Source organism: Actinoplanes sp. NPDC049598 (assembly GCF_040675435.1).
GTDB lineage: Bacteria > Actinomycetota > Actinomycetes > Mycobacteriales > Micromonosporaceae > Actinoplanes.
The window spans coordinates 1-57,671 of record NZ_JBFAOX010000043.1; the positions used below are offsets into that span (position 1 = coordinate 1).

The 57,671-nt window shown below is 70.8% G+C and carries 44 protein-coding genes (1 of these 44 running past the window's edge); 18 read left to right on the forward strand and 26 right to left on the reverse strand.

Annotated features, from left to right (window positions below):
• The first annotated feature begins 289 nt into the window (after nt 1-289).
• Nucleotides 290-979 carry a CBS domain-containing protein gene (locus AB0J66_RS47255; protein WP_364675364.1) on the forward strand — a complete coding sequence of 230 codons (690 nt, stop codon included), beginning with the start codon at nt 290-292 and terminating at the stop codon, nt 977-979.
• 346 nt (nt 980-1,325) lie between these two features.
• On the opposite strand, the gene AB0J66_RS47260 is transcribed toward AB0J66_RS47255, so the two are convergent.
• Complete coding sequence (locus AB0J66_RS47260; protein ID WP_364675367.1) at nt 1,326-1,913, reverse strand: TetR family transcriptional regulator; 588 nt, start codon at nt 1,911-1,913, stop codon at nt 1,326-1,328.
• A gap of 81 nt (nt 1,914-1,994) precedes the next feature.
• Here AB0J66_RS47260 and AB0J66_RS47265 point away from each other — a divergent pair, with 81 nt between their 5' ends.
• On the forward strand, nt 1,995-2,738 hold the full coding sequence (locus tag AB0J66_RS47265) for an SDR family oxidoreductase (RefSeq protein ID WP_364675370.1): 744 nt from the start codon (nt 1,995-1,997) through the stop codon (nt 2,736-2,738).
• A gap of 54 nt (nt 2,739-2,792) precedes the next feature.
• Entirely contained in the window at nt 2,793-4,328 is a 1,536-nt protein-coding gene (locus AB0J66_RS47270; RefSeq protein ID WP_364675478.1) for a ubiquinol-cytochrome c reductase cytochrome b subunit, read from the forward strand.
• Here AB0J66_RS47270 and AB0J66_RS47275 read toward each other — a convergent pair.
• The 5 genes from AB0J66_RS47275 to AB0J66_RS47295 form a co-directional block, all read right to left on the reverse strand.
• On the reverse strand, nt 4,312-6,276 hold the full coding sequence (locus tag AB0J66_RS47275) for an alpha-1,4-glucan--maltose-1-phosphate maltosyltransferase (RefSeq protein ID WP_364675372.1): 1,965 nt from the start codon (nt 6,274-6,276) through the stop codon (nt 4,312-4,314). The genes AB0J66_RS47270 and AB0J66_RS47275 overlap by 17 nt on opposite strands.
• Nucleotides 6,277-6,295: 19 nt before the next feature.
• Nucleotides 6,296-7,474, reverse strand: coding sequence for a cysteine desulfurase-like protein (locus tag AB0J66_RS47280; protein ID WP_364675374.1), 1,179 nt, complete (start codon nt 7,472-7,474; stop codon nt 6,296-6,298).
• Nucleotides 7,471-7,944, reverse strand: coding sequence for an SUKH-3 domain-containing protein (locus AB0J66_RS47285; RefSeq protein ID WP_364675376.1), 474 nt, complete (start codon nt 7,942-7,944; stop codon nt 7,471-7,473). Before AB0J66_RS47285 ends, AB0J66_RS47280 begins: the two co-directional genes overlap by 4 nt.
• A 5-nt stretch (nt 7,945-7,949) precedes the next feature.
• Nucleotides 7,950-13,988, reverse strand: coding sequence for an RHS repeat-associated core domain-containing protein (locus AB0J66_RS47290; protein ID WP_364675379.1), 6,039 nt, complete (start codon nt 13,986-13,988; stop codon nt 7,950-7,952).
• A gap of 100 nt (nt 13,989-14,088) precedes the next feature.
• Nucleotides 14,089-14,547 carry a MarR family transcriptional regulator gene (locus tag AB0J66_RS47295; RefSeq protein ID WP_364675382.1) on the reverse strand — a complete coding sequence of 153 codons (459 nt, stop codon included), beginning with the start codon at nt 14,545-14,547 and terminating at the stop codon, nt 14,089-14,091.
• A gap of 204 nt (nt 14,548-14,751) precedes the next feature.
• Here AB0J66_RS47295 and AB0J66_RS47300 point away from each other — a divergent pair, with 204 nt between their 5' ends.
• A complete protein-coding gene (locus tag AB0J66_RS47300; RefSeq protein ID WP_364675385.1) occupies nt 14,752-15,810 on the forward strand; it encodes a polyprenyl synthetase family protein in 1,059 nt (352 codons plus the stop codon).
• A 14-nt stretch (nt 15,811-15,824) separates the two neighbouring features.
• Here AB0J66_RS47300 and AB0J66_RS47305 read toward each other — a convergent pair whose 3' ends face one another.
• From AB0J66_RS47305 to AB0J66_RS47320, 4 genes are all read right to left on the reverse strand, one after another.
• Nucleotides 15,825-16,847, reverse strand: coding sequence for a glycoside hydrolase family 11 protein (locus AB0J66_RS47305; protein ID WP_364675388.1), 1,023 nt, complete (start codon nt 16,845-16,847; stop codon nt 15,825-15,827).
• Nucleotides 16,848-17,346: 499 nt separating this feature from the next.
• A complete protein-coding gene (locus AB0J66_RS47310) occupies nt 17,347-18,717 on the reverse strand; it encodes a glycoside hydrolase family 6 protein (RefSeq protein WP_364675390.1) in 1,371 nt (456 codons plus the stop codon).
• 100 nt (nt 18,718-18,817) lie between these two features.
• Entirely contained in the window at nt 18,818-19,033 is a 216-nt protein-coding gene (locus tag AB0J66_RS47315; RefSeq protein ID WP_364675392.1) for a hypothetical protein, read from the reverse strand.
• A gap of 17 nt (nt 19,034-19,050) precedes the next feature.
• Entirely contained in the window at nt 19,051-19,962 is a 912-nt protein-coding gene (locus AB0J66_RS47320) for an SPFH domain-containing protein (protein ID WP_364675395.1), read from the reverse strand.
• Between the two features lie 74 nt (nt 19,963-20,036).
• On the opposite strand from AB0J66_RS47320, the gene AB0J66_RS47325 reads away from it, so the two are divergent.
• Both AB0J66_RS47325 and fahA read left to right on the forward strand, forming a co-directional pair.
• Nucleotides 20,037-20,879, forward strand: coding sequence for a hypothetical protein (locus AB0J66_RS47325; RefSeq protein ID WP_364675397.1), 843 nt, complete (start codon nt 20,037-20,039; stop codon nt 20,877-20,879).
• Nucleotides 20,876-22,021, forward strand: coding sequence for a fumarylacetoacetase (gene fahA / locus AB0J66_RS47330; RefSeq protein WP_364675400.1), 1,146 nt, complete (start codon nt 20,876-20,878; stop codon nt 22,019-22,021). Before AB0J66_RS47325 ends, fahA begins: the two co-directional genes overlap by 4 nt.
• Before the next feature lie 9 nt (nt 22,022-22,030).
• On the opposite strand, the gene AB0J66_RS47335 is transcribed toward fahA, so the two are convergent.
• Together AB0J66_RS47335 and AB0J66_RS47340 are read right to left on the reverse strand one after the other, a co-directional pair.
• On the reverse strand, nt 22,031-23,065 hold the full coding sequence (locus tag AB0J66_RS47335) for an urea carboxylase-associated family protein (RefSeq protein WP_364675403.1): 1,035 nt from the start codon (nt 23,063-23,065) through the stop codon (nt 22,031-22,033).
• Nucleotides 23,062-24,375, reverse strand: coding sequence for a solute carrier family 23 protein (locus tag AB0J66_RS47340; RefSeq protein ID WP_364675405.1), 1,314 nt, complete (start codon nt 24,373-24,375; stop codon nt 23,062-23,064). The genes AB0J66_RS47335 and AB0J66_RS47340 overlap by 4 nt, the downstream gene beginning before the upstream one ends.
• A 195-nt stretch (nt 24,376-24,570) precedes the next feature.
• Here AB0J66_RS47340 and AB0J66_RS47345 point away from each other — a divergent pair, with 195 nt between their 5' ends.
• Entirely contained in the window at nt 24,571-25,965 is a 1,395-nt protein-coding gene (locus tag AB0J66_RS47345; RefSeq protein ID WP_364675407.1) for a cellulase family glycosylhydrolase, read from the forward strand.
• Between the two features lie 104 nt (nt 25,966-26,069).
• Here AB0J66_RS47345 and AB0J66_RS47350 read toward each other — a convergent pair whose 3' ends face one another.
• Both AB0J66_RS47350 and AB0J66_RS47355 read right to left on the reverse strand, forming a co-directional pair.
• Nucleotides 26,070-26,621 (reverse strand): hypothetical protein, encoded by a 552-nt coding sequence (locus AB0J66_RS47350; protein ID WP_364675410.1) that lies wholly within the window; start codon nt 26,619-26,621, stop codon nt 26,070-26,072.
• A 111-nt stretch (nt 26,622-26,732) separates the two neighbouring features.
• On the reverse strand, nt 26,733-27,338 hold the full coding sequence (locus AB0J66_RS47355) for a response regulator transcription factor (RefSeq protein WP_364675413.1): 606 nt from the start codon (nt 27,336-27,338) through the stop codon (nt 26,733-26,735).
• Between the two features lie 327 nt (nt 27,339-27,665).
• Here AB0J66_RS47355 and AB0J66_RS47360 point away from each other — a divergent pair, with 327 nt between their 5' ends.
• From AB0J66_RS47360 to AB0J66_RS47370, 3 genes are all read left to right on the forward strand, one after another.
• Entirely contained in the window at nt 27,666-28,172 is a 507-nt protein-coding gene (locus AB0J66_RS47360; RefSeq protein ID WP_364675414.1) for a hypothetical protein, read from the forward strand.
• Nucleotides 28,173-29,516: 1,344 nt separating this feature from the next.
• On the forward strand, nt 29,517-30,230 hold the full coding sequence (locus AB0J66_RS47365; RefSeq protein ID WP_364675417.1) for an HAD family phosphatase: 714 nt from the start codon (nt 29,517-29,519) through the stop codon (nt 30,228-30,230).
• Between the two features lie 35 nt (nt 30,231-30,265).
• On the forward strand, nt 30,266-31,081 hold the full coding sequence (locus AB0J66_RS47370; RefSeq protein ID WP_364675419.1) for a ThuA domain-containing protein: 816 nt from the start codon (nt 30,266-30,268) through the stop codon (nt 31,079-31,081).
• On the opposite strand, the gene AB0J66_RS47375 is transcribed toward AB0J66_RS47370, so the two are convergent.
• The 5 genes from AB0J66_RS47375 to AB0J66_RS47395 form a co-directional block, all read right to left on the reverse strand.
• A complete protein-coding gene (locus tag AB0J66_RS47375) occupies nt 31,065-32,003 on the reverse strand; it encodes a polyhydroxybutyrate depolymerase (protein WP_364675420.1) in 939 nt (312 codons plus the stop codon). The two genes, AB0J66_RS47370 and AB0J66_RS47375, sit on opposite strands and share 17 nt — an antisense overlap.
• Nucleotides 32,000-32,941 (reverse strand): carbohydrate kinase, encoded by a 942-nt coding sequence (locus AB0J66_RS47380; protein ID WP_364675423.1) that lies wholly within the window; start codon nt 32,939-32,941, stop codon nt 32,000-32,002. The genes AB0J66_RS47375 and AB0J66_RS47380 overlap by 4 nt, the downstream gene beginning before the upstream one ends.
• 40 nt (nt 32,942-32,981) lie before the next feature.
• Nucleotides 32,982-34,235, reverse strand: coding sequence for an AGE family epimerase/isomerase (locus AB0J66_RS47385; protein WP_364675425.1), 1,254 nt, complete (start codon nt 34,233-34,235; stop codon nt 32,982-32,984).
• A gap of 380 nt (nt 34,236-34,615) precedes the next feature.
• Nucleotides 34,616-36,433 (reverse strand): diguanylate cyclase, encoded by a 1,818-nt coding sequence (locus tag AB0J66_RS47390; protein WP_364675428.1) that lies wholly within the window; start codon nt 36,431-36,433, stop codon nt 34,616-34,618.
• 80 nt (nt 36,434-36,513) lie between these two features.
• Nucleotides 36,514-37,518 carry a glycosyl hydrolase gene (locus tag AB0J66_RS47395; protein ID WP_364675431.1) on the reverse strand — a complete coding sequence of 335 codons (1,005 nt, stop codon included), beginning with the start codon at nt 37,516-37,518 and terminating at the stop codon, nt 36,514-36,516.
• A gap of 1,263 nt (nt 37,519-38,781) precedes the next feature.
• Here AB0J66_RS47395 and AB0J66_RS47400 point away from each other — a divergent pair.
• From AB0J66_RS47400 to AB0J66_RS47420, 5 genes are read left to right on the forward strand one after another with little or no spacing between them, the layout of a single operon-like run.
• Nucleotides 38,782-40,095: an ABC transporter substrate-binding protein gene (locus AB0J66_RS47400; RefSeq protein WP_364675432.1), complete on the forward strand. Its 1,314-nt coding sequence runs from the start codon at nt 38,782-38,784 to the stop codon at nt 40,093-40,095.
• Nucleotides 40,092-40,994: a sugar ABC transporter permease gene (locus AB0J66_RS47405; protein ID WP_364675435.1), complete on the forward strand. Its 903-nt coding sequence runs from the start codon at nt 40,092-40,094 to the stop codon at nt 40,992-40,994. The genes AB0J66_RS47400 and AB0J66_RS47405 overlap by 4 nt, the downstream gene beginning before the upstream one ends.
• The gene (locus AB0J66_RS47410) at nt 40,991-41,803 is read left to right on the forward strand and encodes a carbohydrate ABC transporter permease (protein WP_364675437.1); all 813 of its coding nucleotides are present in this window, start codon (nt 40,991-40,993) and stop codon (nt 41,801-41,803) included. Before AB0J66_RS47405 ends, AB0J66_RS47410 begins: the two co-directional genes overlap by 4 nt.
• Nucleotides 41,804-41,820: 17 nt before the next feature.
• Nucleotides 41,821-44,124: a glycoside hydrolase family 2 TIM barrel-domain containing protein gene (locus AB0J66_RS47415; protein ID WP_364675439.1), complete on the forward strand. Its 2,304-nt coding sequence runs from the start codon at nt 41,821-41,823 to the stop codon at nt 44,122-44,124.
• Nucleotides 44,121-46,199 (forward strand): cellulase family glycosylhydrolase, encoded by a 2,079-nt coding sequence (locus AB0J66_RS47420; RefSeq protein ID WP_364675441.1) that lies wholly within the window; start codon nt 44,121-44,123, stop codon nt 46,197-46,199. The genes AB0J66_RS47415 and AB0J66_RS47420 overlap by 4 nt, the downstream gene beginning before the upstream one ends.
• Here the strand turns inward: AB0J66_RS47420 and AB0J66_RS47425 are convergent.
• Nucleotides 46,181-48,439 (reverse strand): GMC family oxidoreductase, encoded by a 2,259-nt coding sequence (locus AB0J66_RS47425; protein ID WP_364675443.1) that lies wholly within the window; start codon nt 48,437-48,439, stop codon nt 46,181-46,183. The genes AB0J66_RS47420 and AB0J66_RS47425 overlap by 19 nt on opposite strands.
• Before the next feature lie 87 nt (nt 48,440-48,526).
• Here AB0J66_RS47425 and AB0J66_RS47430 point away from each other — a divergent pair, with 87 nt between their 5' ends.
• The gene (locus AB0J66_RS47430) at nt 48,527-49,537 is read left to right on the forward strand and encodes an NAD-dependent epimerase/dehydratase family protein (protein ID WP_364675446.1); all 1,011 of its coding nucleotides are present in this window, start codon (nt 48,527-48,529) and stop codon (nt 49,535-49,537) included.
• Here AB0J66_RS47430 and AB0J66_RS47435 read toward each other — a convergent pair.
• From AB0J66_RS47435 to AB0J66_RS47460, 6 genes are all read right to left on the reverse strand, one after another.
• Nucleotides 49,446-50,561, reverse strand: a complete 1,116-nt coding sequence (locus AB0J66_RS47435) for an alpha/beta fold hydrolase (protein ID WP_364675448.1) — start codon at nt 50,559-50,561, stop codon at nt 49,446-49,448. The genes AB0J66_RS47430 and AB0J66_RS47435 overlap by 92 nt on opposite strands.
• Nucleotides 50,551-51,945, reverse strand: coding sequence for an FAD-binding oxidoreductase (locus tag AB0J66_RS47440; RefSeq protein ID WP_364675451.1), 1,395 nt, complete (start codon nt 51,943-51,945; stop codon nt 50,551-50,553). Before AB0J66_RS47440 ends, AB0J66_RS47435 begins: the two co-directional genes overlap by 11 nt.
• Nucleotides 51,946-51,959: 14 nt before the next feature.
• Entirely contained in the window at nt 51,960-52,394 is a 435-nt protein-coding gene (locus AB0J66_RS47445) for an SRPBCC domain-containing protein (RefSeq protein ID WP_364675454.1), read from the reverse strand.
• Between the two features lie 76 nt (nt 52,395-52,470).
• Nucleotides 52,471-53,529, reverse strand: a complete 1,059-nt coding sequence (locus AB0J66_RS47450) for a hypothetical protein (protein WP_364675457.1) — start codon at nt 53,527-53,529, stop codon at nt 52,471-52,473.
• 139 nt (nt 53,530-53,668) lie between these two features.
• Nucleotides 53,669-54,319: a class F sortase gene (locus AB0J66_RS47455; protein ID WP_364675459.1), complete on the reverse strand. Its 651-nt coding sequence runs from the start codon at nt 54,317-54,319 to the stop codon at nt 53,669-53,671.
• A gap of 1 nt (nt 54,320) precedes the next feature.
• A complete protein-coding gene (locus AB0J66_RS47460) occupies nt 54,321-55,577 on the reverse strand; it encodes a hypothetical protein (RefSeq protein WP_364675462.1) in 1,257 nt (418 codons plus the stop codon).
• A 128-nt stretch (nt 55,578-55,705) separates the two neighbouring features.
• Here AB0J66_RS47460 and AB0J66_RS47465 point away from each other — a divergent pair, with 128 nt between their 5' ends.
• A complete protein-coding gene (locus AB0J66_RS47465; RefSeq protein WP_364675465.1) occupies nt 55,706-57,049 on the forward strand; it encodes a serine/threonine-protein kinase in 1,344 nt (447 codons plus the stop codon).
• Nucleotides 57,050-57,067: 18 nt separating this feature from the next.
• Nucleotides 57,068-57,671, forward strand: partial view of a hypothetical protein gene (locus AB0J66_RS47470; RefSeq protein WP_364675468.1) — the start only. 851 nt of this gene lie beyond the right edge of the window; the window shows 604 of its 1,455 coding nt (coding positions 1-604); its start codon is at nt 57,068-57,070; its stop codon lies beyond the right edge, outside the window.

Here is a 57,671-nt window from a genome sequence, read left to right on the forward strand (position 1 = left end):
TGCGCCGCGCCCGCGCCATGCGCCGCGCCCGCGCCCGCGCCGAGCCGCGCCCGTGTCCCGCGCCCGCGCCGAGCCGCGCCCGTGTCCCGCGCCCGCGCCGAGCCGCGCCCGTGTCCCGCGCCCGCGCCCGCGCCCCGCCCCGGCCCGCCCCGCCCCGGCCCGCCCCGCCGATCTTGCGCCCCATGCCTCATGGCGCGCGCGTCGCGCGCGGGCGGACGGGCCGATCGGCCCTGACACGGGGCGGCCGAGCGCCGTACCGTCGAGTTGAAGCCGATCGAAGGAGGTCGCGGTGAAGACCTGGACTGTCGACGATGTCATGACCAGGGCGGTTCTGTCCGTCGACGTGGCCGCCTCCTATCGAGACGTGGTCGATCTGCTGATCGGGCACCGGCTGAGCGCGGTGCCGGTGATCGACTCCCTCGGGCAGGTCGTCGGCGTGGTGTCCGAGGCCGACCTGCTTCGCAAGATCGAGTTCGCCGGCGCCGGGGAGCCGCGGCTGTTCGAGAGCCACCATCGCCGCGGCGAGCGGCGCAAGGCCGAGGCCAGCACCGTCGCCGAGCTGATGAGCGCGCCCGCGGTCGTGGCGTTCGGCGACACCTCGATCGCCGCGGCGGCCCGGCTGATGGAGCGTGAGCGCGTCAAGCGGTTGCCGGTCATCGACGGCCTCGGCCGGCTGATCGGCATCGTCTCCCGCGGCGACCTGCTCAAGGCCCACCTGCGCCCGGACGACGAGATCCTGGCCGACGTCGAGTCGGGCGTGCTGCGCCCGTACGTGGACGACGAGGGCGCCACGGTGTCGGCCACCGTCACCGACGGCGTGGTCACGCTCTCGGGCCGGGTCCAGCGCTACTCGTCGGCCGAGATCGCCGAGCGCCTGACCCGCCAGGTGGCCGGCGTGGTCGAGGTCCGCTCCACCATCACGCACGACTACGACGACAGCCCCACCCTCAACGTCCGCAAGGGCACCGTCGCCGGCTGACAAACTCGCCCGGCCCCGGCCCCGGCCTTCAGTCTCGGCCCCGGCCTTCAGTCTCGGCCCCGGCCTTCAGTCTCGGCCCCGGCCTTCAGTCTCGGCCCCGGCCTTCAGCCTCGGCCCCGGCCTTCAGCCTCGGCCCCCGCCTTCAGCCTCGGCCCCGGCCCCGGCCTCGGCCCCCGCCTTCAGCCTCAGCCTCGGCCCTCAGCCTCGGCCCTCAGCCTCGGCCCTCAGCCCCGGCCGTCAGCCCCCTGGCCACCAACCCCGACCCCGGCCAGCTCGCACGTTCATGCGACCCGCGGCGGAGCGGATGTGGGGCTGCCGAGGGCGACGTCGGGTGGCGGTGCGGGCGTCAGGCGGCGAAAGCGTGGACGTAGGCGAGGGCCGCGTTCATCGACGCGCGCATCGGCTCGGCGGTGCGGAGCGTCTGGCTCAGCTGGCTACCGCCCTGCAAGGCTGTGAGCAGGACCATCGACAGCTCGTCGAGGTCGGCCGTGGGCTGCAGGTCGCCTCGGTCGCGCATGGCTCGCAAACCTTCGTACAGCAGGGAGCGCCAGCGCAGGAAGGCGTTGCACAGGTCCTCGCGGGTCTCGTCGTCGGCGGGGTTCAGCTCGCCGGCGAGGGAGGGCAGCGTGCAGTCGCCGCGGCCGCCGTTGAGCTCCTGGTGCTCGATTGCGGCGTCGGCCCAGGCCCGCAGGGCGTCGAAGCTGTCCAGGGCGCCCATCATGGGCCGGCCGGGGATGAGGGCCTGGCGGGTGATGACGGCCCGGATGAGGGCCTGCTTGCTGTCGAAGTAGTGGTAGAGCTGCGACCCGCCGATGCCGGCCGCCTTGCGCACGTCCTCGGTGCTGGTGCCGGCCACACCGCGCCGGGCGATGAGCTCGGCCGCCGCTTTGAGGATGCGCTCCCGGGTGGCCTGCCCCTTGCGAGTCAACGTCACGATCCCAGCCTAGCGGAATGGGTTGCGCAACCCAAAAATCGGCGCTACAAATTGGGTCGACCAACCCAGAATGGAGTCGACATGACGGATCTCGCAGGCAGGACAGCGCTGGTCACCGGGGCCACCGCGGGCATCGGCCGGGCCGTAGCCGAGCGGCTGGCCGAGCACGGCGCCGAGGTCGTGGTGCACGGCCGCGACGCGCAGCGCGGGGCGGCCCTGGTGGCCGAGATCGCCGAGCGTGGCGGCCGGGCCCGCTTCGTCGCCGCCGATCTGACCGACGCCAAGGACGTCGAGCGCCTGGCCGCCGAGGCGGGCCCGGTGGACATTCTGGTCAACAACGCCGGGCTGTACGAGTTCACGCCCACCCCCGGCACGAGCGTGGACAGCTTCGACCGGCACCTGGCGATCAACACCCGCGCCCCGTTCCAGCTCGTCGCGGCCCTGGCCCCGGGCATGGCCAAGCGCGGCCACGGCACGATCGTCAACGTCAGCTCGACCGCCGCCACCTCGGTCGCACCCGTCGGGGCCGCCTACGGCGCGTCCAAGGCGGCCCTGGAGACCCTGACCCGCTACTGGGCCACCGAGTTCGGCCCCGCCGGCCTGCGCGTCAACGGTGTCTCGTCGGGCCCGGTGCGCACCCCCGGCACCGCCCCGCTGCTAGCCGCCGTCGGCGACGCGATGGACCAGGTGAACGCCCGCGGCCGCATCGGCGACCCTGAGGAGATCGCCGACGTCGTCCTCTTCCTGGTCGGCGACCACAGCAGTTACGTCAACGGCGCGATGGTCAGCGTCCACGGCGGCGAACGGAGCCTGCTGCCCGGGTGACAACCCGGCCCGGAAGGCGTGTCACGAATCGGCGCGCTGTCCCGTCCGTACAGCATGGTCATCAGTCTCAAGAAGGCGGCGGCCGGCGTCGACGAGCGGGTCCGGGTCGCGACGCCGCTGCGCGGTCTGCTCAACAAGGTCTTCCCGGACCACTGGTCGTTCCTGCTCGGCGAGATCGCGCTCTTCTCGTTCGTGGTGCTGCTGCTCACCGGGGTCTTCCTCACCCTGTTCTTCGACCCGTCGATGCAGGAGGTCACCTACCAGGGCTCGTACCCGGCGCTGCGTGGCGTCGAGGTGTCACGGGCGTACGAGTCGGCCTTGAACCTGTCCTTCGAGGTCCGCGGCGGGCTCTTCCTGCGCCAGATGCACCACTGGGCGGCGCTGCTGTTCATGGCGGCGATCGTGGTGCACATGGCCCGGACGTTCTTCACCGGCGCCTTCCGCAAGCCGCGGGAGGCCAACTGGGTGCTCGGCGTCGCGTTGTTCACCTTCGGCTTCCTGGCCGGCTTCACCGGGTACTCGCTTCCCGACGACGGTCTGTCCGGCACCGGCCTGCGGATCGCGGCCGGGATCATCCTGTCGATCCCGGTGATCGGCACCTGGACGTCGGCCTCGCTGTTCGGCGGCGAGTTCCCCGGCGATTTGATCATCGGCCGGTTCTTCATTCTGCACGTGCTGCTGATCCCGGCCGTGCTGCTGGCGCTGATCGCCGTGCACGTCGGTCTGGTCTTCGTGCAGAAGCACACCCAGTGGCCGGGCCCGGGCCGGACCGAGAAGAACGTCGTCGGCGAGCGCATGTTCCCGCGCTACGCGCTCAAGCAGGGTGGCATGTTCCTGTCCGTCTTCGCCGTGGTGGCCCTGCTGGCCGGCCTGTTCCAGATCAACCCGATCTGGCTGTTCGGCCCGTATCGGGCGGCCGACGTGTCGGCGGCCAGCCAGCCCGACTGGTACGTGATGTTCCTGGACGGTCTGGTGCGGCTCATGCCGGCCTGGCAGCTCTACCTCGGCGACTACAGCATCCCGCCGATCTTCTGGCCGTCCGTGGTGGTCTTCGGCCTGCTGCTGACCGTGACCGGCGCCTACCCGTTCCTCGAGGCCCGGCTGACCAAAGACAAGGCCCGGCACAACCTGCTGCAGCGCCCTCGGGACGTGCCGCAGCGCACCGGTGTCGGCGTGATGGCCCTGACGTTCTTCCTGATCGCCACGGTCTCCGGCGCCAACGACATCATCGCCGACAAGTTCCACGTCAGCCTGAACGCGATGACCTGGGCCGGCCGCCTCGGCCTGGTGCTCGGCCCGCCACTGGCGTACTACGTCACCGTCCGGCTCTGTCTGGGCCTGCAGCAGCACGACCGCGAGGTCCTCACCCACGGCGTCGAGACCGGGATCATCCGCCGCCGGCCCGACGGCGCCTTCGAGGAGGTCCACCAACCCCTGGGTTCCGGGCCGGTGCCGTACGGAGGCTGGGTGGTGCCCAAGAAGATGAACCGCCTGGGCGCGCTGATCCCGGCCGTCAAGGGCTTCTTCGTCCCGGTCGAACAAGAACAAGAACGAGAACGGGAGCGGGAGCGGATCACCTCGGGCCGGTGATGCCCTCCGGGCGGATGTGGAGGATGTGGATCGGCTCGGTGGCCGGGCCGAGGCGGACGAAGTTGTGTTCGGACCAGTTCCAGTGCTCGCCGGTGATCAGCTCGTGGGCGACGAAGGAGTCCGGCCAGTTCAGGCCGAGCTCGGGCATGCGCAGGTGGATCCACGTGTCGCGGGTGACGTCGGGCTCCAGGTTGGCCACCACGACGATGACGTCGTCGCGGTCGTAGACGCGGCGGCGCTTGGAGAAGACCAGGATGTGGTCGTCGTCGGCGTCGTGGAAGCGCAGGTTGCGCAGCCGGTGCAGGGCCGGGTGGGCGCGGCGGATCTCGTTGATCAGCTTGAGGTACGGGGCGCCGTTGGGTGCGGTCCAGTCGCGGTTCTTGTACTCGTACTTCTCGTTGTCGATCTGCTCCTCGGCCCCGGGCCGCGGCTCGCGCTCCATCAGCTCGTAGCCGGCGTAGATGCCGTACGTGGGGGAGAGGGTCGCGGCCAGCGCGGCCCGCAGCATCCAGGCCTCCGGGCCGCCGCGCTGCATGAACGGGGTCAGGATGTCGTGCGTGGTCGGCCAGAAGCTGGGCCGCATGTAGGCCGCGGCCGGGCCGGCCAGCTCGGTGCAGTACTCCTCGAGCTCGGGCTTGGTGTGCCGCCAGGCGTAGTACGTGTACGACTGCTGGAAGCCGATCTTGGCCAGGGTGTGCATCATGGCCGGGCGGGTGAACGCCTCGGCCAGCCAGATCACGTCCGGATCGGTGTCGGCGATCAGCCGTTCCCACAGCCAGAGCGGTTTCGTGTGCGGGTTGTCGACCCGGAAGATGGTGACGCCGTGGTCGAGCCAGACCCGGATGACGCGCAGGATCTCCTCGTACAACCCCTCGGGGTCGTTGTCGAAGTTGAGCGGATAGATGTCCTGGTACTTCTTGGGCGGGTTCTCGGCGTAGGCGATGGAGCCGTCGGCCCGGGTGGTGAACCACTCGGGGTGGGCGGTCACCCACGGGTGGTCGGGCGCGCAGTTCAGGGCCAGGTCGAGGGCGACCTCCAGGCCGAGGGACCGGGCCCGGGCCACGAACGCGTCGAAGTCGTCGAACGTGCCCAGGTCGGGGTGGATGGCGTCGTGCCCGCCCTCGGCCGAGCCGATCGCGTAGGGCGAGCCCGGGTCGTCCGGCTCGGCGTGCAGCGAGTTGTTGCGGCCCTTGCGGTTGACCCGGCCGATGGGGTGGATCGGGGTCAGATAGACCACGTCGAAGCCCATGTCGGCCACGCCGTCGAGGCGCTCGGCGGCCGTGGTGAAGGTGCCGCTGATCCAGCGGCCGGCCTCCTCGTCGAAGTGGGCGCCCTCGGAGCGCGGGAACAACTCGTACCAGGCGCCGTAGAGCGCCCGGTCCCGCTCGACCAGCCAGGGATAGTCGGGTGACGCGGAGACGAACTCGCGCAGCGGCCGGGCTCGCAGTTCGCTCTGCACCGCCTCCGAGACCCCGGCGCTGAGCCGCGCCTCGGGGGTCCGCGTGGTGTCGCGCAAGGCGGTGACGGCCTCGGCGAATTCCTTGGACCGCGGTGCGGCGGCGATCGCCCGCTCGAGGACCCGGGCGCCCTCCTCGAGCATCAGCTCGACGTCCACGCCGGCCTCGATCTTGATGACGGCGTCGTGGTGCCAGGTGCCGTACGGATCGGACCAGCCCTCGACCCGGAAGGACCACCGGCCCGCCCGGTCGGCGCTGACCGTGGCCGCCCACGCGTCCAGCCCGGCGTTGACCCGGGTCATCGGCCGCGCGTGCTCCTGGCCCTGCGGGTCGGTGAGGACCACGGTGGCGTTGACCGCGTCGTGGCCCTCCCGGAACACCGTGGCCGTGACCTCGAACTCCTCGCCGGTCACGGATTTGGCCGGCCGTGTGCCGTGCTCGACGACCGGCCCGACGCCGACCACCGGAATGCGCCCGATAGGACTCGTCATACCGATCGACGCTAACCGATCAGGACGTGCTCCGCTGGTTGATCGCGGCCAGCAGACGGTGAACTTCCTCCTCGGTGTTGTAGTGGTAAAGACTCACCCGGACGGCGCCGCCGGTGTGGCCGAAGTACTCGACCGCGTAGTAGTGCCCGTAGGAGACGCAGATGCCCTGGGCGCCGAGGGTCTGCGCAGTCTCGGCGGGTGTCTGGCCCGCGACCCGGAACGAGACCGTGGGGCAGCGGTCGGCCGGCGCCGGCAAAATCTCGATCTTGCTGTTGAGGGCCAGGCCGGTCAGCAGCTGGTCGAGCAGCTTGTTCTCGTAGGAAGCGGCCGCGGCCATGCTGGTCAGCAGCCGGGCGCGGCGGTCACCCTCGGACGGCGAAAGGCCCGCCAGGTGGTCGACGGCCGCGGTGATGCCGGCCAGCAGCTCGAACGACAGCGTCCCGTACTCGAAGCGGTCGGGCACCCCGGCCGGCGACGGGATCAGCTTGACCGGGTGCAGCGGCTCCCACACCGCCGGGTCGGCCACCACCGCCGCGTAGTGCGGCCCCGACCACTTGTAGGCGCTGGTCACGTAGAAGTCGGCCCCGAGGGCCACCATGTCGGTCGGCCGATGCGCGGTCGCGTGCACCCCGTCCACGTACACCAGGGCGCCGGCCGCGTGGGCGAGGTCGGCGATCTCGCGTACAGCCGGAACTGTCCCCACCGCATTGCTGGCCGCAGTGACCGCGACCAGCCGCGTGCGTGGCCCGATGAGCTCGCGGTACTGGGCCACGTCGAGCGCCCCGGTCACCGGGTCGATCTCGGCCCACTTCACCGTGGCGCCGGTCTGCACCCACGGCCGTACGTTGGCGTCGTGGTCGAGCCGCGACACCACCACCTCGTCCTCCGGCCCCCACCCCTGGGCCAGCGTGCGCGCCACGAGATAGGTCAGCGCGGTCGCGCTGGGCCCGAACACCACGCCCGCCGGGTCCCCGCCGACCAGATCGGCCACCGCCGCCCGGGCCGCGGCCACGATCTCCCCCGAGCGCCGGGCCGGCTCGTGCGCGGTGCCCCGGTTCGACACCGCCGCCCGCATCGCCCCGGCGATCGCGTCGATCACCGGCCCCGCCGGCTGGGTCCCACCCGCCCCGTCGAACTGAACGAACCCCTCGGCCAGGGCGGGATAGCCGGACCGGACACGCGCGACGTCAAAGATCATGCACCGATCATCCACTCACCGATGAGTTCCGGCCGCACCCCGTCCCGCATCGCCCTCAACAACGCCGTCAATGAAGGCGCATAACGGAAGACCGAGGCGTCCTTGCCGGCGAAGAACGCCGCGCCGGGGGAGATGTAGAGGGTCAGGTGGAAGCCGTCGGTGCCGACCGGGCACAGGCTCGTGCCCGCGATCTCGGCGCACCGGCGGGCGATGCGGGCGTCCCGCGTGGTGGCGACGGCGCCCGGGTCGAAGCGGGTCCAGCAGTACGACCGTTGGCCGTCGAGCAGGATGCTCGGCTCGTGGCGGAAAGAGAGGAATGCGTATTGCGACAGGAACTCCGCGGCGGCCCCGGAGACCTCGAAGCCGGCCGCTGTCAGCTGCTCTGAAACAGGCAGAACGTCGATGCGGCGCCCGGGGGCCCAGCCGGCTGAAGAGAGCAGACCGACCAGGTCCTCGGGCACCGCGTCCACTCACATCACCTCGACAGGTCTGTCGCGCCGGCTCGTACCAGGACACTCTGGCACGACAGGCACGCCGGTTCGGGTACCCCGGTCGAGCTGCGTACGGTCACGAACTCGATGTCGGCCAGGGTCAGCGGCCGGCCCACCGATTCCTCGAAGGCCGCGCCGTGGCTGGCGATCAGGTTGTTGCAGGCCCGGACCTCCGCGCAGTTGGCGGCGTCACCGGCGAAGGTCTGACCGCCGTGCTCCAGCTCGTCCTGGATCTCCTGTTCGAGATAGCCGGGCCGGGACGACGGGCCCGAGTAACCCGTCTCGGTCAGGTTCGTGCCCCGGAACCGGGCGGCCGCCGTCATGGTCGCGTCGTCCGGCGCGTTGCGAGCCGCCGCGCGGGCCGTGTCGGTCAGGTCGCAGTTGTGCACCAGGACCGAGGTGGCCCCGGCCAGCACGTAGTACGTGTGCAGGCCGTCGACCGTCAGGTCGTACGTCTTCTCCTCGTGCTCGTACGACCGGACCGCCGAGACCTGGACGTAGGTGCCGGCCGCGGTGCGCAGGACCTCGCCCTTGCGCAGATCGCCCGCGTCCACCCACTTCTGCCGGGTCTCCGACCAGAACGGGTGGTGCGCCGTCGTCGTGATCTTCGCGCCGCCCACCGAAACGTCGACGAATTGCTTGTCGTCGTCGGTGCGGATGGTGTGTGTGACCTGCTTGGCGGCCTTTTCAAAGGCCTTGACGGTGTCGCCCGGCTGCACCTTCTCGATGGGCTTGGTCGTCCCGTCGGCCAGCAGCACCGGCGTGCCCGCCACGAAGCTGTGCGGCAGCGGGCAGGCCCCGCCGTCGGCCGCCGGCTTCTTGGTCTTCGCCTTGGCCTTGGCCGCCAGGGCTTTCGCCTTGGCTTGCGCCTCGGCCGCCGCCTTCTTGGCCAATCGTTCCGCGGCGGCCTTGGCCGCCGCCGCCTTCTCGGCCGCCGCCTTGGCCGCCGCGGCCGCCGCTTCCTTGGCTATCCGGGCCGCGTCCTCGGCGCCCTTGAGGATGGCCTTGGCCCACTTCAGCTCCTGGAAGAAGGTGATGACGGCCTTGCCGGCCTTGAAGATGGCCTCGGCGATCTTCTTGGCCTTGAAGATCTTGCCCCAGGGCAGCGCCCCGACGACCATCGAGACGCAGGCCACGAGGTCACCCTTGAGGCAGTTGAGGATGTCGTTGATCCCCAGGAACTCCATGAGGATCTGGCCACCGGCCTCCAGGATCACGTCGAGCGTGCTCTTGGACTGCAGCTGGTTGGCCTTGGCGATGTCCTCGGGGGACGGGCCGGTGGTGGCGGCCGGGGCCGGCGCCGCCGCGCCGGTGGTCTCCGGGGCCGGCATCATGCCGGTCGGGTCGGTGTAGGCCAGCGGGTTGTTCTGGGCGTACGTGTAGGCCGACGTGGCGCCCGGCCCGGTCGGCATCGGGTCACGGCTGTCGAAGCGGCCGGTGCCCGGGTCGTAGTTGCGGGCGGTCAGGAAGTAGTTGCCGCTGCCCGACTTGTTGTCCTGGTAGGCGCCGGTGTACTGCAGCGGGTTCTCGACGCCCTGCTCCGCCTGCGGCTGCCCGGCCAGGGAGGGCCCGACCCGCGGGTTGCCGTACGGGTCGTAGTCGTAGCCCTTCTCGACCGCCCCGGACGGCGTCAGCATGGCGGCGGTGCCGCCGAGCCAATCGTGGGTGTACGCGTGCACCCCGCTCGCCGGGTCGATCAGGGCGAGGGGCTCGTCGTCCGGCCCGTACGTGAACGATCTCGAGCCGTCCCCGTCGGAGTCGATGGCGATCTGCGGCAGGGTTCCGGCCACGTCCCACGACCACCGCTGGGTCGAGGTCTGCGAGCCGAACGCCGTCGTCGACGAGATCCGCAGCCCGGTGGCGTCGTAGTTGAACGTGGTCGACTGCCCCGAGGCCAGTGTCGCCTTGGCCAGGGTGTTGTCGAGGTTGTACTCGAACTTGTCCCCGCCCGCCTTGATCTGGTTGCCGCGGTCGTCGTACTTGTACTCGGTCTCCCGCTCGTGCGAGGGACCTTCGACCTCCTCCTCGACGAGCTGGTCGGCCTTGTCGTACTCGTACTCGGTCTCGTCGTTGCCGGCGGTGCCGGTGCGGACCTGCTGGGTGCGGTTGCCGTTGAGGTCGTACTCGTAGTCGATCCGCCCGACCGGCTTGACCGTCTTGTCGGTGCAGGAGGCCACCCCGTAGCAGGCCGACGTGACCTGATTGACCTCGTCGTAGCTGTAGGCGACCGACTCGGCGACACCGCCGCGGGTGGTGATCACCCGGCTCGGGTTGCCGACCTTGTCCAGCGTCAGGTCATACTTCGAGACCGGGTCCTGTACGCCCGGAACCGCGGCTCCGGTGCGCTCGGTGCCCACCGACGTCAGCCGGCCCGCGTCGTCGTAGACCCGCTTCTCGGTCAGCCCGGTCGCCGCCGGCATCGTGGTGCTGGTGCGCCGGCCCGCCACGTCGTAACCGAAGCTCCACGTGGCCCCGCCCACGGTCTGCGAGGTGACCCGGCTGGCCGCGTCGTAGCCGTAGGCCACGGTGGTGCCGTTCGGGTACTGCCGGTTGGTGATGTTGCCGCGCGCGTCGTAGTCGTAGGCGTACGTCTCGTCGGCCCGGCCCGCCTGTTTGCGGGTGACCGACCTGATCTGGTCCTCGTCGTCGTAGGTCACGGCCCGCACGCCGGTCGCGTCGCCGTACGAGGTGACCCGGTCCTTGGCGTCGTAGCCCCAGGTGTAGACCGGCCCGCCGGTGCCCGCGGTGCGCTTGGCCAGCCGGTTGACGATGTCGTACTCGTCGACGATGGTCCGCTTGGCGATCTCGGCCGGGCTCAGGTCGTCCAGATCGTCGTCGTCGCCGACGGTCAGCGTCTGGATCCGGTTGTTGTCCGGGTCGTACTTGGCGTACGTGGTGCGCTCGAGCGGGTCGCTCGTGCGGATCAGCCGCCCCGCCTCGTCGTAGTACATCGAGGTCTTGTTCTCACGCGGGTCGGTGACCGACGCCAGGGCGCCGTCCTCGCCGTACGTGTAGAGGGTCGACTCCTCCTCCGGGTCGTCCGAGTCGTACTCCGCGTTGGCCGCGGTGACGGTCCGGGTCCGGTCGTCGTCGGTGTACGTGTAGCGGGTGGTGTGCCCGTTGGCGTCGGTGGTCGACACCGTCCGGTTCAGCGCGTCGAACTTCGACGTGGTCGCGTTGTCGAGCGCGTCGACCGTCTTGACCGGGTTGGCCGCGAGGTCGTACTCGTAGTGGGTGGTGAAGCGCTCCTTGTCCGCGCCGGCGACGTTGCCGCGGGGCTCGGTGACGGAGGAGAGCAGGCCGTCGTCGGTGTACGTGTAGGTGGTGACGCCGCCGGTGGCCGAGATCTGCTTGATCTTGTGGCCGGCCTCGTCGTACTCCGACTTGGTCTCCACGCCGCCCGAGTCGGTGATGCCGGTCTGCCGGCCCGCCTTGTCGTAGGCCATGGCCGTGGTCCGGCCCAGCGCGTCCTTGGTCCCGGTGACCAGGCCGCTGTTGGCCCGGGTGGAGGTGGACGACTTGCCGAACTCGTCGACCGTCTCCACGCTGCGGTCCAGGTCGTCGACCTTGTAGTCCTTCACCACGACCTGCCCGCCCGGGTAGGGCCTGCGCATCTGGATCAGGTTGTCGTTGTGGTCGTACTTGTAGCTGGTGGTGAAGTCGGCCTTGGTGGCGCCGGGCACGTTCCCGCGCGGCGAGGTGACCGACTCGACCAGACCCTTGACGTTGTACGTCCAGCTGGTGACCAGGTCGGCCTCGTGCTTCATGTCGACCGCGGAGGTCAGCCGCCGCCCGGCCGGGGTGTACGTGTAGAGCAGCGTCCGCCGCGCCTCGTAGGTCGCCTTGGGCAGGCCGTTGTCGAAGTACGCGTACGAGACCGCGACCCCGCCGGCCGTGGTCGTCTTCTCCAGCCGCCCGGCCGTGTCGTACCGCTTGGTGTCCGGGTTCTTCTTGCCCGGCGACTGCACCGCGACGACCCGGTCAAGAGCGTCATAAGACGTACGGGTCGTGAAGTTCTCCGGTTTCGCCCCGGCCACCGTGCCCCGCGGGTCGGTGACGGTGACCTTGCGGCCCACCTTGTCGTAGCCGTACGCGATCCGCCGCCCCTCGGCCGACACGGACGCCTTGACCAGACCGGCGTTCTGCTCCCCGGCCGCGATGTTCTCGTACCGGAAGACCTTGCCCCGCTGGTCGGTGACGGTCAGCCGCAGACCCCGGTCGTCGTACGTGTAGGTGATCGAGTGGTTCTCCGGGTCGGTGGTCTTCACCAGCTCGTCGAACGCGTTGTACTCGTCCTTCCACGTCTGCCCGTCGGCGTCGACGTGGGTCGTCGGGTTGTTCCGGGCGTCGTACTGCGTCTTCTCGCTGAACTTGCGGCCCGGGGCGAACTGCTCGATCCGGTTGCCGGCCGCGTCGTACTGCGACTCGTGCTGGTTCTGGTTGCCGTTGACCACCAGGTTGCGGTTCAGCGTGCCGTCGTACCGGTGGTTGTTGGTGTCGCCGTTGCCGCGCTGCGAGTAGAGCAGCACGTTGCCCTTGTAGCCGTCCCAGACCACCACGTTGTCGGCGTCGACGGTCTTGGCCTCCTGCTTGGCCGCGTTCCACTCGAACGTCGTGGCCGCGCCGAGCGCGTCCAGCTGACGGGTGACCCGGCCGGTCGGGCCGTACTCGTTGGTCAGCGCGACCACCTTGCGCGGGTCGACGACCTGGGTGAGCAGCCGGGCCGCGCTGTACCTGTACTGCCAGGTCTCGCCGGCCGCGTCGATCACCTTGGTCAGCAGGCCGTCGGTGTAGAAGTACTGCGTCTTGCGGCCGTCCGGCAGCGTGATGGACTGGATCAGCCCGCCGGCCAGCTTGACCGCGACCGTCCGGGCGGAGGCGTCGGTGATCGTGATGCCCGTGGCGCTGTGCGCGAACCGCAGCCCCACCTGGCGCGGGTTGAGCACCGAGACCAGCCGGCCCTGCCCGTCGAAGGTGAAGACGATGTTGCGGCGGGTGGTCAGCGTCCAGCCGTCGCCGGCCTTGCGCAGCGTCGACCGCACACCCGGCGGCCGTACGAAGCCCGCGCCGTCGGCCTTGAACAGCGTGTCCGACCCGTCCTCGGCGCGGACCAGGGCGCCCCCGTCGACCGGGGTGACCTTCATGTCGTACACCCAGGCCCAGCCCGGCCCGAAGGCCGAGGCCCCGGTGTTGAGCGAGGCGTAGGCCCGCCCGGACGAGAACGGCACCCCGAACGACGTCATCGCGAGGTCGCTCTCGTTGCGGGTGAAGCCGCCGGTGCCGGTGTTCACGCCGATCGCGCGCACGGCCTGGCTGGCGTCGGTCATGCCGAGCGCGGTCGAGCAGCCACAACCGGCCGCCTGCCGGTCCGGGATGGCCGGCGGGTCGATCGTGGTGCGCGGCTGGGCGTTCTCCGAGTTGGCCGACGGCACCTCGCCGTCCGGGTAGAGCGCGGTGATGACGACGAAGTAGCTCTTCGTGGCGTCCAGCTGCCAGCCCTCGGCCGCGCCGAGCGACTTGCAGTACGTGCGCAGCTCACCGCAGCCGTCGTTGCCGAGCTTGTCCCGCCCGAGGACGACCGACTCCTGCCTGGTCTGCGAGCCGGTCTCGTACAGGTCGACCCGCCACGAGTCGAAGCCCTGGTCCTTCAGGTTGAAGTAGGTGACGAGCGAGGTGTCGCCGACCACGAATCCGGGCCGCAGCACCACATCCACGAAGGCTTCACCCGGTGCCGCGGCGGCGACCCGGGCCACGGCTGCTTTGCCTACTGTCTCGGCTTGGCCGCCGGCTCGCACCAGCGGCGGTACGACCGGAGGCCGCTCAGCCTCCGTGACGGCGACGTTGTCCGCCGCCCCGGCCGGCACGCCGCGTTGTTGCGGCGCGGCCCCGGCGGTGACCTTCGGAACGTCGCCGGGATCGGCCGACGCCGGGTTGTCGACCGGTGGCGCCAGCGTTCCGACCAGAAGCAGTGCGCTGAAGCCCGCGATATAGCGGGCCCGCGCGAATCCACGCGCGAACGACATGATTGATGACCTCCCCCGTGAGATGACCAAGGGGGAGCCAAGCATGCAGATCTATCGATTTAAACGCGGTGTCGTTGATCTGTCAGCCGGGGCCGAATGGTCAGACATCGCCCTCGGCGTAGTCGTGCATCGCCGCGGCCACCTCGCGCAGGAACGACACCGCGGCGGCGGCCTCCTCGGGGCTCAGCCGGGCCACGGCCTCCTCGATGCGCCGCAGAAGTGGGGCGAGGGCGTCCCGCACTTCCTCGTACGCGTGCCCGGTGGCGACCACGGTCTGCCGGCGCCGGTCGGACGGGTGCGGGATCCGCTGGGCGTGCCCGGCCGCGTCGAGCCGGTCGACCAGCGTGGTGGCCGAGGCCGACCGGATGCCCAGACGCTGACCGAGCTCCGTCGGGCCCAGCCCGTCGGTGCTGCTCAACAAGTGGTCGAGGGCGACCGCGTCGGTGATGCCCACCCCCAGCCGGCGGGCCAGGCTGTGCGTCGCCTCGCCGTTGGCCTGCAGCACGGCGCGGACTGCGCGGGCCAGCTCGCTGCCCTGCGCTCGTTCCGGCGTGTCCACCGCGACATCATACGACGATCGAGTAGCGAGTTTATCTAACTACTTGTATAACAAGATTCATGACAGTAGAGAGAAATGCCCGCCGTGGGGCCGGGAGATGATCATCGTGGGCCCCCACGTCGTAAACGTCCAGCTCAGCGCCCTGATCGTGACTGCCGCCACCCGGCTGCTCGGCCTGGCCCGGCTGCTTGAGGGGGATCCCGCGTGACCGAGCTGGCCGCGCGCGTGCAGCAGGCCGTCGACGAGTTCTTGGCTGCCCAGGCGGCAGTACTGGCCGACGTCAGCGACGACTGCGCTCCGCTCGTGCAATATCTGACCGGTTTCCTGAGCGGCGGGAAGCGGCTTCGGGCCGCGTTCTGTTACTGGGCCTGGCGGGCCGCCGGCGGGCCGGACGGGCCGGGCATCGTGCGCGCGGCCACGGCGCTCGAGTTCTTCCAGGCGGCGGCGCTGATCCACGACGACGTGATGGATGCCTCCGAGACCCGGCGCGGCGCCCCGGCGATGCACCGGCGGTTCTCGGCCCTGCACCGCGGCCACGGCTGGCGCGGCGACGCCGGCCGCTTCGGCGAGTCGGCCGCCGTGCTCGCCGGCGACCTGTGCCTGACCTGGAGCGACGAGCTCTACACGGCCAGCGGCCTGGCTCCGGCCGCTCTCGCCCGGGGGCGCTCGGTCTTCAACGGCATGCGTACGCAGCTCATGGGCGGGCAGTATCTCGACCTGCTGGAGCAGGCGATGGCCGGGTCCCGCCGCCAGGGCGCCCTCGAACGCGCCCGCCGGGTCGTGCACTACAAGAGCGCCAAGTACACGGTGGAGCATCCGCTGCTCCTCGGCGCCCAGCTCGCCGGGGCCGGCGACGACCTGCTGGCCGGCCTCTCCGCCTTCGGTCTGCCCCTGGGCGAGGCGTTCCAGCTGCGCGACGACATCCTGGGCGTGTTCGGCGACCCCGCCCGCACCGGCAAGCCGGCCGGCGATGACCTTCGCGAGGGCAAGCGAACCGTGCTGGTCGCGCTCACCCTCGAACGCTCCGCCCCGGCCCAGAAGGCCCGCGTCGACGCGCTGCTCGGCGCCCCCACGCTCGACGCCGCCGGCATCGGAACGCTCCGCGAGATCATGACGGACACCGGAGCCCTGGAAGCCGTCGAAAACATGATCTCCGACCTGCTGGATCACTCGGTGGCCGCCCTGGACGCCACCCCCCTCGACGAGGCGACCCGCCCGGTGCTGGCCGGCCTTGCGCGGGCCGCCACCGAGCGGGTCTCCTGAGCCGGCTCTGCCGATCAGCTCGTTCGGCAGGTCACCGTAGGCCAGGTCCAGTTGCCGTTGGCCATGATGGTCACGCCGAAGTTGTTGCCGTTGCCGTTCGGTCTCGCGGTGACGGTACCGGTGGTACCGCTGACCGAGGCGTTCCAGCTGTTCTGGATGCTCTGGCCGCCGTTGAGGGTGAGCCCGACGGTCCAGTTGCTGGTGTTCTGCACCGAGACGTTGAGGTTGAAGCGGTCGCCGTACTGCTGGCCCGCCGAGAGCACCGCGGTGCAGTTGCTGCCGTCGTTCGGCGGGGGAGTGGTCGGGTTGGTGCCGCCGCCGCTGCCCTCACGGACGGTGATGTCCGAGCTGCCCTGGCTCTGGTAGCCCTCGGTAGCCATGATCTGGTAGCTGTGGTTGGTGCCGAGGTTCAGGCCGGCCCGCGCCCACGCGTCGAAGTGGTTGGCGATCGTGATGGTGCCGGAGCTGCGCTTCGACTGCCGGACACTCCAGAACTGGTAGAACGTCTGGTTGCCGTCGATCGACGGCGCGTTGACCCGCTGGCTGCGCAGGATGTCGTACGTGCCGCCGTCGGTGGTGACCGTGCCCATCCGGGTGGCGCCGCTGCTCGGGTTGTAGCTGCCGAAGTTCTCGACGATGTAGTACTCGATGAGCGGGTTGCGGGTCCATCCGTACAGGGCCAGATAGGTGTTGTTGTTGCCGGGGTTGTAGGAGCCGGAGTACGTCACTGTGCGGCGGGTGCCGGTGGCCCAGCCCTTACCGCCGACCCAGTTGTTGGTGCTGCGGTCCCAGCTGCTGGAGTAACGGCCGTCGGCGCGCAGCGTCATGCTGGCGTTGCCGCTGTCCTTCCAGAACGAGAAGTAATAACCGTTGTGCGTGCCGGTCGTGTTCGAGCTGACGGTCCGGTCGGACTCGGCGTGCGCGGTGCCGGCCACCGTCACGCCGGCCACGGAAAGGGCCACGGCGAAGGCGGCCCCGGCGAGCGCGCGGACGACCCCGCGGCGTGGGGGATGGGGACGGGCTGGATCTGCGGTCATGAATGCGTCCTCCTCGGAAGGGGGCTGCCGGGGAGCAGCCCCGCAGACGTGACGAACCGGGACCGCGGGGATCAACGGTCATCGAAGTCCGTCATTGCGTGATCGTGGCCTTCGAGGGGCGTCCGTGTCAACAACTTACGGAAACATTCCGGAATTACCGAGGGTGCCCCGCTGTTCATCTGCGCAGTTCAAGACCAACTTGAAGGCGGCCGTACGCGGGAGAGCGCACCCATGATCACGGCATCTCAACTTAGATTACGAAACTTACGAAGCGGCCCGGCGAGGGTTTCCCCGCCGGGCCGCTGCCGTTGTCCGCTCGTCGTCAGGTTGCTCAGTCAGACCGCGCAGGGCCGCCTGTCGGCCGCTTGGTGGGCGTGGTCAGGGCGCACGGTCGGGCCGCTTGGTGGGCGTGGTCGGGCCGCATGGCCGGGCTGCTTGGTGGGCGTGGTCGGGCCGCTTGCCGGGCGGTGTCGCCGGGCCGCTTTGCCGGGTCTCCTTGTCAGGCCGCGCAGGTCAGCGACGGCGTGGCGGCTGAGCCGGAGGCGATGAAGCCGAACTCGGCGGTCGCGCCCGGAGCGAGGGAGCCGTTCCAGGCGGCGTTGCGCACGGTGACCGACGAGCCGTTGACCGACAGGACGCCGCCCCAGACCTGGTTGACCGTCTGCCCGGCGGCCAGTGTCCACGAGACGGACCAGCCGCCGATCGCGCCGGCGCCCGCCTTGACCGTGACTAGGCCCTGGAAGCCACCCTGCCACGAGCTCGACGTCACGTAGCTCGCGCCGCACGCTCCGGCCGGCTGCGTGGTCGGCGGAGTGGTCGGAGGCGTCGTGGTGGGCGGGGTCGTGGCGGGAGTGGTGGGCGGCGGGGTGGTCGGGCCGGTGGTCGGCGGCAGGGGTGCGCCGGTGGCCAGGCTGGCGGCCAGGTCGGGCTGGAACGAGCCGGCCGCGTACCGGCAGCCGTCGGCCTCGCCGGGCGGCTTCACCCAGAGGAAGGCGTCGATGTTGGCGTCGCCGGTGTCGAGGGTCGGGTAGCGGCCGATCCGCCGGTCCGTGTTGTCGTCGCCGCACCAGTCGCCGGCCGCGCCGCCGTTGCGGCTGGTGTCGATGACCTGCCGCTTGCCGTTGACGCCGCGGCCGGCCAGCGCGCTCAGCACCGAGCGGCCGAACGAGGTCTCGTTCGCGGTGGACTGGAAGTTGGAGACGTTGCTGTAGAAGCCGTCGGCGTCGGCGACACCCGCGTTGACCAGCCGGCCGGCCTGCTCGGCGGCGCTGTTCCAGGCCGAGTGGCCGCCGTCCAGGTAGACCTTGGCCCCGGCTGCCTTGAGGGTGCGGGTCGCCGTGGCCAGCGCCTGGTTGCGGGCGCTGAGGTCGCTGCCGCTCAAACAGGTCTGCAGGGCGATCGAGTCGGGCTCGAGCAGGATCAGCGTGGTCCGGCCGGCCAGGCCGCGGGCGATCCCGTTGATCCAGGTCTGGTACTGGTTCAGGTCGGGCGCGCCGCCCGCGCTGGCCCCGCCGCAGTCACGGTTGGGGATGCCGTAGACGGTCAACTGCGGCACCTGCCCCGCCGCGGCGGCCGCGCCGACGTAGCCCGACACCTCGGACTCGATGGTCGACAGGTTGAAGTTCGACAGCCAGCGGGTGGCCGGCTGGCTGGCGATGCGCGAGCTGATCAGGGCCGCACGGGAGTCGTTGGGATTGGCCGCGACCCAGCGGGCCACGGCGGTGCTGGGGTCACGGTAGAGGGTGCCGCTGAGGGTGCCGGCCGAGGCGGTGCCGCCGGTGAACCCGACAGCGACCGCGGCGGCAGCACACGCGATCGAGGCGGAGACGATGGTCAGTCGTCGCGGGCGGCGAGAGGGGGAGTAAGGCACGGTGCTTCCTTCCGAAGGGGAATTCCGGATGACTGGGAGCGCTCCCACACCGTAACTCCGCCGCCCGTTCCCGGCAATCGACAGGATTGGATCGAGGCCGTCACTCCTCTTCGGCTTCGGGGGCACGGGGAGGGCGGCCGGGGCCGCGCATGCGGCTCACCTGGCCGGGGAGGCGGCCCGCGTCGGCCAGAGCCTGGCGGAGGAGGAACTCGATCTGGGCGTTGGTGCTGCGCAGCTCGTCCCCCGCCCAGCGCGCCAGTGCGTCGTGCACGGCGGGGTCCAGGCGGAGGAGGAGCTTCTTCCGTTCGGTTGCCATGGGGCCAGGCGCTTCCGTTAGGAGTAGAGGGTGCCCGCGTTGACCACCGGCTGGGCGTCGCGGTCGCCGCACAGCACCACGAGCAGGTTGCTGACCATCGCCGCCTTGCGCTCCTCGTCGAGGTCGACCACGTCGTTCTCGGCCAGGCGGAGCAGGGCCATCTCGACCATGCCGACCGCCCCCTCGACGATGCGGGTGCGGGCGGCGACGATCGCGTTGGCCTGCTGCCGGCGCAGCATGGCGCTGGCGATCTCGGGGGAGTAGGCCAGGCGGGTCAGCCGGGACTCGATGATCTTCACGCCGGCCGCGGCCACGCGGACGCCGATCTCCTCCGACAGCTTGGCGGTGATCTCGTCGGCGTTGTCGCGCAGCGACATCCGGGTGGTGTCGTGGGAGTCGTAGGAGTAGCCGTTGGCGATGTGCCGCACGGCGGTCTCGGTCTGGATGGCCACGAACTCGATGAAGTCGTCGACCTCGAAGACGGCGCGGGCCGTGTCCTCGACCTGCCAGACGACGACGGCGGCGATCTCGATCGGGTTGCCGTCCAGGTCGTTGACCTTCAGGACGTCGGTCTCGTGGTTGCGGATGCGCACGGAGACGCGGCGCCGGGCGGTGAGCGGGTTGACCCAGCGCAGCCCGTCGGTGCGGACCGTGCCGGTGTAGCGGCCGAGCAGCTGCAGCACGCGGGCCTCGCCCGGCGCGACCGGCGTCAGCCCGGCCAGGACGAACAGCGCCGCCAGTCCGAACAGGACGGCCGCGCCGATCAGGACCCCGGCCACCGCGTTGTCGTCCTGCTGCACGCCGATGACGAAGGCGACGAAGCAAAGAACGATCACCGCGATCGACAGGCCGAGGACCGGCCAGCCCGAGGCGCCCCGGGCGATCCGCTCCCGGGTCTGCGGCTCGGGCAGCTCGAGGTGTTCCGTCATGTGGTGCTCCTCCCGTGTTGATGGCACCAGACTAGCAATCTGATATCACATTTTTCAACCCGTACGATCGGGGAATGTGGACTCGGCGTCGAGGCTCGCGCCTCCCGGCGGTGGTGGCCGGCCTGTGCGACGACGCCGCCGTCTTCCCGCCCGGGCTGGCGCCGCTGCCGGCGGCGGTCCGCGCCTACCGGGAGCGGCAGGCCGAGTGGTACGCGGAGCTGGCCGGGCCGCTGGTGCTCAGCGCCGCCGCGCTGCCCGAGCTGGCGCGGCTGCTCGACGCCGGCGCCGAGCCGCTGCCGTTGTCGGTGACCCTGCCGGACGGGCCGGCCGGTCTGCCGGGAGTCCTGACGGACGCGGCGGCCCTGCCGGTCGACCTACGGTCGGTGGAAGTGGCGGTGCCCACCGGCGTCACGGCGGCCGAGGTGGTCGACCGGATCGGCGATCCGGCGGTCGAGGTCTACGTCGAGGTGCCGCGCGACGAGCGCCGGCTCCCGGTGATCGAGGCCGTCGCGGGGCGGTACCGCGCCAAGTTCCGTACCGGCGGGGTCCGGGCCGAGCTCTATCCCGGCGAGGCCGAGCTGGCGAGCTCCGTGGCGGCCGTGGTCGCGGCCGGGGTGCCGTTCAAGGCGACGGCCGGGCTGCACCACGCGGTGCGCAACACGGACCCGGAGACCGGGTTCGAGCAGCACGGCTTTCTCAACCTGCTGCTGGCCACCGACGCCCTCGTCCGCGGCGGCGGCGAGCCCGAGGCCCGGGCCCTGCTGGCCGAGCGGGACGGCGGCGTCGTGGCCGGGCTGGTCCGGGAGCTCGACGCGGAGCGCGTGCGGGCGGCGTTCACCTCGTTCGGCACCTGCAGCCTCACCGACCCGCTCGACGATCTCGTGCGGCTGGGCCTCGTGGAAGGAGCGGCTTCGTGAGCTTCGGCTTGGACAACCTGCCGTACGGGATCTTCTCGCCGGCCGGTGGGAAGCCCCGGGCCGGTGTGCGGCTGGGCGACACCGTCATCGACCTGGCGGCGCTGCTGGGCGACCCGGTGTTCGACGCGCCGTCGCTCAACCCGTTCCTCGCGCAGGGCCCCCGGCGCTGGGCCGAGGTCCGCGAGCGGGTCCGCGACGCGCTCGAAGGACCGGTGGCCGGCGAGGCCCAGCACCCGCTCCGTGCGGTGCGGCTGCATCTGCCGTTCGAGGTGGCCGACTACGTCGACTTCTACGCCTCCGAGCACCACGCGTCGAACCTGGGGCGGCTGTTCCGGCCCGACTCCGAACCGCTGATGCCGAACTGGAAGCACCTGCCGGTCGGCTACCACGGCCGGGCCGGCACCGTCGTCGTCTCCGGCACCGACATCGTCCGGCCCAGCGGGCAGCGCAAGGATCCCGGCGAGGCCGCGCCGAGCTTCGGGCCGAGCCGGCGCCTGGACATCGAGGCCGAGCTCGGGTTCGTCGTCGGGGTCGGCTCGCCTCTGGGCGGCCGGATCGCGGTGGACGAGTTCGCCGAGCACGTGTTCGGCGCGGTGCTGGTCAACGACTGGTCGGCCCGCGACCTGCAGGCCTGGGAGTACGTGCCGCTGGGGCCGCACCTGGGCAAGAGCTTCGCCACCTCGGTCTCGCCGTGGGTGGTGCCGCTGGCCGCGCTCCAAGCGGCCCGGATCCCGCTGCCCGGGCAGGACCCGCCGCCCCTGCCGTACCTGCGCGGGAACGAGGACTGGGGCCTGGACATCGACCTGCTGGTGGAGTGGAACGGCGAGCCCGTCTCGCGCCCGCCCTATCGCGAGATGTACTGGTCCCCGGCGCAGATGCTCGCTCACCTGACAGTCAACGGCGCCGCGGCCCGGACCGGTGATCTCTTCGCCTCCGGCACCATCTCCGGCCCCGAGAAGAACCAGCGCGGCGCGTTCATCGAGCTCACCTGGGGCGGCCGCGAGCCGATCACGGTCAAGGGCGAGGAGCGCACGTTCCTGCGCGACGGCGACGAGGTCAGCATCTCCGCCACCGCCCCAGGCCCGAACGGCACCCGAATCAGCTTCGGCCAGGTGACAGGCACCATCCGCCCGGCAGTCTGAAGCAGGCCGTCAGCCGTTGCCGTCGAAGGCGCCCAGCCGGTCGATGGCGAAGGACAGGACGATGTCGCGCAGGGCGGCCGCGTCGTCGTCCCCGTACAGCTGCGTGTTCTTGACCTGGGCGAAGCGGGGCGCGAGGACGTCGATCGGCACGTCGGCGGTGCGCAGCGGCAGGTGCGGGAACGCGGCCACGTAGGTGGGGTCGCGCCGCAGCGGCCGCGCGCCGGGCACCTCGCGGGAAGCCGGCAGGCCGAGGACGACGGACCGGTCCACGGCCTGCCGGGCGGCCACGGCGTCGGCCGGCGAGCCCGGCTCGAGGGTGACGCGGACCGGGCGCAGGCCGAAGTTGCTGCAGTTGGTGAGGTCGTCGCCGCAGACGTTGGGGACGGCCAGCACGTCGCGGAGCGCGTAGAGCTCGATGTGGTCGCCGGGGCGGGCGCGGTTGCGGTGGATGACCGTCCCTTCCGTGTTCATGAACAGGTTGAGCGACTCGTGCAGGTCCCACGGCGCGAGTCCGTACTCCCGCTGGGCCTCGTTCTGGATCTCCTGACAGTTGGTCCGGTCGTGCAGGCCGAAGAAGGCGCTGTAGATCAGGCGGCTGCAGAACGGGAACTGGGTGTCCGTGGTGGCGTTGCCACCGATGATGGCCATGATCGGGCGTTCCCAGGGGGCGTTGGACCACAGCACGTCGCCCGGTCCCGGGTGCGGGCCGTGTATGCCTCGGGTGCGGCCGACGTGCAGGCGCTCGCGGGGGTCGGCCAGGGAGAAGACGTTGAGGTCGACGCACTGGTGGCCTTCGATCTGCTCGATCCGGATCACCTGTCCTGCGGCCACCTCAAGCGCTCGGCCGGTGCCGGGTTGGAGGATGTGCGCGCTCACGGGCGTACGGCCGGATGGTGTTGATCTTGAAGGAAGCGCCGGGCCGGGGCGGAAAACGGGCGCGGAATCCAGGGCGTCGCGCACGAGGGCGGGGATGTCGCTCGACGAGCGGTCGGCGACGGCCTGCAGGAAGTCGCGCTGCTGGTGGTTGAGACGGAGAGTGATCACAGGCGGGGCCGCAGACCGTAGTTGACGGCGGCGTTGAGCACGATGAGCAGCACCGCGCCGAACATCATCGGGGTGGTGACCAGCGCCCGGACCCAGTCGGGCATGGTGGCCACCATCGCCTCGGGCAGCCACTGACCGCCGAGGGCGAGGATGAACGCGGTGCCGGCGACCGTGATGTTGAGGTCGTCCCACTCCACCCCGCTCATCATCTGGATGCCGCTCATCGCGATGATCCCGAACAGCACGGTGGACGCGGCGGCCAGCACGGCCCCGGGCAGCCCCGCGACGAAGGCGCTGAAGACCGGCAGGAACGCCAGGGCGATGGCGATGATCCCGGCCGTCATGGTGACGAAGCGGCTGCCGACCCGGGTGACCCGGACGATGCCGGCGTTCTCCGGGTACGAGGCGGTGCCGATCCCGCCGAACAGCGCGCCCACAACCGAGCCCACGTACTCGGTGAACAGGCCCCGGTTGATTCGGTTGCGGGTCAGCTCGGTGCCGCCCCAGCGCGACACCAGGGTGTACATGCCGACGGCCTCGGCGCTCGACTCGAGAAACGCGAGCAGCATCAGCAGCACGGCCGGCCACTGCACGGCGAAGCCGAACGGCAGCAGCGACGGTGGCCCGACGAACGAGACCCCGGACAGGTCGGGCGTGCTCCACAGGCCGGTCACCGCGGCCAGTACGGATCCGACGACCATGCCGATGATGACGGCCGCCCGCCGGACCAGCGTGTCGCCGCCCAGCAGCAGGCAGGCCACGACGACGACCAGCGTGACCAGGCCGATCCAGAACAGGTCCCAGCCGTAGCCGGGCTGTCCCTCGGCGCCGAACCAGCCGGGCAGGCCGAGCGTGGCCAGCTGGGCCCCGATGATGACGCACATGGTGCCGAAGACCAGCGGGTCGGTGGCGAAGCGGACGACGTGGATCAGCACCCCGAACCGCCCCACCGGCACGGTCAGGACCATGAAGATCAAGCCCGCCACGACCATGGAGCCGTACGCGGCGTCGAGCCCGTAGGTGGCCCCCACGGCGAGCAGGGCGGCGAAGAACGCGGCGGTCGGGCCCTGCACGATCGGCAGGCGGACGATCCGGCTCGACTGCAGGACCGTCACTACCCCGGCCAGCAGGAACGACGCCTGGATCATGTGGGTGACGTCGCCGGTGGCGAGGCCGAGGGTGATGCCGATGAGCACCGGGAAGACCCAGATGGCGGACAGGGTCAGCAGGTGCTGCACGGCGAAGAGCAGAAGTTTGGGGGGCGCGACGCGCTCATCGAATCCGACGTCGAGAATCCGTTCGGCATTCACAATGATCGATACTACGGCTTTGGCACACGGTAGCCATTCCGATCACGCACCGTAGCAATTATCGTCATCTATGCCGCTCGGCGGCCGCTCGCGCATTGCTGCGCGCACCCCCTCCCCCCTTTGAAGGCATGGTCCCGCATGTCCACAACGCGCTTTCGCGCCACGCTCCTGGCTGCCTCCGTACTGTTGGCGGTGATGCTGCCGACCGCACCCGCCCACGCCGCCGCGCCCACCCTGGCCTCGCGGATGGCCCAGGTGCAGACCGCGAAGACGATCAACTACTACCCGTCGAACGCCGGCTGGACCTTCATGTGGACCAACTTCGACGTCGTGCGCATCCACGCCGACCTCAACCGGGCGGCCGCGCTCGGCGCCGACACCGTCCGGGCCATCGTCTTCCCGCAGACCTTCGGCTACCCGGCGCCCTCCGCCACGTACACCCAGGAGCTCAGCACCTTCGTCGACCTGGCCGACGCGAACGGGCTCGACGTCAAGCTGACCCTGTTCGACTGGTGGTCGGGTTACTCCGATGTCACCAACAGCATCGGCTGGGCCCAGTCGATAGTGACGCCGTACGCGAACGACCCCCGGGTGATCGCGGTCGAGCTCAAGAACGAGATCCCGCCGAACGACGCCACGGCGATGAACTGGGCCCGCGCGCTGATTCCCGCCCTTCGCTCGGTCGCGCCCACGATGCCGCTGACCCTGACCGTCGACGGCACCAGCGGCGCCACCGGCATGGGCACGCTCAAGACCCAGCTCGCCGGCACGCCGCTCGACTTCTACGACTTCCACTTCTACGGCGCCTCGGAGCGCGCCCTGGCCGAGATCTGGCGGGCTCAGGCCGCCGTCGCCCCGGCCCCGGTGGTCGTCGGCGAGACCGGCGTCAGCACCGTCTCCGGCACCGAGGGCGAGCAGGGCGCGTACCTGGCCCGCGTCTTCCGGGCGGCCCAGGAGGCCGGCATCAACTCGGTCGCGCCGTGGACGCTCAACGACTTCGCCGCCGGCGCCATTCCGCCCAACTCGAGCGTGTCGACCCAGCCCGCGCAGTACAAGTTCGGCCTCTACCGCACCGACGGCACGGCCAAGATCGGCGCATCGGTGGTCACCACCGGCTGGTCGGGGACGACCACCAACAGCATTCTCAACCTCGGGTTCGAGGCCCCGGCGATCAACTCGCCCTGGCGGAATTACCAACCCCAGGCCGGCTCCGCCGTCATCAGCACAGACTCGCCCCGTACGGGGACGCAGGCGGCCCGGTTCTCCGGGACCACCCGCTCCGGCAGCAACCTGCCCTCGCTGCTCACCTCGCCCGTCACGCCGGTCCAGCCCGGATTGCCGTGGCATGCCGAGGCGTACGCCCGGGGGGTGGCCGCTACCGGGATCACCGAGATCGCGCTCAGCTGGTTCGACATCAACGGCACGTGGATCAGCCAGAACACGTCCAACCGGTTGCCGGTGGGCAATACGGGGTGGACGAAGCTCTCCGTGGATGCTTTTGCGCCGGCCGGGGCGGCGAGCGTTCAGTTGCATCTCAAGTCCGGGGACAACTCGGGCACTGTGTACTACGACGACGTTGCGATCTCCTGATGGGCTTTGTCGCTTTGTCGCTTTGTCGCTTCGTCGCACGGAGCAGCCGCCCTTGGCGGAGGGCGGCTGCTCCGGCCTTTCCTGGCCGGCTGAGCAGGGCAGCTTTACAGCTGGCCGAGCAGGGCCAGCAGGAAGTTGAGGATCGCGGCCAGCTGGCCGGCGGTCGGCGTGCCGTCGAGCAGGCCGACGATCGCGCAGAGCAGGTTGCCCAGCAGGTTGCCCGGGCCGGAGACGGCGTTGATGACCAGGTGCAGCTGGTTCAGGTCGACGGTCAGGCCGAGCAGGTCCAGGTGCAGCGGGCCGAGCACCAGATCGAGGACCCGGCAGGTGGCCCGGGCGACCACGGCGGGCGCGGTCACAGCCTGGTTGACGGTGCCGAGGTTCGTGCCGGCCGAGTCGGTCAGCGTGCCGGTCAGGGTGCCGGTGGCCACCAGGTTGCCGTTCTGCGAGGCGAACTTCGTCGGCGTGAAGCTGCCGGCGAAGGTGCCGGTCTTGCCCGCGGCATCCGTGAAGGTGCCGGTGACCGGGGTGCTGGGGACAGCGGCGAGGGTGGCGGCCGGCGGGGCGGCGTTCGCCGGGGCGGCACCCAAGGTGGCGAGCCCTAAGGCGGCCAGCACGGTTACGACGACCATGGTGAGCCGTTGCCGGTGTGTCATGGTTCCTCCTGCGGTTGAGGGATCCGTCTACACCAACCAGCTTCGATGTCCGCGGGGGCGCTCCCCAGTGACCGCAGTCATCGGCCTCCCTGACAAAAGTCACCCTCGCTGTCACAGCCAGCCCGCGTTCTCGGCCAGGCGGACCGCCTCCAGACGGTTGCGGGCCCCGGTCTTCTGCAGGATCACCGAGATGTAGTTGCGAACCGTCCCGGCCGTCAGATGCAGCTTGGCCGCCACCTCGGCCGAGGGCACACCCGAGGCGGCCACGCTGAGCACGTCCAGCTCCCGCTCCGACAGCGGACTGCGCGGCGCGGCCACCATGGCCACGGCTAAGTCGGCGTCGATGACGCGCTCCCCGTGCGCCACCTTCCGTACGGCCTTGACCAGCTCGCAAGGCGCGGCCCCGGTGCCGACAACGCCCCGAACGTGACCGTCCAGGGCCCGGTTGAGCTGGCCCGGCGCGTCCGGCCCGGCCAGCACCAGCATGGCGCAGCCGGGCTGCTCGGCCCCGAGGCGCGTGAACAGCCGCAGCCCATCACCGGCCAGCAGATCGACGTTGACGACAGCCACATCCGGCCGTACGGCTCGAGCCATGGCCGGCGCCTCCTCGAGGTCACCCAGCTCGGCCACGACGGCAAGGTCTTCTTCCAGGGACAGGGTCGCGGCCAGGGCGCCGCGCAACAGATTCATGGGTTCGACAAGCAGAATGCGGATCACAATGGCCTCCCAGCCACTTTCGCGGAAGGACCGGCCGCGCTCGAGGGGACCGGCCGAGGACGCGTCGCCGGGTCACAACACCGGCGCGCCCGCGAATCAGCTGGGAGGACCGCTATACCGGACCGTACGCCCGGAGGTGTTCACACTCGCCGGAAGAGCGCCCACCGCGCCCGCAAACTCAACCCGCCACGCCCCCGGCACAGTGCCCACCGAAGGCCCACCGCCAGTACCGGCGTCCCGCACATGCCCCGCCCCGGCCTCGCCGTTCTTCCCCGGCCCAGCGGGCACCGGGGGAGTGCCCGGCCCGGGACTCACCCCGGCCCGCCCGTGCCCACCGGCCGCCTGGTCACCGAGCCCGATTCGGCCTCCGGCGTCCGAGACCCCGAGCCGTTCGGAGGGAGCCATCGCCACAAGAGCCGCGGTCAACCGCCCAGCCGGGACCTGCTGCCCGGCTTCGACCTGCTGGCCGGCCACGATCTGTTGCCCGGCCCCGGCCTGTTGCTCGGTCACGGTCTCTTGCCGGGCTCCGACCTGTTGCCCGGCTCCGACCTGTTGCCCGGCTCCGACCTGTTGCCCGGCCACGATCTGTTGCCCGGCTCCGACCTGTTGCCCGGCCACGATCTGTTGCCCGGCTCGGACTGGCCGCAGCGCGGCAAGCTCCGGCAGCACGATCGGCCGCGGCGCGGCAAGCTCAGGCAGCGAGCCCGCGACCGGCTGAGCGGGACAGTCCGCCAGGGCCACCATCATGCGACGAGCGAACACGTCGCCCTGAGCCCGCAGTGTCAAGGCTTGCGTTTGCTCGCTCAGACCACCCAGCGCCGTTCGATCAAGTGAGTTGAGCGCAGAAACCTTCAGCGGCCCGGTCACGGCGACCGTGCCCCCACGCGCGATCTGCTCGACAGAGGTGAGCGTGCCGCTGGCTGGCGAAAGCTCCAGAACCCTCAGCTGCTCGGCCAGAACAGTCGTCGTGGCTCGCCCGGTCCGTTCCACTGTGGCGAGCACATCGCTGGTCGCCGCGATTCCGGATGCCCTTACTCGCCCGGTCACCGTTGTCGTTGCTGCCCGCAGCGTTGGCCGGACGGCTGTAATCGCAGGATCGTGGCTCTTCGCCGCAACTCCCTCGCTCGGGACGGCCTCAGCTACCCGGGCTGTCGCCTCGGCGCCGGGAAGCCCGCGCCGGCCATCGCCCGACGTCAGTCCAGAGTCTTTCGCCCGCTCGACCCCAGCGGCTACCGCCACGCGCGTCCCAGCAGTTCCGCTGTGACCACCCGCGGCCGCCGCCTTCCGGGCGGTCTCGCTGTGGTGAGCTGCGGCCGCCGCCTTCCGGGCGGTCTCGCTGTGGTGAGCTGCGCTCGTCGCCTTCCCGGCGGCCTCGGTGTTGCGAACGACGGTCCGTGTCTTCCCCGCAGCCTCGCTGTTGCGAACCACGGCCTGCGTCTTCAGGACGGCCCCGCTGTGCCGCGCCGCGGCCTGCGTCTTCCCGGAGGCCTCGTTGTGCCGGGCCGTGATCTTTGCCTTGCCGGCGGCCATGCTGCGGCGAACTGCGGTCTGTGTCTTCCGGGCGGCCTCGCTGTGCCGCACCGCGGTCGTCGCCTTCCCGGCGGCCTCGCTGCGGTGAACCGCCGTCGTCGCTTTCCCGGTGGTCTCGTTGTGCCGGGCCGCGGTCTTCGTCACCCCGGTGGCCTTGCTCTGGCGTGCCGTCGTCTTCGTGGCTGCGCTGGGCCGTACCGCCGCCCTGGTCTTGGCCGTGGGTGGGGCCGACGCCATTTGCGCTTTCGGGCGGGGAGTGGTGAGTGACTTCTTGGCCGGAGTTGTCAGCTTCTTGGTCGTCGGAGCCGGATGCTCCTGAGCGGCCGGGGCGGAGACCTTGGAGTTGGTGTCAACACCTTCGTGGACTGCGGTGCTGACGGGGCGTACCGGCGCATTTGAAATGGGGTTGTCGTCGGCTCGGGCGGCGTGGTCGAAGGCGGCCAGGAAGAGCCAGGCGGCCGCGGCCACGGTGATCATGAGCAGGAGGCGGGTCGCGGGGCGAGCCGCCGTACTGCCGCGCATGATCCACCTCCCACGTTGGTCCATCGATATCGGTCTACCCTACCGAAGCGGGCTGACACGCGACCGGCGTGACACTTTTGCGGGCTCGTGATCAGGGCTTATGTCGTCCCAGGTAGGGTCGCGGGCATGGCTGAGCCGGGATCTTTCGATGCTGTCCTGTTCGACTGCGACGGGGTCCTGGTCGACTCGGAGAGCATCACGAACGGGGTTCTTCGGGTGATGCTGCATGAGCTCGGGTGGGCGATCAGCCAGGAGGACTGCTTCCGGCTCTTCGTGGGGCGGGCCCTGCGCGACGAGACCGCGATCATCACCGCTCACACCGGCTTCGTCGTCACCGAGGAGTGGCTGGCGGAGTTCCGTGATCGCCGCAACGAGGCGCTGGTGTTGTCGCTGGAGCCGATCCCCGGGGCGGTGGCCGCGGTCGAGGAGATCAACACTCGGATGGGTGGGCGGATCGCCTGCGCCAGCGGGGCCGACCTCGGCAAGGTGCAGTTGCAGCTGCGCAAGGTGGGCCTCGACCGGGTCTTCGCGGGCAAGATGTTCAGCGGCATGGACCAGCCGCACAGCAAGCCGGCGCCCGATGTCTACCTGGCCGCGGCCGCGTTCCTGGGCATCGATCCGACCCGGGCCGCCGTCGTCGAGGACACGGTTCCCGGCGTGACCGCGGGCGTCGCGGCCGGTGCGACGGTGTTCGGCTTCTGCCCGCCGGACAGCCCGGCCCACCACCCGGCCGAGGCGCTGCTGGGCGCCGGAGCCACCCACATCTTCACTTCCATGGCGGATCTGCCAACTTTGGTCGCTCGCCCCGGGTACTTTCCTCTCTCCAGTAAAAAGTCATAGGCTTCGATCCTGCGCTCCAACGTCGAGGAGGGGTCATGCGGGTCGTGCTCAGATTTCTGCTGGCGGTAGTCGTGGCGGTGGGGTTCGCCGGCGCTGCCGGTCCCGCGGCGGCATCCGGACATCATCACCATCAACGGTTCAGCGCCCTGGTCTTCTCGAAGACCGCGGCCTTCCGGCACGACTCGATCCCGGCCGGCGTGGCCGCGATCCAGCAGCTCGGCGCCCGGAACCACTTCCGCGTCGACGCCACCGAGGACGCGGCCGCGTTCACCGACCGCAACCTGGCCAAGTACGACGTCGTGATCTGGCTCAGCACCACCGGGGACGTGCTCAACGACGCCCAGCAGGCCGCCTTCGAGCGCTACATCCGGCACGGCGGCGGCTACGCGGGCATCCACGCCGCCTCCGACACCGAGTACGACTGGGCCTGGTACGGCGGCCTGGTCGGCGCCTACTTCCGCGACCACCCGGGCGGCGTCAACGACCAGTTCCAGGTGGCCACGGTCAAGGTGCTCACCCGCGACACCGCCGCCACTCGCCCGCTGCCGCGCCGGTGGGAGCGCGAGGAGGAGTGGTACAACTTCCGGACCAACCCCCGAGGCGCCGTACGGGTCCTGGCCGAAGTGGACGAGAGCACGTACGACCCGCGCGGCTACAGCGTTCCCGAAGGCTCACCCGGCATGGGCCCCCACCACCCCATCTCGTGGTGCCACCCGTACCAGGGTGGACGCGCGTTCTACACCGCGATGGGCCACAAGGCCGAGTACTACTCCGACCCGCTGCTGCTGGCCCACATCCTCGGCGGCATCCGCATGGCGGCCGGCGTCGAGCGCTTCAACTGCGGCCGCTGAAAAACCGCCACATCAGGCGGTTGGCGTCGATCTCGTGGGTGACCGGGCCGTTGCCGTTGTCGATCGGCCTGCCGGGCCAGGTGTGCCCGCCGTTCGCGATCGCGTAGAGGACGGCATTCCGTCCGTACGAGATCCTCGTGACCCCTGAGGTGAGCGGGGTGGCCCGCGGGCGGGCCCGGTAGTGGTTGAGCTCGGTCCATCGGTGCAGGGCGGCGGGCACGGAGTAGCGCCAGTACTCCGAGCCGCCGCCCTCGTACGGATTGGTGGTGTCCTGGCGGCCGTGGAAGGCGATCACGGGCACCGGACGGGCCGGACTGCACGAGGCCGGGTCGGGTCTCGTGGGGTCGGCTGGATCGGGCCGGCCGGCGCGCAGACCGGCGACGGGGGCGATGGCGGCGAGGCGTTGCGGCCGTTGACAAGCGAAGGCGGAGATCATCCGGCCGCCGCCCGAGTAGCCGGTGCCGTAGATGCGGGTGCGGTCGACGCAGAGCTCGCTGGTCGCGGTGGTGATGACCCGGCCGAGGAAGGCGATGTCGTCGCGGGCGCCGGGCGGGGGCGTGACGACGCCGGGGACGTTCCAGGCGAAGCCGCCGGCGGCCGGGAGGGCGCCCGAGGGCGCCAGGACCAGGTAGTGGTCGGCGTCGGCGGCTTGCTTCATATTGCTGTACGCAAGTTGGCCGGCGCCGGTGCTCTGGGTGCCGTGCAGGTTGAGGATCGCGGGTAGGCGATCGGCGGGGCGGGCGCGGGCGGGGACGTACACGGTCACCGGAAAGTCGCGGCCCTGGAACGGGACGCTGATTGTGTGCTCGCCCGGCCCGAGGGTGCGCCGGCAGGTAAGGGAGGTGGCGGAGGCGGGCGAGGCCGGCACCGCGGCCAGCGCACAGACCGACAATGCGATCAAAGCCGAGGCAAGCTTTCTCATGCGAATCCTCTCAGCTCGGCGCGGGTCGGTGGTGACGCGCCGGCTCGCGCGACCGTGAGGGCGGCGACGAGCGCCGCACGCTCGAGAACGTCGCGAAGCGGGTCGCCGGTGATGGTCCACAGTCGGGAGCGGCCGGGTGCCCTCTCAGCGCCCAGTTGATCGGCGTCGCCATGGTGATTTACGCCGACCAGATTGCCGGCGTGTAGCGCGTCCAGCAGGCCCGACATGAAGGCGTCGCCGGCGCCCACGGTGTCGATGACGTCGACTGGGGTGGGCGGGATGGTCACGTGCAAGTTTTCCGTGACGGTGAAGGCGCCGTGCTCGCCGCGGGTGACGCAGACCAGAGCGGGTCCGGTGGCTTGCCAGCGGTGGGCGGCCTCGAGGGGCGTCTTGTTCGGGTAGAGCCAGGCCAGGTCCTCGTCGCTGGCCTTGACGACGTCGCTCAGGGCGACCAGGCGTTCGACCCGGGCGCGGGCGGTGGCGTGGTCGCCCGCGAGGGCCGGGCGGATGTTGGGGTCGTAGCTGATCGTGGTGGTGGGGCGGCGTTCTCGTAGGAGCTTCTCGATGTCGGGGGTCATGAGGGCGGCGATCGAGCCGGTGTGCAGGTGGGTCGCCGGTGTGGTGGGGGCGGGGATGTCCGGCCAGCCGACGGAGAAGTCGTAGCGGGCCGAGCCGTCGGGCCGGATCTCGGCGACGGCCCGGGAGCTCACGCCGGCGATGGGGGCCAGGAGCTCGACACCGGAAGTGGTGAGGTGGTCGCGCAGCAGGACGCCGGCCGGGTCGGCGCCGATGTGGGTCCAGAGGCCGACGTCGTGGCCGAGCCGGGCCAGACCGACGGCCACGTTGGCCGGGCTGCCGCCGGGCAGCTCGCGGCGTCGGCCACCCGGCTCCGCGATGACGTCGAGGATCGACTCGCCCGCGATCAGGAACCGCCTCATCGCGCGGCTCCGCTCGGATTCGCGGCGGCCAGGAACCGCCTCACCGCACCGCGCCGTTCGCGCAGGCGGCGGCCAGGCCGGGGGTCAGCGGAGCGCGCGGGATCAGTGTGGCCTGCACGGCGTGGTAGAGATCGGGCTTGCCCGGCCACGTCGCCTCGGCGGGGCGGTTGGCCGTGTCGAGCTCATGCCACCAGGAGCCCAGCTTGCGGTCGATCAAGTGCTCCCGGATGTACGCGGACCAGATCGCGAACCACTCGGCGTAGACCGGTTCCCCGGTGCGCTGGTGCAGGGCGGCGGCCGCGGCGATCCCCTCGGCCGCCACCCAGTGCATTCGCTGCCGAACCACGGGCGTACCTCTCCAGTCTGTGGTGTAGACGAAGCCCGGCGCGCCGTCGACCGCCCACCCGTCCGCGACGGCCTGCGCGAACAAGGACTTCGCCGCCGGCCGCAGCCACTCGCCGGCCGCGGACCCGAGGGTGGCCTCGAGGTGCAGGATGAGGCGGGACCATTCGAGGGCGTGACCGACCGTGGCTCCGTACGGCTTGAAAGGGTCCTGGGGTTGCTCGCTGTGGAAGTCGAGCCGAGGCCTCCACTGGGCGTCGTAGTGCTCGGGCAGCCGCCACCCGTGCTCGCGGCCCCAGCCGACGGCCCGCTCGGTGATGCTCAGCGCCCGATGCAGGTGCTCCTTCTGGCCCGTGACGTCGTAGGCGGCCAGCATCGCCTCGACCGCGTGCATGTTGGCGTTCAGCCCGCGGTAGTCGTCGAGACGCTCCCACCCGGTGTCCCCCTCATCGGCGAACATCCCCTGCTCGGCGTCCCAGAACCGCTGCACGAGAGTGGCCAGCGCTTCGTCCAGGAGCTCCTGCGCTCCGGGCCGCTGGGCCAGGGTGCCCGAGGCAGCGGCCAGAACGACGAAGGTGTGGTCGTAACAGGACTCGCCGGCGGCCGGCTTCCCGTCGCGGTCGACTGAGGGATGCCAGCCACCGTGACTGCGATCGCGCAGGACCGGTCCGCGGGGCTCAGCCCCCGCTCCGGCCCCGGTTCCGGCCCCGGCCGCGGTCAGGCCGGCGAAGGCGGCGTCGGCGAGCGCCCCGGCCCCCGGCACGCCGAGCAGATCGGCGAGACTGTAGACATGGGCCATCCGCGCCGTGATCCAGGTCAGCACCGGCCGGTCGAGATCAGGCGTGCCATCCACCCGCAGCCAGGCCGCCCCACCAAGCGGATGCGGGAACTCCCGGCCGAAGTTGAGCAGGCGCCCCGTTTCCTGGGGAAGCCAGCTGAGGTCGAGCGTCAACGGGTCCAACTCCTTCGCTGAAGACTGCGCCCAGCATGAAGTTCCAACACCGATCATGTCAACATTAGTTTATTAATCTAATTTATGACCGAGCGGAGGGCGGCAGGGCCTAAGCGAGGGCGGCGGCTAGCGGTAGGGCCCCAGCGTGAGCGGAGGGCTGGCGGCAGGGGCCGAGACGCGGGTGGAGGGCTGGCGGCTGGGGCTCAGGGCGCGGGCGGAGGGCTGGCGGCACGGGGCGAGGGGCTGGTGGCCGGGGCTAAAGCGCGGCCGGAGGGTCACAACGTGAGCGGCAGGCCGGCGGCAGCGGCGCAGGGCGAAGTCGCTCGCGCCGTGATCGCCGCAGGAGGGTGGTCGGGCTTTTCTGCCCGCTTAACAGCTGGTCAGCGGCTCACCTTGGCGTCGCGCTTGGTTTCGTACATGGCGGTGTCGGCGGTTTCGAGCAGCGTGCCGGCGGCGGCCGACGGGCCGGTGGCTACGCCGATGCTGGCGCCTACGGTGAGCTCTTGGCCGGCGATCGGCATGGGGGCGGCGATGGCGGCGCGGACCCTCGCGGCCGTGGTCTCGGCCTCGGTGGCGGTGACGGGGTGCAGGATGATGGCGAACTCGTCGCCGCCCAGGCGGGCGACCAGGTCCGTGTCGCGGACGCAGGCGGTCAGGCGGCGGGCGACGGTGGCCAGGACTTCGTCGCCGGCCTGGTGGCCGAGGGTGTCGTTGATGGGTTTGAAGTCGTTGAGGTCGATGGCCAGCATGCCGGTGGTCTCGGCCGGGCCGTGGGCGATCCGGTCGAGTTCCTCGGTGAAGCGCAGGCGGTTGGCCAGACCGGTGAGCTGGTCGTGGGTGGCCTGGTGACGGAGCTGGAGTTCCAGGCCGCGGGCTTCGGTGATGTCGCGGGCGTTGGCGATGAAACCGCCGACGCTGGGGTCGTCCAGGCGGTTGGTGCTGACCAGTTCCAGCCAGCGCCAGGTGCCGTCGCTGTGCCGGACGCGGGCGCGCCAGGGCACGCCGATCTCCGGGTCGGCGGCCGAGCGGAGGGCGACGTCCTGCATCAGGGGCAGGTCGTCGGGGTGGACGATCTCGGACGGGCGGGTGCCGATGAGGGATTCCGGGGTTCGGCCGAGGACGCGCTGCAGGGCCGGGCTGGCGTACGTGAACAGGCCCGCCCGGTCGACGATCAGGGTCACGTCCGAGGAGAACCGGACGAGCGCGCGGAACCGCTGCTCCTGCCGGCTGACCTCGGTGACCAGGGTGTCGACGTCGGCGAAGGTGACCAGCTGACGGGCGATGATCAGGGTGGTCACCAGGGCCACCCCGATGACGCCGCCGGCCAGGGGCGCGGGCAGGCCGGAGCGGAGAAGCAGCACGATCATCAGGAGTTGGGCCGCGGCGGCCGCCGCGTACGGCACGCGACTGTGCCGGCGCCCCGACGGCCGGACGTCACCGCCGGAGCGTACGCCCAGCTCCTGGAACCTGGCGCAAGCGGCGAAGAGCACGCAGGGCAGCAGCCGGCTGGCCATGAAGAAATGCAGTGACCAGGACTCCTCGGCCGGCGGTGGCACGACGATGCCGGCGGCGACCAGCGCGGCGCCCAGCCCGCCACTGAACGCGGCGGCCGGGGTGAACGGCGGGTTGGCCGCCAGCACGAGCTTGACGACGCCGAAGGCGGCCACCAGCAGCACGGCCGCGCTGACCGTGAACAGCAGCAGTTCCGGGCCGCCGAGCCGGCCGACGTCGGGCACCAGCAGGGTCCACACGAACACGGCGGCGGCGATCATCGTGGCGCCGGCGTCGAGCCAGAACCGCAGCCGCTCCCGGCGCAGGCCGCGGATCGGGTGGGTCAGCATGGCCCAGACCGGGCAGCACACGCCCGCCGCGACCAGGGCCAGTTGCACATTGCCGGAGGCGAGGATCTCAGGACCGATCAAGCCCAGGTTCTGTACGGCTTGTGCACCGTCACCGAGGGTGAGAAGCCCGCCCGCCAGCGCCATGGAACGCCAGAACCGCCGTGTCGTGGCCGGGATGCCGGGCACCCGCACCACGCGGTAGGCGCCGACCATCATGACGACGTCGAGCGCGACCTGGATCGGCCAGAACGCGGCCAGCCGCAGCCAGCTGCCCCCGAACGGCAGCAGATAGCCGAACAGGACGAGCGCGGCCACGGCGAGCAGCCCGGTCAGCACCGGGTCGCGGGTTTTGGTCACGTTCATTCCTCACCTCATCGGCCGGTCGCCGAGCGAGATGAGAAAGGCGGCCCGGCGGGAGGACGCCGGGCCGCCTCGGGTCAGAGCTTGACCTCGCCCTGGTTGAACACGCGGGGCAGGAAGTACGAGGCCTGGATCTCGGCGTTGCTGTTGCTGCCGCGCAGCTGCTCCGACCAGATCATGAACCAGGCCCACTTGGGCTGGCTGTCGAGCAGGGCCGCCGTCGGGACCTTGCCCATCTCGGCGATCGCGATCGGCTTGCTCCCGGCGATCGACTGGATCTGCGAGTAGTCGCTGCTCGACGGGTAGTTCTTGTACCAGGCGTCGAGGGTGACGACGTCGACGTAGTTGCTGCCGGGGTAGTAGCTGGCCCAGCCGCCGGCCGGGTTGTCCTGCACGTTCCAGACCCAGATGAGGTTGTCCAGGCCCTGGCTGTCGAAGTAGTCCTTCATCTGCTGGAACAGCTTGGCCGAGCCGTTGGCGCCGGGGCGGTGGCCCCACCAGTTCCAGGTCTCGTTCATCTCGTGGAACGGCCGCCACAGCACGGGGATGCCGGCGTCCTTGAGCTGCTTCAGATAGGGCACGACGGCGGCCATCCGGCTGCGCCACGTGTTGCTGAGCGTGGTGCCACCGGTGACGATCTGCTGGAACTGCGCGTCGCTGATGCCGGTTTTGACGCCACCGTCGAAGTTGCAGGTGGCGCCGACCGTGGGGGAGCAGGCATGCCAGGTCAACGCGACCAGCGACCCGTTGGCCCACTCGGTCTTGGCCTGGTTGATCACGCTCTGCCGGTTGGCGACGTCGCTCGAGGTGAACATCATGTCGCCACCCCAGAGCCCGGGCCACTGCCCGGTGATGTCATGCACCTGCTGCGTGTACTGCCCGGGCGAAGTAGCGGGCTCCTTGTTGTGCTGACCACTGACAATGTTCTTCCCGGTGATCGACTTCAGATAGTTGATCACCGTCGACTTCGGCGTCGCCGCAAAGGCATCAGCCGTGCCGCTGGTAGCCACCGCGGCCACCACCGCAACCGTGGCCACAAGCGTCGCCGTGAGGGCGGCGACGGAAATTCGGCGGGCTTTCATGGGGAGTGGTCCTCCTCGGGGGACGGAGTGGGCACCGCCTGGGGGATCGACGGCAAGCCCATGTCTAGCCCCCGCCTTTCGAACGTGTCAACAGTTACATAAATAATTTAAAATAGGACGTCGCCGTACGCCTGTGTGAGTGCCCCAACGCGCTGAACAGGCCGGGCCCGCGCGCCGCGCCAATCGCGGCGGCGGCCGAATCGACTGAGGCCGCGCCGCGACGGGCTGCCCAGAACTTGCTCAGCGGGCCGCTCCCCGGCTCGGCGGGATGCGCGGCGGCGTGGCGGGATGCGCGGTGGCGTGGCGGGCTGCGCGGTGGCGTGGCGGGCTGCGCGGCGGCGTGGCGGGATGCGCGGCGGCGTGGCGGGATGCGCGGTGGCGTGGCGGGATGCGCGGTGGCGTGGCGGGATGCGCGGCGGCGCCGCGCCCGCGTCGGCGTTGCCAAGCTGCGCCGCGCCGCGCCAGAAATTGCATTCGCGCTTCCGGTCGTGCCGGTACAGATTGCGCCGGGCTCGGGGGAAGCCGCGCCACCTGCATCGGGACGCCGACGGTGCCGCCCTGATCGGACTGCGCCGCTTCCCTTCGGGCAAGAAACGCGCGAGCCGGACCGCGCGGACCGTGTTGACTGTTGACGTGTTGATCGGGCCGCGCCGCACTGACCGCACTGACCGCAAGCCGGACTGCCTTGACCGCCGGCCGCGTTGACCGCGCCGAGCTGGGCTGACCGTATTGACCGCGCCGGCCGCGCCGTGCCGCGCCGCGCGCACCGGCCGCGCCGCACCGGCCGCGCCGTGCTGACCGCGCCGGCCGCGCCGCGCCGTGCTGACCGCGCCGGCCGCGCCGCACCGTGCTGACCGCGCCGGCCGCGCCGCACCGGCCGCGCCGTGCTGACCGCGCCGGCCGCCCCGACCGTGCTGACCGCAGGGGCTGGGCTGACCGCACCGGCCGCGCTCGTCGCAACGGCCGCACCGGCTGCGCTGCCGCACTGAAGGCGCGGTCCCGCCGACTGCACCAGTCCCGCTGATCGCACGTGGTCGGGCTGTGCCGTCGAGGCGCCCGTCGGGGCGGTCGCCCTGTGTGTGGTTGCGCCGGGTGTTCTGGCGGTAGGCGAGGGGCCTGCTCACCAGCATCGGAGCGATGAGGCTTCAAAATAAATTAGTAATCTAATCTTGACAGGGGTGTAACGGGCGTCTCATGCTGGGCGCCAACCCGGGCGGTGAAGCACCCGCCCTGATCGGACCCCCTAAAGTGGACGGAATCAGCATGATCAATAGACGGCACTTTCTTGGTTTGGGCGCTGCGGCCACCATCGCGCTGGTTGCCGGGTGTACCGGTGGGGCGGGGAGCGACGACGCGGGGTCGGCGGGGGACTTCTCGGGGGACGTCAAGGGGTCGATCACGGTACTGACCAACCGGACTGATTTGGCCGGCACGACGCTGCCGGAGTACGCCAAGAAGTTCACCGCCAAGTACCCGGGGACGACCGTTCAGTTCCAGGGCGTCACCAACTACGAGGGTGACGTCACCACGCAGCTCAGCGGCGGCGACTACGGCGACGTCCTGCTGATCCCGAACAGCGTGGCCCGGGACGAGCTGGGCCAGTTCTTCGAGCCGCTCGGCACCGTCGACGAGCTCAAGAAGACGTACCGCTTCACCGACGAGAAGGCGTACGACGGGCAGGTCTACGGCCTGTCGCTCGGTGGTATCGCCAAGGGGCTCGTGGTCAACAAGAAGGTGTGGGCCGCCGCCGGCATCACCGCGCCGCCGAAGACGCCGGAGGAGTTCATTGCCGGGCTGAAGGCGATCAAGCAGAACGGCGCGACGCCGTACTACACGAACTACAAGGATGGCTGGCCGCTCAGCGAGTTCAACAACCAGCGCGGCATCCTCGACCAGCTGGACATCAACGACAAGTTCCCGCAGGACGCGTCGCCGTGGGACGCCGGCAAGGTGCAGTACCTCACCGACGGCCTGCTCTACGACATCGTGCACGACGGGCTCAGCGAGAAGGATCCGCTGACGACCAACTGGGAGAACTCGAAGCCGATGCTGGCCACCGGCAAGACGGCGGCCATGCTGCTCGGCTCGTGGGCCGTGCCGCAGATGCAGGAGGCGGCGAAAACCTCCGGGGTCAGCCCGGACGACATCGCGCTGTGGCCGTTCCCGTACCAGACGGGCGGCAAGTTCCACGCGCAGATCACCGGCGACTACTCGGCCGCGGTCAGCAAGAACTCGAAGAACAAGGCGACCGCCAAGGCGTTCCTGGACTGGTTCGTCAACGAGTCCGGCTTCGCGGCCGACCAGCAGGCCATCCCGACCCCGCTCAGTCAGCCCATGCCCAAGGTGATCCAGGACTTCGAGGCCACCGGTGTCGAGCTGCTCAGCATCCCGGCCGCGACGACGACCAGCGGCAAGGAGGACGAGATCATCAAGGAGTCGGAGATCGACCTGACCGGTAACATCTACCGGCAGAAGCTGGTCGACATCGCGCGCGGCGCGGCCAAGGGCGACAAGAACTCGTACTTCGCCGACCTGAACAAGCGGTGGGGTGCGGCGCAGTCCAAGGTGATGAAGTGACCGCACAGGTCCTCAAGGGAGCGATTGCGGTCGACAAAACAAAGACGAGGAAGCGAAAGACAAGCAGCCCCTGGCTTTACCTGGCACCGGCGCTGATCCTGCTCATCACGTTCACGTACGTGCCGGTCGGCAACATGATCTGGTACAGCTTCCACAGCTGGGACGGCCTGCGGCCGACGATGGAGCCGGTCGGGCTGGACAATTACGTCCGGGTCTTCACCGACGAGCAGTACTGGCGGGTCTTCCTGATCAGCCTCTACTACTTCGCGGCCTCGTTCGTGCAGATCGGCATCGCCCTGTATTTCGCGGTGATCCTGTCGTTCAGCACCCGGTTCCGCAACCTGTTCAAGGGCCTCATCTTCTTCCCGTACCTGCTCAACGGGGTCGCCGTCGGCTTCGTCTTCCTCTATTTCTTCCAGCCCGGCGGCACCTTGGACACGCTGCTCGGCGGCCACACCCCGCTGTGGCTGGGCGATCCCGACGTCGCGAACTTCTCGCTGGCCGGCACCTCGGTCTGGCGGTTCACCGGGCTCACCTTCGTGCTGTTCCTCGGGGCCATCCAGTCCATCCCGGGGGAGATCTACGAGGCGGCGGAAATCGACGGCGCGAACCGGTGGCACCAGTTCCGGCACATCATCGCGCCCGGCATCAAGCGGATCATCAGCCTGTCCTTCATCCTGGCCATTTCCGGGAGTCTGTCGGCTTTTGAGATCCCGTTCATCATGACCGGCGGGGCGAACGGCACGGCCACCTTCGTCGTGCAGGCGTACCAGACCGCCTTCGGTTTCCGGAAGATCGGGCTGGCCTCGGCCATGGCGGTGGTTCTGCTGCTGATCGTTCTGCTGGTCACGTGGATCCAGCGCCGGATCGTCCCGGACGAGGAAGTGACCCTGTCATGAGCAAAGTCGCCAAGTACGCCTCGTTGATCGGCGCTTCGCTGGTCGTGCTCATTCCGCTTGTGGTGGTGCTGTTCGCCTCGTTCAAGACGCACGCCGAATACGCGACCAGCGGGCCGCTGACTCCGCCGCGGAACTGGTTCAACTTCGACAACTTCGCCACGGCCTGGACGAACGGGCACATGCTGCGCGGCTTCGTGAACACCACCATCATCCTGGTCGTCTCGCTGGTGGGCACGGTCGCGGTGGGCACGCTGGCGGCGTACGCCATCAGTCGCTTCTCCTTTCCTTTCAAGCGCCTGGTGCTGGGGCTGTTCCTGGTGGCGGCGCTCGTGCCCGGCGTGACGACCCAGGTCGCGACCTATCAGATCGTGAAGTCGATGGGCCTGGTGGACACGCTCGGGTCGGCCATCGTGCTGTTCCTGGGCACCGACATCGTCTCCATCTACATCTTCATCCAATTCATCCAGTCCATTCCGAAGAGCCTGGACGAGGCTGCGGTGATCGACGGGGCGTCGCGCTTCACGGTCTACCGCAGGGTGATCCTGCCGTTGATGAAGCCGGCCATCGCCACCGTCGTCATCATCAAGGGCATCGCGGTCTACAACGAGTTCTACATTCCGTTCCTCTATCTGCGCTCGCCCGAGCTGAACGTCATCTCGACCGCGCTGTTCCGCTTCAAGGGCCCGTACGGCGCGCAGTGGGAGACCATCGCCGCCTGCACGATGATCGTGATCATTCCGACCGTCGTGGTCTTCCTTCTGCTGCAGCGCTTCATCTACAACGGCGTCACCGCCGGAGCAACCAAGTGAGAAAGAAGGACGCGCGCATGCTGCACGCCCAAAACCTCGGCGGCGCCTGGGAAGTGCGGGCCGACGGGGTCGACCCGCTGCCGGCCACCGTTCCCGGTTGCGTACACGTCGACCTCCTGAACGACGGCCGGATCCCGGATCCCTTCCTCGACGACAACGAGAAAGCGGTCGCCTGGGTCGGCCGCACCGATTGGCAGTACAGCCGCGACATCGCCTGGGCGGGGCCGGAGCACGAGCGGATCGATCTCGTCTTCGAAGGCCTCGACACAGTGGCGTCCGTCGAACTCGGCGGCAAGAAAATGGGCGAGACCCGCAATATGCACCGGACATACCGCTACGACGTGACGGGAAAGGCGAGCGGAAAGCTCAGCGTACGGTTCGAGTCGGCCTACAAAGAGGCCGAGCGGGTACGGGATCTGCTCGGCCCGCGCGCGAACGCGTACCCCGAGCCCTTCAACTTCATCCGCAAGATGGCCTGCTCGTTCGGCTGGGACTGGGGCCCCACGCTGGTCACCGCCGGCATCTGGCGCCCCGTACGGCTCGAGGGGTGGAGCACGGCCCGTCTCGCCGAGGTCCGTCCACTGGCGACACAGGGGCAGCTCGACCTGGCCGTCGACATCGAGCGCACCCGCGACCGTGACCTGCGCGCCCGCGTACTGCTGGACGAGCGTGAGATCGCGATCCTGGACCTCCCAGGCGACGCAACAAAGGTCCACGCGGTAGTGGAAGCGGAAGACACGAAGCCGTGGAACCCGCGTGGCTACGGCGAAGCCACGCTCTACGAGCTGACCGTCGAGCTGCTGGATGGCGACGACGTCCTCGACCGCTGGCAGCGCCGCACGGGTTTCCGCACGGTCGAGCTGGACCGGACCGGCGACGGGTTCGTCTTCCACGTCAACGGCGAACCGGTGCAGATCAAAGGAGTCAACTGGATCCCGGACGACATCTTCCCGTCCCGGATGACCCGCGAGCGCTACGAACGAAGGCTGCGCGAGGCGGCCGCGGCCGGCCTCAATCTGATCCGGGTCTGGGGCGGCGGCTTGTACGAGAGCCGCGACTTCTACGAGCTCTGCGACGAGCTGGGCCTGATGGTGTGGCAGGACTTCCTGTTCGCCTGCGCCGACTATCCCGAGGAGGAGCCGCTCTTCTCCGAGGTGGTGGCCGAGGCCCGGGAGAACGTGGCCCGGCTGGCCCCGCACCCGAGCCTGATCACGTGGAGCGGCAACAACGAGAACCTGTGGCTGCACGAGCCGTCGGGCGACGTGAGCTGGGGCGAGAAGTACTACCTGGAGACCCTGCCGGCCATCGTGGCCGAGCTCGACCCGAGCCGCCCCTACCAGGCGGGTAGCCCGTGGTCGGGTAGCTGGGACCACCTGCCGAACGACCCCGGCTACGGCACGTTCCACTCGTGGGAGGTGTGGAACCGTGAGGACTACCTGAACTACCGCAACTCGACCCCGCGGTTCGTGGCCGAGTTCGGCTGGCAGGCCCCGCCGGCCTGGACGACGCTGCGCGAGGCGGTCTCCGACGACCCGCTGTTGCCCGATTCGCCGGGCGTGCTGCACCACCAGAAGGCCGAGGACGGCAACGGCAAACTGGCCCGGGGCCTGGCCGCGCACTTCCCCGCGCCCACGAGCACCGAGGCCTGGCACTACCTGACCCAGCTCAACCAGGCGCGGGCCATCCGTACGGGGGTGGAGCACTGGCGCTCGTCCTGGCCGCACACCGGCGGCACGATCCTGTGGCAGCTCAACGACCTGTGGCCGGTCACCTCGTGGGCGGCGATCGACGGCGCCGGCCGGTACAAGCCGCTCTACCACGCCCTGCCGGAGCTGTACGCCGAGCGCGCGCTCACCGTTCAGCCCCGCGACCACGGCCTGGTCGTGGCCGTCCTCAACGACCACCCGGCCGAGTGGACCGGAACCCTGCTGATCGGCGACCAGGGCACGCCGGTCTCGGTGCCGGCGCGGTCGGTACGCCTCGTGCCCGTGCCCGAAGCCGACGGGCCGCTGGTGGCCCGGCTCGACGACGCGCGCGCCCTGTGGTTCCCGGACGACGTCTCGTACGACGACCCCGGTCTCACTGTGGACGCCGAACCGGTCGACGGCGGCCTGGACGTACGGGTGCAGGCCACCGGCCTCGCCCGCGACGTCCTGCTGCAGGCCGACCGCATCCACCCGCAGGCGACGGTCGACCGCGGCTTCGTCACCCTGCTGCCCGGCGAATCCGTCGTCTTCCACGTCCGCGCCCCCATCGACCTCGACCCGGCCTCGGTCAAGGCGCCGTGGGTGCTCACCGACCTCTCGGCGGTGCTGCGATGAGAATCAGACGTCTGCTCGCCACAGCATTGACCATCATCGTCGTCACGACCGGAATGGCCACGCCCGCGGCCGCCCACACCGACCCGTTCGTGAAGCGGGCCGGGTCTCAGCTCGTCCTCAACGGGAAGCAATTCCGCTTCGCCGGCACGAACATCTACTGGCTCGGGCTCGACGAGAATGTCGGCGGCGTCGACTACCCGACCCAGTTCCGCATCCGGGACGCGCTCGACACGGCCAAGGCGATGGGCCTGACGGTCGTACGCAGTCACATGCTGGTCTCTTCGGGAAGCGAGAAGACCCTGCTGCCGTCGAAGGAAGCGGGCTACAACGACGACGCTTTCCGCACCGTCGACTACGCGATCGCGTACGCCGGGAAGGTGGGTCTCCGCCTTGTTCTGCCCCTGACCGACAACTGGGCCTATTACCACGGCGGCCACGCCGATTTCACCAAGCCGTACGGGCTGCCGGACAGCGCTTTCTACACCGATCCGCGGGTGATCGCGGACTATCAGGCGTACGTCGGGCACGTCATGCGGCACCGTAATCCGCTGACCGGCAAACGGCTGATCGACGACCCGACGGTCATGGCGTGGGAGCTGGGCAACGAGCTCGAGGGCATGACGCCCGACTGGATCAACCAGAACGCCAAGCTGTTCTCCGAGTGGGCGCCGCGGCAACTCATCGCGGCCGGCCGGCGTTTCGACATCGACCCGGACACTTTGGCAGCGCCCGATGTCGACATCGTCGACGTGCATTACTACCCGCCGACCTCGGCCAAAGTCGCGGCCGACGCGGCGACGGTGGCCGCGTCGGGCAAGGTCTACATCGCGGGGGAGTACGCCTCGACGTCGGCCAGTGCCGCGTTCTTCCAGCCGCTGATCGGCGACCGCAACGTGACCGGGATGCTGTCGTGGTCGCTGTTCGGCCACAATGACCAGTACGGATACGTGCAGCACGACGACGGATTCACGTTCCACTATCCGGCCGGCGCCGCCCAGACCGCTTATGCCGTGGCTCTCGGCGCGAAACCGGCGACCCGCCCGGTCGGGGCTCCGCTGATCACCGGGATCGACAAGGTGGGCGGGATCAACGTCCTGAAATGGCGCGGGGCGGCCGGGGCGGACGGTTACCGGGTCGAGCGCCGGACCGCGTACGGCAGTTGGCGCCCGGCCCACAGCGGCCTGCTCACCGACGATGACCCACCCTGGCAGGACCGTACGAATAACGGGGACGCCTGGTACCGCGTCATCCCGTTCACCAAGGGCAGGGCCGGCACGCCATCCGCGCCCCGCTTCGTCCGGGCCGCCCCGGCCAAACACAAGCCCGCAGCCTTCACCGTGACCGCACCGGCGACGGGCACCACCGGTGTCATCGGGCCGCAGTCGTTCTCCTGGCAGCCATCCACGGGCGCGGGCTACTACACGCTGACCGTCTCGCGGAATCCGAATCTGAGCGACCCGGTGATCAGCGAGACCACCACGGGCACTACCTACGCCCTCGCGCAGAGCCTCGATCCGGGCACCACGTGGTACTGGAGCGTCCGCGCCACCAACACGGCCGGCACCACGAGCACGCCGGTCGCCACCTTCACGACCCGGCCCCGGCCGACGGCGCCGGCGACGATCGACGACTTCGAGACGTACGCCGACAGCGCCGCCCTCGCCGCCGCCTACCCGCGCAACCCCGGTGGTGACGTCATCACCCCGACGCTGGTCACCACCGGCACCGGCCACGCGATGCAATTGGACGTGACCGCGGGAACCGCGGGTTACGCGGGCGTCAGCCGAACCTTCCCGCCGCTGGACCTGTGGGGCCAGCAGGGCCTCGAGCTGATGCTGGACCGCTCCGGCACCACCGGCAGCATCTCGATCCAGTTCATCGCCAACGGCCTGTACTGGGAGGCCACCCTCCCACCCGGAACCACCCGGCTGCCGTTCACCTCGTTCACGCAGCCGTCCTGGGCCCCCACCGGCCCCCTCGACCTGGCCAACGTCACCCAGTTGTCCATCTACGTAGGCGGCGCCGGCGGCCGCCTGACCGTCGACGACGTGAACGCCTACCCGGCCGCCGGGTGATAGACGTCCCACAGCTCGCCGACGAACAGCCGGCCGAACTCGGCCATGGTCTGGGCGGGCCGTGGGCCGGTCACCTTGAACGTGGTGAGCTGTCGTAGGAAGTCCGGGACGTGGATGGTGATCACGCCGGCCGCGACGGTCTCGGCCGAGTCGTCCTCGCCGGGTGGCACGTGCCCGGCGAGGACGCGCACGTAGAGGGTCGACGTGTCGCGCCAGAGGTCGACGCCCGGGTCGTCGTGCACCTCCTTGTGGCCGGTCAGGGTCAGGCCGCCGGCCAGGTGCAGCCGGTAGAGCATGCGGCGGCCGTCCGGGTCGTCGGTCGGCACGAACAAGTTGAACCAGCCCCGCTCGACCTCCAGCCGGCCGCCGAGCAGGTCGCAGTCGACGTGGCCCTCGGCCCGGGCCTCGTGGTCCGGGTCGGCCACGAACTTCTCGACGTCGTCGGCGGTGATGGTCAGCCGGAAGCTGAGGCGCTGGTTCAGCTTGCGGCCGTCGGCGGCGCCGGCCTCCGGGTCGGCCGTCCCGCGGGCGACGAAGCCCTTCATCTCCTCGGTGAACGACAGCGACGAGGCCGGCGGCTCGGGCACCGGCCGCCGGTGGGCGACCTCGCTGGTCAGCATGTGGTCGCACGCCCGGTCGGCGACGGCGGCGATGGTCAGTGACGGGTTGGCCCCGACCGGCCCGGGCAGCACCGACCCGTCCAGCACGTGCAGACCCGGATAACCGAAGACCTCGCCGTACGTGTCGCAGACGCCCTCGCCGGGATGCCGGCCCATCGGCGCCCCGCCCAGCGGGTGCACCGTGACGATCTTCTTGGCCCGCCGCAGCGGATCGACGTAGCGGCCGCCCAGGTCGTCCGCGATCGACCGCATGGCCGAGCGGAGCCCGTCCAGGTAGTCGGCCGAGGTCGCGATGCTCCAGTCGACGTCGAGCTGGCCGCGGCGCAGCCGCATGACGCCGTCGGGCACGTCGCGGCCCATCCCGAGCAGCGGCAGCGAGCCGTCGCCGAGCGACCCGGGACCGATCAGCGCCGAGACCAGCGCCGACACGTTGGCCTGGCCCCGGAGCCGGGCCAGGGCGAACCGGACCGCCCGCCCGATCAGGCCGGGCATCCGCGCCGCCTCGACCAGCCATTCGGCGAACACCGGGTAGCCGGCGTCCTCGATGTAGAAGCCGCGGCCGGTGGCGCCGTCGCCGTCGTGCTCGTCGGGCACCCGGATGGCGCTGGTGATGACCGGGCCGCGGCTGCCCTCGATGCGGCGGTGCCCGTCGCGGGCCTTCGGGTCGCGGGCGCCCATCAGGAAGGCCAGCAGGTCGCCGTTGCCGGAGAACCGGGTGCCCAGGGCCGTGCTGATGCCCGGGAACGCGGCCCGGTTGCGCAGCAGCAGGAACGAGGTGCCGAACGTGCCGGCGGCCAGGATGAGCCGATCGCAAGTGATCTTGCGGGGCGGCAGGCGCCGGGTGGCGGTGCGGTGGCCCTCGGCGGCCGGGTCGTGGTGGACGTACGTCACCTCGTAGCCCCCGCCGGCCAGCGGCCGGAACGTCCGCACCTCGGACCGGGTCCGCAGGTCGGCGCCGTGGTACTGGGCGGCCGACAGGTAGGTGTGGTCGAGGCTGTTCTTGGCGCCGTCGTTGCAGCCGATGTCGCACTCGCCGCAGAGCCGGCACGCGCGCCGGGGCCGGCCGTGCAGATTGCCGTAGTACGGCGTGGGCACCGCCGCCCCCGGGCCGCCGGCGAACGCCACCGCCAGCGGCGGCTTGTCCCAGCTCAAACCGAGCCGCTGCGCGCTCTCCTGCAGGGCGACGGTCTTGCGGGTGTCGGCGTACGGGTACACGGTCGCGCCCAGCATCCGTTCGACCTCGTCGTAGTGCGGGTCGAGGTCGGCCCGGCTGATCGGCCAGTTCTCGTAGCCGCCGCCGGGCAGCGCCGAGTCGTGCACGAACCAGCGCTCGTCCTTGCGCAGCAACACGTTGGCGTAGATCAGCGAGCCGCCGCCGAGCCCGCTGGAGACCACCCCGTCGAGCCCGCGGAACGACCACACGTCGAACAGCCCGTGCAGGCCCGCGCTGGGATCCCAGAAGTTGCGGCCCAGCTCGGCCGGGCTGCGGGCGAAGCTGCCGGGGGGATGCGCCTTGCCCCGCTCCAGCAGAACCACGGAACGACCGGCCTGAGCCAGCCGGTACGCGGTGACGGAACCCCCGAACCCGGAGCCGACGACGACGGCGTGCACATGTTCCATCCGTCCACGGTCCGTCATCGCGGCCGCGGGCACTGTCGAACCGGCACCATATTGCCAGTCGGTTTGCGGACTGCTATGCCGGTATCTATGCCCATCGCGTTCGTGACCGGCGGCTCGGGTTTCGTCGGCGGCGCCCTGATCCGCCGGCTGGTCGCCGCCGGCTGGCCGGTACGGGCCCTGGCCCGCAGCCCGCGCTCGGCCGCGGCGGTGCGCGCGGCCGGGGCCGAACCGGTCACCGGCGACCTGCACAACCTGCCCGCCCTGGACGGTACGGACGTCGCCTTTCACTGCGCGGCCTTCGTCGAGCGCTGGGGCACCCGCGCCGACTACGAGGCGGCCAACGTGACCGGCACCCGCAACGTCGTCGAGGCGTGCCGCAAGGCCGGGACGCCGCGCCTGGTCCACGTCGGCACCGAGGCGGCCGTGCTGGCCGGGCAGCCCCTGCACGAGGCCGGGGAGGACGTCCCGCTGCGGCCCGACTCCAAGTCGCTGTACTGCGCGACCAAGGCGATGGCGGAGCGGGTGGTCCGCGACGCCGGCGGCGACGGGCTGCGGACGGTCGTGGTCCGGCCCCGGTTGATCTGGGGGCCCGGCGACCGCACCATCCTGCCCGCGCTGGCCGATTCGGTGCGCCGCGGCCGGTTCCGGTGGATCGGGCCCGGCACCCACCTGACCTCGACCACGCACGTCGACAACGCCGTGCACGGCCTGATGCTCGCGGCCACGGCGGCCGACCCGGGCCCGGTCTACTTCGTCACCGACGGCCCGCCCGCGGTGTTCCGCGACTTCATCACGAGCCTGCTCGCCACCGCGGGCGTCACCGCCCCGGACGGGCATGTGCCGCCGCGCGCGGCCGCGCTGGCGGCGGCCGGAGCCGAGGGTGCGTGGCGGGTGCTGCGGCTGCCCGGGGCGCCGCCGATCACCCGTACCGAGGTGTGGCTCTCGTCCCTGGAATGCACCCTCGACATCGGCCGGGCCCGGGCCGAGCTCGGCTACCAGCCGGTGATCACACGCGAGGCAGGGCTGTCCGATCTCGCTGCCGGTCCAGGAACCGCAGGAAGTGCGGGAACACCTCCTCCGCCACCCGGGCGCCCATGAACGGGTCCTGGTGGCCGTAACCGCGCAGGATCTGCAACTGGTGCCGGCCGGGCACGATCTTCTCCAGCTTCCGGAAGCAGACGATGTTCGAGTTGCGGAAGACGTTGTTGCGGTCGCCGGTGGCGAACAGCACCGGTGTCTCGATCTCGGCCGCGTACTGGAAATAGTCGTTGGGCAGCCGGTCGTGGGCCGGGTTGCCCGGGTCCATCTTCACCGCCCGGCCGGCCTGCACCATTTTCCGTACGTGCCGGTAGTAGTGCATGCTCGTCGCTCCATAGAGGTCGCCGCCGCGCCGATGGGTGATCGGGGCCAGCTTCTCGTGGCTGTAGAGGGCGGGCCAGCCGGTGCCCCACATCAGGCTGAGCATGTGACAGGCGGGCACGTCGCACTCGTGGTGGAAAGCCGAGACGGCCTTGGCGAACAGTTTGCCGCGCGAGGCGCCGGGATCGGCGTGCCACTGCGGGTTGAGATAGGGCAGGCCGATCACGTTCTCCACGGCGAACGGGGCCACCCGCAGCTTGACCTTCGACCAGGCCGGTACGCGCGGGGTCAGGCCGGTGCTGTTGGCGATCACGCTGGCGATGCCGTCCACGGCCTTGCCGAACAGGCTCATCAGGAACGACACCGCACCCAGGCAGTGGCAGATCACGTGCAGCGGTTTGCCGCCGGTCTCCTCCTTGATGAGCTTCACCGCCGGCGGGAAGTCGAACAGGGCGATGTCGTCCATGGTGTACCTGTTCTTGAACAGGTTGTACGAGTACCGGTTGCTCATCCGGTAATCCAGGCACCACACGTCGCCGTAGCCGTGGTCGAGCAGGTAGCTCACGAGGTTCTCGTGCTCGGGCATGATGAACATGTCGGTCGACGTGGTCAGCCCATGGACGATCATCACCGAGTCCTGGCTGTCCCCTCGCTGGAAACGCATCAGGCTCAGGCCCAGCATGTCCTCGGTGTGGAAGAAGTACGGCGTGACCTTCGCGTCGCGCACGCCGTCGAGGGTGTAGAGCGGGATCTCACGAGGCATGGACGTCACCCACCTTGACGTAGTAGTCGTTCGGGTCGACCTTGGCCCGCAGGACCGGGTCGGACGAGGTACGGCTGTGCATGTAACGGAACGCCTGACCGGCCACGCAGATCTCGTCGAGGCGGGTCACGAAGTCCTCCAGGACGCCCGGGACCATCCGGTCCGGCACGATCCCGCAGTAGAACATCAGCTCGCAGAAACGCTCGTTGTCGCCGCCCTGGGCCAGGTAGCGGGAGGTGATCGACTTGACGTAGACCGAGATGAACGTGAAGCAGCCGTGCCGGGCCCGGAACTCGCGGGCCAGCGCGTAACTGTCGCGGAACAGCGACTCGTAGCGGTCCAGCGGCGCCAGCACGATGAACATCCGGGTCGGGTCGCCCACGGTCGAGTCGAGGACCTTGTCGGTGAAGAACTCGACGTTCTTCATCGTGGCGTAGCTGGGACTGAACAGCACACCGCCCATGCCGACATACTTCAGCGCGCGGTCCACTGCCTTGGGCAGACGCCCGGCCACCGCGCCCAGGACATTCAGGCCGGTGTACGCGACCTTGTCGCGGGCCGCCGCATAACCGTTCTGCTCAGTGGCGTGGTACGCGGAGAACTGGCCCACCCCGAACCGGCCGAAGTCGATCCAGACGCCCCGCTCCATCAGCGCGTCGCCCGGATTGCGGATCGCGTGGGCCGTGCCGGCGACGAACTTGCCGACGTCGTAATAGTGCCGTTGGTCGTTGCGCAGCACCGTGCCGTACTTGTCGACGCGGATGATCCGTACCGTGATGGTCGCGATGACGCCGTGCCGCCCGAGCCCGGCCAGCACCCGGTGGAAATCGTCCGCCCGCTCGTCCCGGTCGCAGGTGACCACATCGCCGTCCCACGTCACGTACTCCAGGCGCTGGACGGTGTCGGCGAACAACCCGAACCGGTGCGAGGCCGGGCTGATCCCGCCCACCGAGGCGAACCCGCCGACCGTGATGTGCGCGTGGTCGCCGATCACCGGCAGCCCCAGGCCCCGCTTGGCCAGCGCGTCGTCGACCTGGGCGGAGACGGCGCCGGCCTGCACGGTCACCGTCATCGCGGCCTCGTCGACCTCGACGATCTGGTTGAGTTTCTCGGTCAGCAGCACGCTGCCGCGGTCGGCCAGCACCAGGTCGTTGCTGGAATGGCCTTTGCTGCGGATGGCCAGATGCTCACCCAGGGCCTTGGCCTCCCGGACCGCCTGCACGATGTCGTCCGTGGTGCGGGGCAGATAGATCTTGCGGGGGAACCGCGGGGCGATCCCCGGGGCGGCGATGCGCTCCCAGTCGTAGCCCAGACTGTCGATGCTGTCGTGGGTGAACGTCTCGTGGCTGTTGATGCGCTGACGCCAGCCGGAAAGCCCCGGCACGCGTGACATCCTTCTCATCCGGTCTGCTCCACTCGATTCCTGAGGGCGGTGTTCAGCTGGAGGTAGCCGCGCCGGATGGGCCGGCGCAGCAGCGGCATCAGCACCGGCGCGAGCAGCCCGTGGGCGGTCTCGGCCTGATGGAACCGGCAGCCGTCCGGGCCGGCCGGCTCGAGCGCGAACCGACGGTCGACGTCGAACAGGCCGGGCACCGCCAGCCGGGCCAGCCAGCGCAGCTGCCGGGGCTCGACGACGGCGGTCACCCGGGGCCGTAACGGCACCGGCACCCGGCCCAGCCGCAGCGTGATCCGCAGGCGGCCGCCGACCACCAGCGGGCCCTCGGCCCGGCGGATGAACGGGTTCCAGGCCGGGAACGACGCGAAATCGGTGAGCGTCTGCCACACGCGCGCCGGTGGGGCCGCGATCTGCACGACCGCGCTGATTTCTCGCATCCCACCAAGCTAGGAACGGGCCGGGCGGTGGCCAAGGCGCGTGCTCGATATCCGACGCGGCCGGACCGAGTCGGATCTAGGTCAGATCTTCGGGGCTCGACCGGGCGGGCGGAGGTACGGCGGCGCGGCCGTGGGCGATGACGATCGGCGGCGGACGGCGCTGGCGGCGCGCGCGGGCCCAGAAGATCAGCGCGCCGGCGACGAGCAGTCCCAAGGTGCCGGTGGCGATGAGAAGGCGGCCCAGGGGAAAGCCGGAGGTGTCCGGATCGGACGGTGACACCTCGGCGGTCAGGGCCAGATCGGGGGTGGTCACCCGCAGCGGCACTGCCCGGTCCGGGGTCGGGAAGCGGACCAGGTAGCGGCCGCGCAGGGTGGTGGCGATCTGGTCCAGGGCCGGCACCACGACCGGCTGCCCGGCCGGGGCGAAGAAGCCGCCGGTGGCCTCGGTCGCGGCCGTCCAATAGGGACTGTCACGGGCAGTGGTGGCCACGACCAGGATCACCCCGGCGGTACGGAACCGCTCGGCCAACGCGGTGGCGGAGGGCCCACCGGCGTCCGCCGCTCCGGTGTAGACCACGGCCAGCTTCCGGCCCGCGGGCACGTCCGGAAACTGGCGGGCGGCCAGTTCGAGGGCGTTCGCGGTGTCCCGGCGGCCACCGCCCCGCAGACCGTCGAGGGCGGCCACGATCCCCGCCGGCCCCTCGTGCGGCGCCGCGACGACCTCGGCCGGCGCCGCCTCACCGATCAGCGTGACCCGGGCCGCGGCCGGCGCCTCGAGCACGAACCGCGCGGCCGCACTGAGCCAGGCCGGCGCCTCCGCACCCCCGGTCGTGTCGACCACGACCGTCACCGCCAGCCCGTCCGACATGAGCGGCGCCAGCTCGGCCGCCCGCCCGTCCACCTCGGCCGACCTCGGCCCGGCCCGCGTGCTCGCGGTCAGGTCAACCACCACCGTGGTCTGCCGCTCATCGCCCAGCACGGCCTTGACCGGCAGCGGGACCGCGTCCCGGGTGGCCGGCGACGTCTCGACGGCCTTGGCCGGCAGCGGCGGCGTTCTGACCGCCTTGATCGGCGGCGGCACCCGGTCGGGGGCGGTTGGTGCCGGCGCGCCGACCGTCGCTGCGGCTGGTGCCATGTCGGCCGAGGATCTTTTTGCTGGGAGCGCCGCGGCCAAGGGCGCGGCGGCCGGGGGTGCTCCGGCCGCGAGGGCCACTGTAGTCACCACCGTCGCGGTGGTCAGTCTCGTGGCGCATCGCGAGCGGAGGCCGGGGCGGTCACGCGGCTTCGGCGAAGGCGATGATGTTGTCACGGTAGCTTCCGCGGGTGTGGTCGAACGTGCCGCCGCAGGTGACCAGGCGGAGCGCGGGGGACAGGGTCGGGCCGTAGACGAGGTCGGTCGGGAAGCGGGTCTTGGCCACCCGCGACACCTCGGTGATCCGGAAGGCAGCGGTGGTGCCGTCGGCCCGGTCGACCTCCACCCGCGTGCCCGGCTTGATGCGGTAGAGGGCGAAGAAGACGCCCGGGCCGCGCTTCGAGTCGACATGGCCGAGGATCACCGCCGGTCCCGCCTGGCCGGGCCGGGGACCACCGCTGTACCAGCCGGGCACCGCCGCGTCGGCCGGCACCTGGACCGAGCCGTCGGACTGCAGACCGAGATCGATCAGCCGGCTGTCCACCCGTAACGCCGGAATGCGCAGCCGCACCGGCAGAGCCGTGGTCGCATAGCGATCGCTGGAGACGAACGCGTCGGCCGGCGCGCCCGAAGGCGCTGACTGGCCGCCCCCGTCCGGGCCGCCTCCGATCTGCGCGCTGCCTGCTGTTCGCGGGCCGCTTCCTGTTTGCGGGCTGCCCTCTGCTTGGGGGCCCCAGACCAGCGCCACGGCCAGCGCGACGGCCAACCCGGCGACCCTCGTGGAGGCCGGCATGTCAGCGATGCCCCACAACATCGGCCATTCCGCCGTGGCCGGTCTGGGCGGGGCCGCGGGGCAAGCGAGCCGCCACCGACGCCCCGAAAGCGTCGGCCAGGGTGCCGGCGAGGGCGACCATGTGGTCGTACGTCTGGTAGGCGATGTCGTGGGCCGACGAATAGTTGCGGGCCGCGTAGGCGTCCGCGTGGCGCAGCAACATGTTGTCGTGTTCGCTGAGAGCGGCCCGGAGCGCGGCCGGAGTCGCCCGCCCGTTGGTCGCGCCGGCCAGGAAGGTCGCCATGGCGTTGTGGAACACGTTCAATTCGTCGCGGGCCTTCCGCTGCCGGCCCGCGTCGCGCGCCGCCGCGCCCGCCGAATAATCGACCAGCGCCGTGACATGCGTACCCCACAGGTCTTGGAATTGCCGCGCCGCGGCCGGGCCGAACAGCGTGTCCATGGCCGCCGCGAGATCGCTGGTGTTGGCGTTGAGCATCCGGGCCGAGGCCGCGAAGTCGGGGGTGCGGGTGACCGCGGCCCGGGTTGTGTCCTCGATCAGCACGGCGTGCTCGGCCAGCAGCTTGGCCAGCTGGGAGCGTAACTGCCAGGCGGGCTCGGTCAGCCCGGCCGTGCTCGAGGGGGGCAGCAGCGCCTTGGCCAACCCCAGACCCAGGTCGTACGTGTGCTGGAAGCCGGACCGGAACGCCTGGCCGGACCCCGCGTAATCGCCCGCCGCGTAGGCGTCGGCCTGCCCGGTCAGATGCTGAACGTGCTGAATGACCAGCTCGCGCGCGGTGGCCACGGGCAGCCGCCCCTGCGACCCGGCGGCGAAGAACGCGGCCAGCTCGCCCTCGAAGCCCGTGAGATCGGCGCGCGCCCGGGCCCGGGCCGTGTCGTCGTGATCGGCCAGCGCGCCCGCGTACGCGAAGAGCGCGACGACGTGCCGTGACCACAACGGCTCGAACTTGTCCGCCGTGGCCGCGCCGAACAGGCGGCCGACCAGCGCCGTCATGTCCTCGGTGTTCCGCCCGAGCGACGCGTTGGCCGCCTGCACGAAGTCGTCGTCACCGCGGATCCGGCTGCGCATCATGTTCGAGGCCAGGACCGAGTGCTGGCCGAGCAGCGCCTCGAACTGCACCGCCAGATCGGCCGGGGCCGCGGCCGGAATCTCGGCCACCAACCGCGGCGGGGGCGACGGCGTTCTTTGCAGGGCCAGCGCGGTGGCCGCGGTCGCGGTCACCACGGCCATCGCCGCGATCCGGTATCCGACCATTCGCATTCGTCCAGCCCCCGCTCGTTCGTCGATCCAGGGTCACGGTGACGCTACGCCCGGTACTGTCGCCGGTCGAGGTTGTTCTATGGACGAACTGACGGACAGCGTGCGCTAGCGTCGAATCCGGGGGAGCGATGACAGCGGCAGGTGATCTGATCGCCGATCGTTACCGGGTGCGGCGACCGCTGGCGCCCGGGCGGTGGGAGCACGTCTGGCTGGGCGGCGACGAGCGGTCCGGGCGCACGGTCGTGCTGAAAAGATGCGACCTGCCGGAGGATCTGACGCCGCAGCAGTACGACGCGGTCCGGTTGTGGGTGCCCCGCGAGGCCCGGGCGTTCGCCCGCATCCGCCACCGCAACGTGATCCGCACCCTCGACGTGCTGCTCGACGGCGACGCCTCGTGGATCGTGATGGAGTACGTGCCGTCCCGCTCGCTCCTCGACGTGATCAACGAGGACGGGGCCCGTACGCCCGGCCGGACCGCCGCGATCGGCCTCGACCTGCTGTCCGCCCTGACCGCGGCCTGGCGGGCCGACGTGCTGCACCTGGACGTCAAGCCGTCCAACGTGCTCATCGCGGATGACGGCCGGGTCGTGCTGACCGACTTCGGCCCGGCCGGCAGCCGGACCGGGGTGGCCGCGCTGGCCGGCGCCGGGATCATCTTCGGCACCCCGAACTTCGTCGCGCCCGAGCGGCTGCACGGCGGCGGCGCCGACGAGCGCTGCGACCTGTGGTCCCTCGGGGCGACGCTGCACCACGCGGTCGAAGGCCGGGCGCCTTACGAGCAGCCGCTGACCGCCGGCGCGCTGCACCGGGCCGGGCCGCTCGCCCCGGTGCTGCTCGGTCTGCTGCGCCCCGACCCGGCCGAGCGGATGCCCGCGGCCGAGGTCCGGGCCCGGCTGCGCCGCATCGCGCCGGCCGCCCGGCGAGCCCGCGCGCTACGGGCCGGCACGGCGGTGGCCGCGGCGGTCGCGGTGGTGGCGGTCGGCGCGACCGCGTTCGACAGCCGTCCGTCCGTCCCTGTGCCCAGCGCCAGCGCGGCCGTGGCGCCGCCCAGCGGCTACGGCTGGTGGATCGACTCCGGTGGCTTCCGGGTGGCGACGCCGACCGGCTGGCGCCCGGCCCGCTCGGCCGACGGCCTGGCGTTCACCGCGCCCGGCGGCCAGCCGGTGCTCGCCGTGACCCGGTGGACCACCCCCGGCGATCTCGTACCGGCCCTGGTCGCGGCCGAGCAGCAAATCCGGCTGCCCGGCTACCGGCGCCTGCGCATCGGCCCGACCACCGAGCCGCCCGGCGCGGTGTGGGAGTACACCTTTCAGGACCCGTACGCCGGCTCGGTGCGCGCGCTCCGGCAGATCATCACGGTCGGCGGCCGCTCCTACCGGGTCGACTGGCGTGCGCCCGCGGCCGACTGGGCGGGCGGTCTGCCCGCCCTGCTCACCGTGTTATCCACAGTGGGCCCCGCGCCCGGTGATTGATGTCTAAGCTCGGCGGTCATGCGCGCAAAACGGCTCTTGACCGGTTTGGTGGCCCTCGCCCTGCTGGCTCTGCCGCAACCGGCCCGAGCGGACGCCGTCGCCTTCACCAATGCCGACGTCGGCTTCTCCGAAGGCTCGGCCACGGCCGGCTTGACCGACCGTCTCGACCGGATGGACGCCTACGTCGGTGACCGCAAGCCGATCCTGCGCCTCGACCTGAACTGGTGGGCCGTCCAGGACTGCCAGACCTGTGCGCCGAACTTCGCGCATCTCGACCCGGTGGTCGACGCGGCCGCCGCCCGCGGCATCCGGGTGCTGCTCATCCTCACCTACGCCCCGCCCTGGGCCAACGGCAATCACGACAACGACCACTGGTTCCCCGTCCGGGACGCCGACTGGTCCGCGATCGTCAACGCCACGGTGGCTCACTTCAAGGGCAAGGTGCAGGCGTACGAGGTCTGGAACGAGCCGAACTTCACCTTCATGGGCAACTACGGCGACGGCAGCGTGGCCGCCCGCCGGCTGCGCTACTGGCAGCTCGTGCGGATCGCCCACGCGCAGGTGCGGGCCGCCTGCGCCGACTGCGTGGTGCTGGCCGGCGCGTCCGGCGCCGGCACCGTGG

What these genes read in the sequence shown, in the direction of transcription:
- AB0J66_RS47290 (WP_364675379.1), bottom strand. Translation starts at nt 13,988, where the DNA reads ATGTCGTTCGCGCGTGGATTCGCGCGGGCCCGCTATATCGCGGGCTTC.
- AB0J66_RS47270 (WP_364675478.1), top strand. Translation starts at nt 2,793, where the DNA reads ATGGTCATCAGTCTCAAGAAGGCGGCGGCCGGCGTCGACGAGCGGGTC.
- AB0J66_RS47345 (WP_364675407.1), top strand. Translation starts at nt 24,571, where the DNA reads ATGCTGCCGACCGCACCCGCCCACGCCGCCGCGCCCACCCTGGCCTCG.
- AB0J66_RS47400 (WP_364675432.1), top strand. Translation starts at nt 38,782, where the DNA reads ATGATCAATAGACGGCACTTTCTTGGTTTGGGCGCTGCGGCCACCATC.
- AB0J66_RS47420 (WP_364675441.1), top strand. Translation starts at nt 44,121, where the DNA reads ATGAGAATCAGACGTCTGCTCGCCACAGCATTGACCATCATCGTCGTC.
- AB0J66_RS47280 (WP_364675374.1), bottom strand. Translation starts at nt 7,474, where the DNA reads ATGATCTTTGACGTCGCGCGTGTCCGGTCCGGCTATCCCGCCCTGGCC.
- AB0J66_RS47365 (WP_364675417.1), top strand. Translation starts at nt 29,517, where the DNA reads ATGGCTGAGCCGGGATCTTTCGATGCTGTCCTGTTCGACTGCGACGGG.
- AB0J66_RS47315 (WP_364675392.1), bottom strand. Translation starts at nt 19,033, where the DNA reads ATGGCAACCGAACGGAAGAAGCTCCTCCTCCGCCTGGACCCCGCCGTG.
- AB0J66_RS47435 (WP_364675448.1), bottom strand. Translation starts at nt 50,561, where the DNA reads ATGCCTCGTGAGATCCCGCTCTACACCCTCGACGGCGTGCGCGACGCG.
- AB0J66_RS47395 (WP_364675431.1), bottom strand. Translation starts at nt 37,518, where the DNA reads ATGAAAGCCCGCCGAATTTCCGTCGCCGCCCTCACGGCGACGCTTGTG.
- AB0J66_RS47375 (WP_364675420.1), bottom strand. Translation starts at nt 32,003, where the DNA reads ATGAGAAAGCTTGCCTCGGCTTTGATCGCATTGTCGGTCTGTGCGCTG.
- AB0J66_RS47430 (WP_364675446.1), top strand. Translation starts at nt 48,527, where the DNA reads ATGCCCATCGCGTTCGTGACCGGCGGCTCGGGTTTCGTCGGCGGCGCC.
- AB0J66_RS47325 (WP_364675397.1), top strand. Translation starts at nt 20,037, where the DNA reads ATGTGGACTCGGCGTCGAGGCTCGCGCCTCCCGGCGGTGGTGGCCGGC.
- AB0J66_RS47460 (WP_364675462.1), bottom strand. Translation starts at nt 55,577, where the DNA reads ATGCGAATGGTCGGATACCGGATCGCGGCGATGGCCGTGGTGACCGCG.
- AB0J66_RS47350 (WP_364675410.1), bottom strand. Translation starts at nt 26,621, where the DNA reads ATGACACACCGGCAACGGCTCACCATGGTCGTCGTAACCGTGCTGGCC.
- AB0J66_RS47445 (WP_364675454.1), bottom strand. Translation starts at nt 52,394, where the DNA reads ATGCGAGAAATCAGCGCGGTCGTGCAGATCGCGGCCCCACCGGCGCGC.
- AB0J66_RS47455 (WP_364675459.1), bottom strand. Translation starts at nt 54,319, where the DNA reads ATGCCGGCCTCCACGAGGGTCGCCGGGTTGGCCGTCGCGCTGGCCGTG.
- AB0J66_RS47380 (WP_364675423.1), bottom strand. Translation starts at nt 32,941, where the DNA reads ATGAGGCGGTTCCTGATCGCGGGCGAGTCGATCCTCGACGTCATCGCG.
- AB0J66_RS47265 (WP_364675370.1), top strand. Translation starts at nt 1,995, where the DNA reads ATGACGGATCTCGCAGGCAGGACAGCGCTGGTCACCGGGGCCACCGCG.
- AB0J66_RS47415 (WP_364675439.1), top strand. Translation starts at nt 41,821, where the DNA reads ATGCTGCACGCCCAAAACCTCGGCGGCGCCTGGGAAGTGCGGGCCGAC.
- AB0J66_RS47425 (WP_364675443.1), bottom strand. Translation starts at nt 48,439, where the DNA reads ATGGAACATGTGCACGCCGTCGTCGTCGGCTCCGGGTTCGGGGGTTCC.
- AB0J66_RS47275 (WP_364675372.1), bottom strand. Translation starts at nt 6,276, where the DNA reads ATGACGAGTCCTATCGGGCGCATTCCGGTGGTCGGCGTCGGGCCGGTC.
- AB0J66_RS47450 (WP_364675457.1), bottom strand. Translation starts at nt 53,529, where the DNA reads ATGGCACCAGCCGCAGCGACGGTCGGCGCGCCGGCACCAACCGCCCCC.
- AB0J66_RS47465 (WP_364675465.1), top strand. Translation starts at nt 55,706, where the DNA reads ATGACAGCGGCAGGTGATCTGATCGCCGATCGTTACCGGGTGCGGCGA.
- AB0J66_RS47370 (WP_364675419.1), top strand. Translation starts at nt 30,266, where the DNA reads ATGCGGGTCGTGCTCAGATTTCTGCTGGCGGTAGTCGTGGCGGTGGGG.
- AB0J66_RS47305 (WP_364675388.1), bottom strand. Translation starts at nt 16,847, where the DNA reads ATGACCGCAGATCCAGCCCGTCCCCATCCCCCACGCCGCGGGGTCGTC.
- AB0J66_RS47410 (WP_364675437.1), top strand. Translation starts at nt 40,991, where the DNA reads ATGAGCAAAGTCGCCAAGTACGCCTCGTTGATCGGCGCTTCGCTGGTC.
- AB0J66_RS47320 (WP_364675395.1), bottom strand. Translation starts at nt 19,962, where the DNA reads ATGACGGAACACCTCGAGCTGCCCGAGCCGCAGACCCGGGAGCGGATC.